General features: G+C 45.2%; 56 protein-coding genes (1 of these 56 cut by a window edge). 8 read left to right on the top strand and 48 right to left on the bottom strand.

What is annotated here, in order from left to right; all coding sequences use genetic code 11:
* Positions 1-421: 421 nt before the first annotated feature.
* The 5 genes from BMZ93_RS03960 to gmk are packed head-to-tail and all read right to left on the bottom strand — an operon-like array spanning position 422 to position 2,661.
* The gene (locus tag BMZ93_RS03960; RefSeq protein WP_091502436.1) at positions 422-793 is read right to left on the bottom strand and encodes a hypothetical protein; all 372 of its coding nucleotides are present in this window, start codon (positions 791-793) and stop codon (positions 422-424) included.
* Positions 790-1,203, bottom strand: a complete 414-nt coding sequence (locus BMZ93_RS03955; protein ID WP_091502434.1) for a CvfD/Ygs/GSP13 family RNA-binding post-transcriptional regulator — start codon at positions 1,201-1,203, stop codon at positions 790-792. Before BMZ93_RS03955 ends, BMZ93_RS03960 begins: the two co-directional genes overlap by 4 nt.
* Positions 1,204-1,253: 50 nt before the next feature.
* Positions 1,254-1,829, bottom strand: a complete 576-nt coding sequence (locus BMZ93_RS03950; protein ID WP_091502431.1) for a peptidylprolyl isomerase — start codon at positions 1,827-1,829, stop codon at positions 1,254-1,256.
* 1 nt (position 1,830) lies between these two features.
* Complete coding sequence (gene rpoZ / locus BMZ93_RS03945) at positions 1,831-2,046, bottom strand: DNA-directed RNA polymerase subunit omega (protein ID WP_091502429.1); 216 nt, start codon at positions 2,044-2,046, stop codon at positions 1,831-1,833.
* A gap of 12 nt (positions 2,047-2,058) precedes the next feature.
* Positions 2,059-2,661, bottom strand: a complete 603-nt coding sequence (gene gmk / locus BMZ93_RS03940) for a guanylate kinase (RefSeq protein WP_091502427.1) — start codon at positions 2,659-2,661, stop codon at positions 2,059-2,061.
* A 301-nt stretch (positions 2,662-2,962) separates the two neighbouring features.
* On the opposite strand from gmk, the gene BMZ93_RS03935 reads away from it, so the two are divergent.
* Positions 2,963-3,283, top strand: a complete 321-nt coding sequence (locus BMZ93_RS03935) for a hypothetical protein (protein ID WP_091502425.1) — start codon at positions 2,963-2,965, stop codon at positions 3,281-3,283.
* A 63-nt stretch (positions 3,284-3,346) separates the two neighbouring features.
* Here the strand turns inward: BMZ93_RS03935 and BMZ93_RS03930 are convergent, their stop codons facing one another.
* The 4 genes from BMZ93_RS03930 to BMZ93_RS03915 form a co-directional block, all read right to left on the bottom strand.
* Positions 3,347-4,441, bottom strand: a complete 1,095-nt coding sequence (locus BMZ93_RS03930) for a metaphase chromosome protein 1 (protein ID WP_091502423.1) — start codon at positions 4,439-4,441, stop codon at positions 3,347-3,349.
* A gap of 12 nt (positions 4,442-4,453) precedes the next feature.
* Positions 4,454-4,804: a hypothetical protein gene (locus tag BMZ93_RS03925; protein ID WP_091502421.1), complete on the bottom strand. Its 351-nt coding sequence runs from the start codon at positions 4,802-4,804 to the stop codon at positions 4,454-4,456.
* An 84-nt stretch (positions 4,805-4,888) separates the two neighbouring features.
* A complete protein-coding gene (locus BMZ93_RS03920) occupies positions 4,889-7,285 on the bottom strand; it encodes an endonuclease MutS2 (protein ID WP_091502419.1) in 2,397 nt (798 codons plus the stop codon).
* 16 nt (positions 7,286-7,301) lie between these two features.
* Positions 7,302-7,823, bottom strand: a complete 522-nt coding sequence (locus tag BMZ93_RS03915) for a CvpA family protein (RefSeq protein ID WP_091502417.1) — start codon at positions 7,821-7,823, stop codon at positions 7,302-7,304.
* Positions 7,824-7,909: 86 nt separating this feature from the next.
* Between BMZ93_RS03915 and rnhC the strand changes: the two genes are divergently transcribed.
* On the top strand, positions 7,910-8,875 hold the full coding sequence (rnhC, locus tag BMZ93_RS03910) for a ribonuclease HIII (RefSeq protein WP_091502416.1): 966 nt from the start codon (positions 7,910-7,912) through the stop codon (positions 8,873-8,875).
* Positions 8,876-8,937: 62 nt separating this feature from the next.
* Here the strand turns inward: rnhC and BMZ93_RS03905 are convergent, their stop codons facing one another.
* The 31 genes from BMZ93_RS03905 to tgt form a co-directional block, all read right to left on the bottom strand.
* Positions 8,938-9,237: a hypothetical protein gene (locus BMZ93_RS03905; protein WP_091502414.1), complete on the bottom strand. Its 300-nt coding sequence runs from the start codon at positions 9,235-9,237 to the stop codon at positions 8,938-8,940.
* Between the two features lie 11 nt (positions 9,238-9,248).
* Complete coding sequence (locus tag BMZ93_RS03900; protein WP_091502412.1) at positions 9,249-9,623, bottom strand: DUF948 domain-containing protein; 375 nt, start codon at positions 9,621-9,623, stop codon at positions 9,249-9,251.
* Between the two features lie 117 nt (positions 9,624-9,740).
* A complete protein-coding gene (gene rny, locus BMZ93_RS03895; protein ID WP_091502411.1) occupies positions 9,741-11,297 on the bottom strand; it encodes a ribonuclease Y in 1,557 nt (518 codons plus the stop codon).
* 224 nt (positions 11,298-11,521) lie between these two features.
* Positions 11,522-11,986, bottom strand: coding sequence for an SsrA-binding protein SmpB (gene smpB, locus BMZ93_RS03890; protein WP_091502409.1), 465 nt, complete (start codon positions 11,984-11,986; stop codon positions 11,522-11,524).
* A 23-nt stretch (positions 11,987-12,009) separates the two neighbouring features.
* The gene (rnr, locus tag BMZ93_RS03885; protein WP_091502407.1) at positions 12,010-14,454 is read right to left on the bottom strand and encodes a ribonuclease R; all 2,445 of its coding nucleotides are present in this window, start codon (positions 14,452-14,454) and stop codon (positions 12,010-12,012) included.
* 71 nt (positions 14,455-14,525) lie between these two features.
* Entirely contained in the window at positions 14,526-14,762 is a 237-nt protein-coding gene (gene secG / locus BMZ93_RS03880; protein WP_091502405.1) for a preprotein translocase subunit SecG, read from the bottom strand.
* Between the two features lie 50 nt (positions 14,763-14,812).
* On the bottom strand, positions 14,813-15,586 hold the full coding sequence (locus tag BMZ93_RS03875) for a TrmH family RNA methyltransferase (protein WP_091502403.1): 774 nt from the start codon (positions 15,584-15,586) through the stop codon (positions 14,813-14,815).
* A 27-nt stretch (positions 15,587-15,613) separates the two neighbouring features.
* Positions 15,614-16,564, bottom strand: a complete 951-nt coding sequence (yidC, locus tag BMZ93_RS03870) for a membrane protein insertase YidC (RefSeq protein ID WP_091502402.1) — start codon at positions 16,562-16,564, stop codon at positions 15,614-15,616.
* A gap of 69 nt (positions 16,565-16,633) precedes the next feature.
* The gene (locus BMZ93_RS03865; RefSeq protein ID WP_091502400.1) at positions 16,634-17,767 is read right to left on the bottom strand and encodes a sensor histidine kinase; all 1,134 of its coding nucleotides are present in this window, start codon (positions 17,765-17,767) and stop codon (positions 16,634-16,636) included.
* Position 17,768: 1 nt separating this feature from the next.
* Positions 17,769-18,458, bottom strand: coding sequence for a response regulator transcription factor (locus BMZ93_RS03860; RefSeq protein WP_091502398.1), 690 nt, complete (start codon positions 18,456-18,458; stop codon positions 17,769-17,771).
* Positions 18,459-18,563: 105 nt separating this feature from the next.
* The gene (locus BMZ93_RS03855; protein ID WP_091502396.1) at positions 18,564-19,136 is read right to left on the bottom strand and encodes a YceD family protein; all 573 of its coding nucleotides are present in this window, start codon (positions 19,134-19,136) and stop codon (positions 18,564-18,566) included.
* 3 nt (positions 19,137-19,139) lie between these two features.
* A complete protein-coding gene (locus tag BMZ93_RS03850; protein ID WP_091502394.1) occupies positions 19,140-20,327 on the bottom strand; it encodes a nucleotidyltransferase in 1,188 nt (395 codons plus the stop codon).
* A complete protein-coding gene (locus tag BMZ93_RS03845; protein ID WP_091502392.1) occupies positions 20,327-21,085 on the bottom strand; it encodes a class I SAM-dependent methyltransferase in 759 nt (252 codons plus the stop codon). Before BMZ93_RS03845 ends, BMZ93_RS03850 begins: the two co-directional genes overlap by 1 nt.
* Positions 21,086-21,148: 63 nt before the next feature.
* Positions 21,149-21,514, bottom strand: coding sequence for a ribosome silencing factor (rsfS, locus tag BMZ93_RS03840; RefSeq protein WP_091502391.1), 366 nt, complete (start codon positions 21,512-21,514; stop codon positions 21,149-21,151).
* 11 nt (positions 21,515-21,525) lie between these two features.
* Positions 21,526-22,116 carry a bis(5'-nucleosyl)-tetraphosphatase (symmetrical) YqeK gene (gene yqeK / locus BMZ93_RS03835; protein ID WP_091502389.1) on the bottom strand — a complete coding sequence of 197 codons (591 nt, stop codon included), beginning with the start codon at positions 22,114-22,116 and terminating at the stop codon, positions 21,526-21,528.
* A 12-nt stretch (positions 22,117-22,128) separates the two neighbouring features.
* Positions 22,129-22,443 carry a ribosome assembly RNA-binding protein YhbY gene (yhbY, locus tag BMZ93_RS03830; protein WP_091502387.1) on the bottom strand — a complete coding sequence of 105 codons (315 nt, stop codon included), beginning with the start codon at positions 22,441-22,443 and terminating at the stop codon, positions 22,129-22,131.
* The gene (yqeH, locus tag BMZ93_RS03825) at positions 22,443-23,609 is read right to left on the bottom strand and encodes a ribosome biogenesis GTPase YqeH (RefSeq protein ID WP_091502444.1); all 1,167 of its coding nucleotides are present in this window, start codon (positions 23,607-23,609) and stop codon (positions 22,443-22,445) included. Before yqeH ends, yhbY begins: the two co-directional genes overlap by 1 nt.
* 7 nt (positions 23,610-23,616) lie before the next feature.
* On the bottom strand, positions 23,617-24,168 hold the full coding sequence (locus BMZ93_RS03820) for a YqeG family HAD IIIA-type phosphatase (RefSeq protein WP_091502386.1): 552 nt from the start codon (positions 24,166-24,168) through the stop codon (positions 23,617-23,619).
* A gap of 108 nt (positions 24,169-24,276) precedes the next feature.
* The gene (locus BMZ93_RS03815) at positions 24,277-24,921 is read right to left on the bottom strand and encodes an aggregation-promoting factor C-terminal-like domain-containing protein (RefSeq protein ID WP_244269343.1); all 645 of its coding nucleotides are present in this window, start codon (positions 24,919-24,921) and stop codon (positions 24,277-24,279) included.
* Positions 24,922-25,059: 138 nt separating this feature from the next.
* Positions 25,060-26,379 carry an APC family permease gene (locus BMZ93_RS03810; RefSeq protein ID WP_091502384.1) on the bottom strand — a complete coding sequence of 440 codons (1,320 nt, stop codon included), beginning with the start codon at positions 26,377-26,379 and terminating at the stop codon, positions 25,060-25,062.
* A gap of 192 nt (positions 26,380-26,571) precedes the next feature.
* The gene (gene uvrA, locus BMZ93_RS03805) at positions 26,572-29,448 is read right to left on the bottom strand and encodes an excinuclease ABC subunit UvrA (protein ID WP_091502382.1); all 2,877 of its coding nucleotides are present in this window, start codon (positions 29,446-29,448) and stop codon (positions 26,572-26,574) included.
* A gap of 63 nt (positions 29,449-29,511) precedes the next feature.
* Entirely contained in the window at positions 29,512-31,524 is a 2,013-nt protein-coding gene (gene uvrB / locus BMZ93_RS03800) for an excinuclease ABC subunit UvrB (protein ID WP_091502380.1), read from the bottom strand.
* A 101-nt stretch (positions 31,525-31,625) separates the two neighbouring features.
* The gene (locus tag BMZ93_RS03795) at positions 31,626-33,734 is read right to left on the bottom strand and encodes an LTA synthase family protein (protein ID WP_244269342.1); all 2,109 of its coding nucleotides are present in this window, start codon (positions 33,732-33,734) and stop codon (positions 31,626-31,628) included.
* 25 nt (positions 33,735-33,759) lie between these two features.
* Entirely contained in the window at positions 33,760-34,014 is a 255-nt protein-coding gene (locus BMZ93_RS03790; RefSeq protein ID WP_091502378.1) for a DUF1797 family protein, read from the bottom strand.
* Positions 34,007-35,044 (bottom strand): lysylphosphatidylglycerol synthase transmembrane domain-containing protein, encoded by a 1,038-nt coding sequence (locus BMZ93_RS03785; protein ID WP_091502377.1) that lies wholly within the window; start codon positions 35,042-35,044, stop codon positions 34,007-34,009. The genes BMZ93_RS03790 and BMZ93_RS03785 overlap by 8 nt, the downstream gene beginning before the upstream one ends.
* A 15-nt stretch (positions 35,045-35,059) precedes the next feature.
* Positions 35,060-36,127, bottom strand: a complete 1,068-nt coding sequence (locus tag BMZ93_RS03780) for an LTA glycolipid anchor biosynthesis glycosyltransferase, IagA/BgsA family (protein ID WP_091502375.1) — start codon at positions 36,125-36,127, stop codon at positions 35,060-35,062.
* A 1-nt stretch (position 36,128) separates the two neighbouring features.
* Positions 36,129-37,364 carry a glycosyltransferase family 4 protein gene (locus BMZ93_RS03775; RefSeq protein WP_091502374.1) on the bottom strand — a complete coding sequence of 412 codons (1,236 nt, stop codon included), beginning with the start codon at positions 37,362-37,364 and terminating at the stop codon, positions 36,129-36,131.
* Between the two features lie 83 nt (positions 37,365-37,447).
* Positions 37,448-39,220 (bottom strand): ABC transporter ATP-binding protein, encoded by a 1,773-nt coding sequence (locus BMZ93_RS03770; RefSeq protein ID WP_091502372.1) that lies wholly within the window; start codon positions 39,218-39,220, stop codon positions 37,448-37,450.
* A complete protein-coding gene (locus BMZ93_RS03765) occupies positions 39,213-40,949 on the bottom strand; it encodes an ABC transporter ATP-binding protein (protein ID WP_091502370.1) in 1,737 nt (578 codons plus the stop codon). The genes BMZ93_RS03770 and BMZ93_RS03765 overlap by 8 nt, the downstream gene beginning before the upstream one ends.
* 245 nt (positions 40,950-41,194) lie before the next feature.
* Entirely contained in the window at positions 41,195-41,530 is a 336-nt protein-coding gene (yajC, locus tag BMZ93_RS03760; protein WP_382419417.1) for a preprotein translocase subunit YajC, read from the bottom strand.
* Between the two features lie 43 nt (positions 41,531-41,573).
* Positions 41,574-42,791, bottom strand: a complete 1,218-nt coding sequence (gene tgt / locus BMZ93_RS03755) for a tRNA guanosine(34) transglycosylase Tgt (protein ID WP_091502438.1) — start codon at positions 42,789-42,791, stop codon at positions 41,574-41,576.
* A 138-nt stretch (positions 42,792-42,929) separates the two neighbouring features.
* On the opposite strand from tgt, the gene BMZ93_RS03750 reads away from it, so the two are divergent.
* Both BMZ93_RS03750 and BMZ93_RS03745 read left to right on the top strand, forming a co-directional pair.
* On the top strand, positions 42,930-43,445 hold the full coding sequence (locus BMZ93_RS03750) for an NUDIX domain-containing protein (protein ID WP_091502367.1): 516 nt from the start codon (positions 42,930-42,932) through the stop codon (positions 43,443-43,445).
* Positions 43,446-43,949: 504 nt separating this feature from the next.
* On the top strand, positions 43,950-44,690 hold the full coding sequence (locus BMZ93_RS03745; RefSeq protein WP_091502365.1) for a sulfite exporter TauE/SafE family protein: 741 nt from the start codon (positions 43,950-43,952) through the stop codon (positions 44,688-44,690).
* 40 nt (positions 44,691-44,730) lie between these two features.
* Here the strand turns inward: BMZ93_RS03745 and BMZ93_RS03740 are convergent, their stop codons facing one another.
* The 8 genes from BMZ93_RS03740 to BMZ93_RS03705 form a co-directional block, all read right to left on the bottom strand.
* Positions 44,731-45,528 carry a 2-keto-4-pentenoate hydratase gene (locus BMZ93_RS03740; RefSeq protein WP_091502363.1) on the bottom strand — a complete coding sequence of 266 codons (798 nt, stop codon included), beginning with the start codon at positions 45,526-45,528 and terminating at the stop codon, positions 44,731-44,733.
* Positions 45,529-45,832: 304 nt separating this feature from the next.
* The gene (trpA, locus tag BMZ93_RS03735; protein WP_091502361.1) at positions 45,833-46,609 is read right to left on the bottom strand and encodes a tryptophan synthase subunit alpha; all 777 of its coding nucleotides are present in this window, start codon (positions 46,607-46,609) and stop codon (positions 45,833-45,835) included.
* Complete coding sequence (gene trpB / locus BMZ93_RS03730) at positions 46,602-47,792, bottom strand: tryptophan synthase subunit beta (RefSeq protein WP_091502359.1); 1,191 nt, start codon at positions 47,790-47,792, stop codon at positions 46,602-46,604. The genes trpA and trpB overlap by 8 nt, the downstream gene beginning before the upstream one ends.
* Before the next feature lies 1 nt (position 47,793).
* Complete coding sequence (locus BMZ93_RS03725) at positions 47,794-48,396, bottom strand: phosphoribosylanthranilate isomerase (protein WP_091502357.1); 603 nt, start codon at positions 48,394-48,396, stop codon at positions 47,794-47,796.
* Positions 48,383-49,180, bottom strand: coding sequence for an indole-3-glycerol phosphate synthase TrpC (gene trpC / locus BMZ93_RS03720; protein ID WP_091502356.1), 798 nt, complete (start codon positions 49,178-49,180; stop codon positions 48,383-48,385). Before trpC ends, BMZ93_RS03725 begins: the two co-directional genes overlap by 14 nt.
* Positions 49,181-49,184: 4 nt before the next feature.
* Positions 49,185-50,186 (bottom strand): anthranilate phosphoribosyltransferase, encoded by a 1,002-nt coding sequence (gene trpD, locus BMZ93_RS03715; RefSeq protein WP_091502354.1) that lies wholly within the window; start codon positions 50,184-50,186, stop codon positions 49,185-49,187.
* Positions 50,183-50,776, bottom strand: a complete 594-nt coding sequence (locus BMZ93_RS03710; RefSeq protein ID WP_091502352.1) for an anthranilate synthase component II — start codon at positions 50,774-50,776, stop codon at positions 50,183-50,185. Before BMZ93_RS03710 ends, trpD begins: the two co-directional genes overlap by 4 nt.
* Positions 50,760-52,229, bottom strand: coding sequence for an anthranilate synthase component I family protein (locus BMZ93_RS03705; protein WP_091502350.1), 1,470 nt, complete (start codon positions 52,227-52,229; stop codon positions 50,760-50,762). Before BMZ93_RS03705 ends, BMZ93_RS03710 begins: the two co-directional genes overlap by 17 nt.
* Before the next feature lie 845 nt (positions 52,230-53,074).
* Here BMZ93_RS03705 and aroE point away from each other — a divergent pair.
* The 4 genes in view from aroE to aroC are tightly spaced (at most 19 nt apart) and all read left to right on the top strand, a layout consistent with a single transcriptional unit that may run on beyond the window.
* Entirely contained in the window at positions 53,075-53,956 is an 882-nt protein-coding gene (gene aroE / locus BMZ93_RS03700; RefSeq protein WP_091502349.1) for a shikimate dehydrogenase, read from the top strand.
* Positions 53,953-54,717, top strand: a complete 765-nt coding sequence (gene aroD / locus BMZ93_RS03695; protein WP_091502347.1) for a type I 3-dehydroquinate dehydratase — start codon at positions 53,953-53,955, stop codon at positions 54,715-54,717. Before aroE ends, aroD begins: the two co-directional genes overlap by 4 nt.
* Complete coding sequence (locus tag BMZ93_RS03690) at positions 54,717-56,156, top strand: MFS transporter (RefSeq protein WP_091502345.1); 1,440 nt, start codon at positions 54,717-54,719, stop codon at positions 56,154-56,156. The genes aroD and BMZ93_RS03690 overlap by 1 nt, the downstream gene beginning before the upstream one ends.
* A gap of 19 nt (positions 56,157-56,175) precedes the next feature.
* Positions 56,176-56,727 carry the 5' end (the start) of a chorismate synthase gene (aroC, locus tag BMZ93_RS03685; RefSeq protein ID WP_091502343.1) on the top strand. 618 nt of this gene lie beyond the right edge of the window, so only the first 552 of its 1,170 coding nucleotides appear in the window; the start codon lies at positions 56,176-56,178; its stop codon lies off the right edge, out of view.

Genomic DNA, 56,727 nt, shown 5'->3' with positions numbered 1-56,727 from the left:
ACTGACTATTTGTTATCTATCCGATAACGCCTATCCGTTTATTGTTTGTTACGAATTGACTTCGCAAATTTGTTAGATTTAGCTGTCAAAGCTAAATCTCGTTACAGATTTGTTTGTTCAAAGTTTTGTTCAGTTTTCAATGTGCTAACCCGATTGGGCAACTCATTTATTGTAACAGATGTTAGCAACTTGTGCAACAACTATTTTGATGAGTTTTGCTGGTGATTATCAAGCAAAACTTGATAACCGCTTGTCCCTCGCAAGGAACAATAATTAGTATACCGACATTGCCCCGTTCGGTCAATGCTTTTTTTCAAGAAAATCGATGGATATTCTAAAGACGAATGAGAATAAAAAGTCCTTGAATAAACGTTTGTTTATTCAAGGACTTTTTCTATATTAAGGCTATTAATTAATACCCTTATTCGTCGAAGGACGTAAAGGTCGAGGGTTGAATTGTAGTCAACAAGTCACGAATATCATCACCAGACTTAAAAACTAACCCACCAGGAAGCTTTTTCTGAACGTCATCGAAATCAACAACATGAAATGAATACAGCGGTGCTTGTTCATTTCCGTCTAATTCGATTGTTGCTAACTCCCCCAAACGCCAGGAATCGAAATCCTTCACACCCAAATCAGCAAAAGACTTCAGAATCATACCTAAGGAAGTCTCTTCGTGGTGCTGATGAACTTTAACAACTAAGAAATCATCATGACCATCTTTTTCTTCTACTAAAAAGTATGGGAGATCATCTTGATAAGCAATTACTGTTGCCGCTACTGTTGTCATTTCGTCTTCTCTCCCTTTTGTTGATCATCCAGGTGCAAACGCTTCGAAGCTTCGGCCATCCAGCCAGGCATCGCTAAGGCAATTGGTTCGAACCCAAAATCCAAGTGGTAGTTTGTCCAAAAACGACGTTTTACATTATTGTTTTTTATAATTGGTGTATAAGCCAAGCTCATCAAAGGTACTTGACGAACAGAAAGCGAAATCTTTTGACTATATTGATCAATATCTAATACAATCGCCGAAACTTTTTGACCAACAGACAATTCATCCGATAGATTCTTAACGACACCAGATTTCAATTCGGAGATATGAATTAATCCCTGCGTATCCTCATCTAATTTAACAAAGGCGCCATAAGGTTGAATTCCAGTTACGGTACCCGTAACCTTTTGTCCAATTTTATAGTTCATCAGGTTAACCCTTCCCTGTTTTTTATAGTAAAAAAGTCCTCACCAAACGGTTAGAGGACTACTTTTTCAATCACAATGTCCTCTAAAGGACGATCAGCACGGTCTGCTTTTGCAGAAGCAATTTTGTCAACAACATCCATGCCATCAACAACTTGCCCAAATACCGTGTGCTTACCATCAAGCCAAGGTGTACCACCCTGCTCTTGGTAGACTGTCGCAATTTCTTCTGCATAGCGACCAAGATATGGTTTCATTTGCTTTGGAAAATGCTTGTTTTGAACGATAAAGAACTGTGAACCATTCGTTCCTGGTCCAGCGTTGGCCATTGATAAGGCACCCCGGATGTTAAAGAGTTCCTTTGAGAATTCATCCTTAAATGGCTTCCCCCAAATACTCTCACCACCACGACCAGTTCCTTCTGGGTCACCGGTTTGAATCATGAAGTCGTTGATTACACGGTGGAAGAGAACATTATCGTAATAGCCATCTTTAGCATGCGTTAGGAAGTTTTCAACAGCTTTAGGAGCCTGTTCAGGAAACAAAGCCAAAGCAATGTCCCCGTAATTAGTCTTCAAAGTTGCTTGCACATCATTGGGCCCTACGTTGAGCTGTGGAAAGTCTGTCATTTTAATCCTCTGAATCTTGGACAACAGGGTTAATAACCACGTCGCCTTCTTCGATTTCTTCAAGTGCTTGGCCAACTGACTTAACAGAGTTGAACTTTACTTGAGTAGCTGGCATACCAGCATCCAATTCACGGGCACGCTTTGATGCCAAGGCAATCAACTTGTAACGTGAGTCAACCTTTTCGAGCAACTTATCAACTGATGGATAAAGTAACATTGTGTTCTCCTTTTACTGTTCCGCAATTTGTTCCAAGACACGTGACACACGAAGGCGTTCGGCTGTAATAATTGCTTTAATTCGATCAACTGCATGAGCAACTACATCGTTTTCAACGGCATAGTTATAGTTAATCATCTTCTTCAATTCATCTCGAGCTGCAGCAACACGCTTTTCGATTACTTCAGCAGAATCAGTACCACGACCAATTAAACGCTGGCGCAAGTTCTTAATATCAGGTGGAGTCAAGAAAATGTAAACACCTTCTGGCATCTTAGCCTTCACTTGCAAAGCTCCTTGCACATCAATTTCAAGGAAAACATCTCGCCCTGAAGCAAGTGTTTCTTCAATGAAAGAACGAGGTGTTCCGTAGTAGTTTCCTACGTATTCGGCATATTCCAACATGTCTCCGGCTTGAATCTTATCTTCAAACTCTTCACGAGAAACGAAGAAATAATCCTTACCATTTTCTTCCCCAGGGCGGGGCTTACGAGTTGTTGCAGAAATGGAATAACGAAAATCTACTGCATCGTCTTCAAAAATTGCCTTTCGAACTGTTCCTTTACCAACACCAGAAGGCCCTGATAAGACAATTAACAAGCCACGTTCAGTCATTGTGCTTCCTCTTTATCGTATTTAGTATCTAATAGTAGTATTTTAACAGGAAAAAGCTTGAAATTCAATGAAAGAACTGTTGGTAACCCCCCTTAGCAAAACAGTACTTTCTACTATTCATTTTTGCTATACGAATAAAAAGGCGAACAAAAAGAAAATTTGTTCTCTTTTAAAAAACGTTGATTTATAGACTTTTTAAGTGATTTATTTCGCCTTACACAAAATTTAATCATTGCTTTTACTTGATTTTACGAACGGTTGTTCGTATACTTAAGTCACAGAGATAAAGAGGAGGCGCCTGATGCAAGCTAAGCTTTCAGCCCAACCACAATTCAATCGATTCAACCAGATTAAACAAGCCTGGAATAAAATGAAAGAACACTTCGCTCTTGTTCCCTTAAAAGAACAACAATCAACCACGGTTTTGATTAACCGCCTAGAAGATGCGATTAACGCGGGTACACCAACTGCTGTTCAAATGAACTATGGTTTTGATCAAGAAGATATTCAAGACTTTTACGGTGTCCTTTTTCAAGACCGAGCTGGGGCACTACTAATTGAAGATATCCACACCAATCAATGCCACCATCTTTCACCCGAACTTCTCCGTCATATTGGCTAATCGTTAATAACCCATTTAAAAAGACCAGTTACTAAATAGTAACTGGTCTTTTTATTTTATAAATTACTCAGGACGCTTTGAATCTGTTAAAAGAGCTTCCACTTCCTTCATTGGCATCGCTGCTAATAAGGTATTGACCGCCTTAATGTCAACGTAGTGATCCAGTCCGCAAGATTCAAGTGCAGCGATTCGAATCGTATCAACCGCCTTCTTCTTATCCAAGAACTTAATGTACTGGGCAATTTCGCCTCCGAGGCCATCGAGTGAATCCCATTCAGGCTGCCAGTAATCCATTAAGTCTTTCTTTGCAAAAGTCGTCAACAAATCGTTTGTCCATTCACGGTGTGTCACATTGTACTTTTCAGCCAAACCCTTGTGGAAGGCCAGCAACATCTGCACTTCCTGTTCGGAAACAACGTCCTTAATCGCCGTCTTCTGGAAAGTCTCAACCATTCGCTTACCAAATGCCACTTCTTCGTCAATGGCTTCAGTAGATAGTTTCTCTGGCTGAGGATCCGCATCCTTGCCGTCTAGCTTAGGTTCCGTGACCTTCAATCCCTTGTAGACTTCTGCAATCGTTTCAAGGTCGAAGTTATCATCCTTGTCATCCTGGCTTAAGAACTTAAATTGCAGATCATCGATGGCATTGCCCTCTGACATGACTTTGGCAACATCTTGTCCTTGAAAGCGGAAGTAGTTGACTGCCAAAACCGTACGAACAATCATCCGCCAGAAGTTTGGATCAAATGAGGTTGTTTGTACTGAGAAGCGGTCAGAAACAGATGCTTCCTTAGCTAGGAAGGCTTGAATATCATACAAAACTGGCATGAGCAAGATGAAGTAGCGCCAGTCACGGTCTGATGATTGTACCAAAGCCGCCTGCATCACCTCGTTCATCTTCACAATCACATGCTTATCCGATGTGAAGTCTGAAAAGTTCTGCTGAACCATCGTGGCAATTAAGTCATCTAAGAAGAACGAAGCCACTTCAAAGGTTGCCTTTTGGTAGCTGTGCTGCTTCGTCAAGAAGAAGCGGGCACGCAGAAATCCGGCAAATTCGTTGTAATCGAATGGGGATAACTTCGTCTTTTGCTGGAACTTTTGCAAGCTTTTTTGCTTCTTAAACTTTTTAATTTGTGCTGATTTTCCCTGCTTCATGGCAACTCCTCCTTAAATACTTAAGTCTAGCAAATACTTGCCGTGGCCAAATTCCTTGAGCTTAAACTGGAAAATTTGTTCCTCACGAGTTAAATCAGGGGTCTTAACCGTTGCTTGACGGTCCCCTTCTAACTCAGCGATTTCAATCGCCTGGTTAATGGCTGACAACACTGGTGCAAAGGCTTTAGGATCTGCTGATGAATAGAATAAATCAGCGTTACCATAGGTATTTGAACGACGTTGCAGTGAAACTGACACCTTAAAGCGGTTCACTTCAAAGACCAAGTGGTTGTAGTTAAAGTCACGGGCGTATCCGAACAATGCGGATAGGTACTGTCCGGCTGGATATTTCTTCTCTGCCATCCTTCTCCTTTTGGGGCGTAGACCCTCAATTAATCAGTCATCTACTCTCAAAGACAACTATAGTTCATTTGTTTTATAAAGTCATTAACGCAGCGTTACGATTGTCGCACCATCCCCACCAGCGTTGGCTGATGCAAAATGGAACTCCTTCACGCGCCGGTCCGAACGCAAGAACTGGGTAACGCCCTGACGCAGTGCACCAGAACCCTTCCCGTGGATAATTTCCACCGAAGAAAGGTTACCCAAAACAACAGAATCAAGGTAACGGTCTAACTCGTGCAAGGCTGCTTCATAGCGAACCCCTCGCAAATCAAGCTTCGCTTGTACGCGACCAGTGTGACCGGCCGCGGCCGTTGTGCTAACCTTCTGACGTTTCTTTTGCTTCTTTTCCTGCTGAGCCTTGGCCGTTGCTTCCGTCTTCTTTAAGTCATCTTCATCAACCAGCATCTTCAAGATACCCATTTGAACTTCCCACTGGTCGTTCTTATGCTTCTTGATCAGGGTTCCCTGTTGATTATAAGAAGAAACAACAACATCATCCCCAGGCTTCAGCTCCTTGACGCGCTTAGCCTTCTGAAGAACCTTGTTCTTCTCTAGCTTATCGGACTGTTGCAAGGCGGCAATTGCCTGCTTCTGCTTCTGTAAGTCCTGTTCTGATAGCTTGGCCTGCTGGCCCCCTGCCAAACGTTCGGAACGAATTTCTTTAATCAACTTTTCAGCTTCGTGCTTGGTCTTTGAAACAAGCTCGTTGGCCTGCTTCTTAGCATCCAGCATGACGCGGGCCTGGTCCTTTTCAAGCTTCAAAGTCTTCTCATCCAACTCATTCTTTGCCTGCTCAAAGTCCTTCCGTTCAGTCGCTAGCTGTGCACGCTCTTCCTTAGCTTTCTGTCGTTGGTCCACCAAGTCCTTAATCATATCGTTTAGCTGTTGGTCCTCGGGGTTGACCATCGTTTTGGCATCCGCCAAAATCTCCTGGTCAAAGCCGAGACGGGCAGCAATCGCCAGCGCGTTTGACTGTCCTGGAACCCCAATTAACAGCTGATAAGTTGGCTGCAAGGTCTGGACGTCGAATACCATCGAGGCGTTTTCCGTACCGGGCCGTTCGTTCCCGTAAAGCTTCAACTCTGGATAGTGGGTTGTTGCGATTGTTCGTGCACCCAGTGCCTTGGTTCGGTCCAGGATGGCCATGGCCAAAGCGGCACCTTCAGCAGGATCCGTTCCCGCACCCAATTCATCAAAAATGACCAAGGAATTTTCATCTGTTCGAGACAAAATTCCCTTAATATTTTCCATGTGTGAGGAGAATGTGGATAAGTTCTGCTCAATCGACTGTTCATCCCCAATGTCAGCGAAGATGTCGTCGAAGACAGCCACCGTTGAAGGACGATCAACCGTAATGAAGAGCCCGGACTGTGCTAGTAACTGTAGCAAGCCCAAAGTCTTAATGGTAATGGTCTTACCACCGGTGTTAGGTCCTGTGATAATCAGTGTTTCATAATCCTGTCCGAGTAAGATATCGTTCTTAACCGACTTCTTCTCGCCAATCAAAGGATGCCAGGCCTGGTTCAAGGCCACAACCTTTTCCCTTGAAAGCTCGGGGGCCATGGCGTTTTGTGCTTTGGCCAAGCGGGCCTTAGCATTGATAAAGTCAAGCTGACCCAAAACGTTGGCGTTTTGCGTCAAATCTTCCAAGTGCTCCGAAAGTAAGACGGAGAGTTCCGCTAACACACGGTCCTCTTCTGCCAAAGCCAACACGCGCACCTCTGACAGTTCGTTTGCCAACTCTACAACGGCCTGTGGTTCAATATAATAAGTTTGACCAGACTGACTTTGGTCATGAACGATACCGGGAATTTGATGGCGGTATTCGACTTTGACGGGAAGAACGTAGCGGTCGGCACGCTTTGTCACGATTGTTTCTGACAAATAGCGTGCGGACTTTCCACGGGTGTAATTAGCCAAACGCTGCTTAATTGCTTCTTCCTTACCAGTCATTTGACGGCGGAAGGAGGCTAAAGCAGAAGATGCGGAATCCAAAACACGGCCGTTATCGTCCACAGTTTCCTGAACCTTTTTCGTGAGTTCTGGTAGTAAGACCAGCTGTTCCACTTTGGCTTGCAAACGTGGTACCGAGTCCTGCATGTCATCGGCCTGAATTCGCTCAAAGAAGTGAGCAATTGCAGCGGTCGCCTTCAAGACCTTGGCCAAAGCAACAATTTCGCTACCATTCAAAGAAGCTTGAATCTGCAATCGGCGAACCTGTTCTTTGATGTCAGTCAAATCAGGAAGTGCCATACCACCGTGTAAGCGTTCTACCATGGCAGCTTCGGCAGTTTCCTGCAACCATTCAGCCACCTGGTCGTAGTCAGACGATGGCTGCAAGGCCTCAACCGTCTTCTTCCCCTGTGCCGTTTGAATAAATGGTAAAAGTTCATCCTTTACCTTGTTATATTCGAGTGTTTGTAATACTTTTTGATTCATGTTACCTCGTTTTCATTTATAGCCACCACTGATAAATTTGGTTAGAGATGATTGGGAACTGATCCAAGTAATCACTCAAGTAGTGGTTTTCCGTAAATTGTCCCTGTAACCAAGCGTTTGGAATCACCGACAAAATCTGTAAGCAGAAAAAAGTCAAAACCAATCCAAAGGCCAGCTCTAGTAAGGCGCCAAGTAGTCCATCGATTTTACCGAGAAAAGGTAGGCGACGCACAAAGTGAATGGAACGTAATAAGAAATGCCCGATGAAGGAGCCTACCATCATGATGACGACGAAGGCTAAGCCAGAGGCCAAGAAGCTTGACCCATCATTAGCCCAGGTTGTTGGAACGGAGGGCCGGGCGAATTGACCAGAAATCCAACCAGAAAAGACCGTTGACAATGGCTTTGACAAAACCGTTGCCACATAGAGAATCAATCCCCAAAGGACAACACGGGTTAAAGACATGACAAAACCTGTCCGATAACCCGAATGCGTCATCACAATTAAGAATAAAATAGCAATCCACATGAGTACCATGGGCTTGTCCTCCTCAAAAGTAGGCAGACTAAATAGCCTGCCTTGAATAAGGTCAATTATACCATTAAAACTGCTATAATTAAGGCATGCAAACTGTGATTTTACTGACAAAAGAAGGCCTAAAGCAAGCACAATCCACCTATGCGGATTTGCATGTTCCAAAAGCGCCACCATACAGTCTTTTTCAAGCAAAGAAGAACGGTGTGACCATTACCGCCTATAAGTCCGGGAAAGTCCTCTTTCAAGGGCAAGAATCCGAAAGGGAAGCTGTTAAATTCAAACAATACGAAAGTAAGAAAACCGCAAGTTCTTCAAAAAAGGAAGGCAAACCATTGTCCTCAACTAAAACCGCATCACATAGTAAGAAGCCTCGCACTAAATTACCCGCTGGCTTTGCGGACTGGGGAGTGATTGGTTCCGACGAAGTTGGTGCCGGTGCCTACTTTGGTTCTCTAACAACCGCCGCCGTTTACGTCCCACGCGATAAGGTGAACGAACTACGGAAGCTTGGTTTCGCCGATTCAAAAACGTTAACCGATGATAAAATCAAGGAGCTCGCTCCCTACATCATCGAAAACCTGCCCTACCACATCGTGAACCTCACGCCCGACTTTTATAACCAAAAGCAACAGAGTGGTCAAAACGTGGTGGCAATGAAGGCCCTCTCCCATAACTTCACCCATAATCAGGTGCTAGCCAAACTTAGTCCCAACGAGAAACCAGATGCCATTCTCGTTGACCAATTTGTCCAGGGTTCATCCTACTACCGCTATTTAGATAAGAACCGTCAGGTCAAGCCAACCGTTCCCACCTACTTCATTACCAAGGGGGAATCCGAGCACGTTGCCGTTGCTGCAGCATCCGTTTTGGCCCGCTACGTCGAGTTGCGCACTATGAAAGAGCTCAGTCAGGAAGCGGGTATGACCCTTCCAATTGGCGCAGGTAAGGAAGCCGACCGCAAAGCTGCTCAACTAATGAACCAAGGAAAAGATTTAAGCCACTTTGCTAAACTACACTTTGCCAATACAAAAAAGGCAGAAGCACTTCGTTAACCGAAAACTGACTAAATAAAAAAGCATTGAACAGTTAGATAACTGTTCAATGCTTTTTTATTTTACTTTTGCAAGTTAAGATCTTTTTCTTCAATCTCAATATCAGGTTGTGCTGCTTCATCTTGAGCTGAAACGGAATCAGTCAAAGCATCACGTGATTCTTGATAGGAAACCTTCGCCTTTTCAACGTATGGTGAAACAGCTTCTGTGGCCTTTTCGACCATGTCTTGAACCTGGCCTTGCACCTGGTTCAACTTATTCTTTAATTCTTCTTGCTTTTGTTCGGACTTAGCGACCTTGTAGGCTGCTGAAGCACCCATTGCAAACAAGAATCCAGCAAGAAACTTTGTTGTTGCTTTCATGTCTATACTCCTTACTTAGCCTTCTTAGAAGACTTCTTTCCAAATAGCTTTGATAGTACTAATGTCATTCCAGTCTTTGTTGCAGTTCCAAATCCTGAGACTGACGATGAAGTATTACGTACTGAGCGATTCAAATCAGAAATCGTTTCAGAAAGATCAGCAGCTGCTTGAACGGTAACGTTCAAAGTTGCCATCTTATCATTGATGTCATCAACCAACAGGTTGGTGTTGGCAACCAATTCGTTTGATGAACGGGCAATCGTATCCAAATCCGTTGTCAGGATGGAAACGGTACGAGTCAAACGAAGTAAGAAAATCGTAACTGCTACGACCAAAAGCAAAAAGGCCAAAGCAAAGATTAGTAGTGAAATTTGTCCAACTGTCATAATCTCTCCTATCTGTACTTAAATTACTAATTATTAATCATTTCTATTGTAACAAATTAAAATATCTTTAACAGTGATAATCAAAGTCAAAGAAAAAAGCCCCCGACGGGGACTTTTTTAACGAGCGTAATCAACAGCTCGTGTTTCACGAACAACGGTCACCTTCACGTGTCCCGGATATTCGAGTCGGTCTTCTACTTCAGCCTTAATATCGTGGGCCAGAACAGTTGCTTGAATGTCTGAAACCTGATCAGGTTCCACAATCACGCGAACTTCACGTCCAGCCTGGATGGCATAGGCAGATTTAACACCGTTATAATCACTGGCGATGTGTTCCAGATCAGTTAATCGTTGAACATAGTTTTCAAGCGATTCTGAACGGGCACCAGGACGAGCAGCGGAAATGGCATCCGCTGCCGTCACTAGTTCAGCCAATGGTGAGGTAGGTTCGATATCGCCGTGGTGGGCAGCGATAGCGTTAATAACATTTGGCTTTTCATGATACTTTTCAGCCAATCGAACACCGAGTTCAACGTGAGAACCTTCAACTTCGGCATCGACTGCTTTTCCAATATCGTGTAAGAGGCCGGCACGCTTTGCTTGTGCGACATCCATTTTAAATTCTGAAGCCATTAGGCCGGTTAGCTTAGCAACTTCAATTGAGTGTTGCAGTACGTTTTGACCATAAGACGTACGGTAATTCATTCGACCAATTAACTTAATAAGGTCTGGGTGTAGTCCACGAATTCCTAATTCAAAGACAGCGGATTCACCCTTTTGGCGAATGTTTTCGTCCATCTGACGACGGGCTTTTTCAACGGCTTCCTCAATCTTAGCTGGATTAATACGTCCATCAGAGATTAAGGCTTCCAGAGCGTTCTTGGCAATCTGTCGACGAAGTGGATCAAAACCAGAAAGAACGACAGATTCTGGGGTATCGTCGATAATCAAATCAATCCCAGTCAAGGATTCAATTGTCCGGATATTTCGACCTTCACGACCGATGATACGGCCCTTCATGTCTTCGCTAGGAAGGTTTACAACTGAAACAGTCACGTCAGAAACAGAATCAGCTGCTGAACGTTGGATTGCTTCCACAATCATGTTACGGGCGCGCTTTTCACCCTCATTCTTAGCATCTTGTTCATATTCTTGAATCAAGTTAGCACGCTCTTTTTCGAGTTGCGCCTTTGAATCGTTAAGAATAATTTCCTGAGCTTGGTCTTTATTCAACTGGCCAATTTCTTCCAGCTTTGCTTCCTGTTCAGCTAACTTTCTGTCAGCCTCTTGGTCCTTCTTAGTAGCAGCATCCAAACGGGCCTGAAGCTTCCCTTCCTTTTTAATCAAGGAAGCATCACGTTCGTTCAACGTTGCATCTTTTTTATCCAAAGTATCAATTCGATCCTGAACACGAGCTTCTTGGTCTTCCACTCGCTTTTGTCGGTTAGACAAAGAATCTTCTACCTGGCGGCGATACTCTTGGGCATAGCCCTTTGCATCAACTTCGGCAGATTTCTTAATACTTTTGGCTTCGTCATTTGCTTGTTTTAAAATGTTTGTTGCAATCTGCTTAGCGTTATTTAAACGAACTTGATCGACAATCTTCTTCGTTAAATAACCACCAGCTAAGCCGATTAAAAGAGCAAAGAGTGCTGAGATAATAATCGTCAGCATATTCTTTTTCCTTTCAGTGTGAATTGTTTTCAATTCACATGTCTAGTATAGACAAATTTTCACCTTGGGTCAATTAGACTAGAATTAAAAATGTTCGATTGGACACCACATAAAAGCTGCTATAACGGTCTTTTCAATCTAATCATCCCAATTAAAAACTTTTTAACAAAGTCAATCCAGTTCTCCCTACTTTAGAAAAAAAGAGCCCATTAACTGGGCTCTTTTTATCGCTTAAATTGTCGGTTTAAATCACGCTCAACATCACGTTTTTTGATTGACTGACGCTTATCGTATTGTTTCTTTCCACGACCCACACCAATCAAGACTTTAGCAAAGCCCTTCTTCATGTAGACCTTAAGTGGTACCACCGTTACACCAGATTCTTTTACCAATGCAGAAAGGTGCTGAATCTGCTTTTTATGCAAAAGCAGGATTCGAGAACGAAGTGGGTCAACGTTGAACTGATTCCCCTGCTCGTAGTTGGCAATATGCACGTTCGTTAAGTAGGCCTGACCATCATGGATGGTGACAAAGCCATCACCAATCGTAATTTGGCCAGCACGAACAGACTTAATCTCGGTTCCAGTTAAAACCATCCCCGCTTCAAAAGTCTCTTCAATCGCGTAGTTAAACCGCGCTTTCCGATTTGTCGCCAAGGCGTCGTTATGCTGCACTTTTTTCTTTGCCATTGGTCAACTCCTTTAAAACTAACTTACTTTTGCTTTACGGAAAAAGGATGCTTGTGATTCGCACCTGACTTATTCGGGTTAGACTTTTGCTGCGGACGTCCCTGGTTATTCAAACGGCCATTTGATTGACCATTTCCACGTTTTTGTCCATCACGGCTTTGCCCTGGCTTCCCATTACCATGGTTAGAACGGCCGCCATGGCCGTTTCCACCGCGTCGGTTACCATTGCCCTTGTTGTCACGGCCACGCTTATTATCGCGTCCAAACTTACCACGGTTTGGTTGTGGCACTTTAATATCGGTTGTTGGTGCCTCTTCAGGGTTAACCAACATGAAGTCCACCGTTGAATCCTTCTTAGAAGCACGGATGACCTTAATCTTTACCTTCTGACCGATCTGGAAGATGTGGTGCTTTGAGCGACCAATTAAGGCGGCGTGCTTTTCATCGTAATCGTAATGATCATCAGTCAAGTTTGAAATGTGAACCAAACCTTCAACTGTGTTATCCAAGGAAATGAAGAGACCAAACTTCAAGGCGGCGTTCACAACACCTTCGTATTCGTTGCCAACCTTGTCTTCCATGTATTCGGCCTTCTTCATGGCGTCAACAAGGCGCTCCGTATCAATGGCACGACGTTCACGGGTTGAAGTATCAACACCAATTTGGCCAAGGGAAGAAGCGTACTTTTCCTGTGCTTCGACACCATAGCCGTGTTCCGTATACCAACGAATCAAACGGTGAACCGTCAAATCAGGGTAACGACGAATTGGTGAAGTAAAGTGCGTATAATACTTAGCGCCCAAGCCAAAGTGTCCCAGTGGTTCTGGTGAATACTTGGCCTGCTTCATGGCACGAAGCATCATGGTTGAAATCATCTGCTCGGCTGGGTCATCCTTAACCTTCTTCATCAAAGTCTGCAACATGATTGGTGTTACATTGGCCGGATCACCCTTGACTGGGTAACCCAAAGCGCTCGCAAATTCAAAGAAGGACTTGGCACGTTCTTCATCCGGCGTTTCGTGAATACGGTAAAGGAAAGGTACCTTCTTCGTATCAAAGTGCTCAGCCACTGTTTCGTTGGCTGCCAACATAAAGGACTCAATCATTCGTTCAGCAGTGCCACGTTCACGGACCACAACGTCGATGGCCTTTCCATTTTCATCCACGACAATGGATGCTTCTGGCGTATCAAATTCAATGGCCCCGCGCTTTTCACGTTTCTTAGCCAAGATTTGATGCAATTCGCCCATCATGTCAAACATATCGGCTAGGCCAGAATATTCTTCACGGGCGGCTGGCTCACCTGCAAGGATTTCATTGACTTTATCATAAGTCATGCGGGCGTGTGACTCGATGACAGACTGTGCCAAACGGTGCTTAACCACTTCACCCTGTGGATTAATTTCCATCTCAACAGACATGGCCAAACGGGTCACGCCAGGGTTCAAAGAGGCAATCCCATTGGAAAGCTTCTGTGGGAGCATTGGAATAACTCGGTCCGTCAAATAGACAGAAGTTCCACGGTTGTATGCTTCCGTATCAATGGCTGAACCAGGCTTTACGTAGTGGGACACATCGGCGATGTGCACACCTAAATGATAGTTGCCATTATCTAACTTCCAAACAACAACGGCATCATCAATATCCTTAGTGTCAGCACCATCAATGGTAACCAAAGGCTGGTCAGTGATATCCTGACGCCCTTCCCATTCAGATGCCAAAACTTCGTTTGGAATGGCATCCGCTTCAGCCATCACATCGGCTGGGAAGTGGTTTGGCACCTTCTTGTTTTCAACGATTTGCATGATGTCCATGCCTGGTTCGTTTTCATAACCAAGCACTTGGGTTACCGTAGCAACCAATTGCTTTGGGTGAATCGCATCGGCATAGGACTGCACTTCAGCGACAACCACCTGGCCGTCATGTAAGTCTTCTTCAGCAGTTGATGAATCAACAACCACTTGAAAGGCCGCTGCCTTCTTATCAGACAAGCGAATCTGTCCAAGCATCCCCTGATAAGTTGAGCCTGATGTATACACACCAACCAAACGCGTATAAGCGTGCTCTAAGATTTCTTCAACCTTACCTTCCGGTCCGCGGTCAGCAGATTGTGCTGGCTTTACCATCGAAACGCGAACCGTATCGCCCTGCATGGCCTGCATGGTGTTATCTGGACCAACGAAGTAGTCAGGCAAGTTTTCATCGTAGCGGACAAATCCAAAGCCCTTGTCATTGGCCTTAAATTCACCGACAATGTCACCCTTTTGTCCCTGGAACTGGTAGCTATCTTTGTCGACTTTTTTAATAATTTGGTTATCGGCCAAATTTTCCAAGACGCCAAGCACTTGACGGTAACCAGAAGCGCCTTCTAAGCGCAGCCCATCAGCCAAATTTTGTACTGAGAAAGCTTGCTTTGGATTGGCCTTTAAAAATCCCTGTAGTTGTTCTTTTAATTGTTTTGTTTCCATAAATCTATGAATCTTTCTAAAAAATGCTAATAAAAAATCAGTCTACAAAAAAGTAAACTGACCTTTATAAATTAATGAGCGGCTAAGTACATCAAGATTAATGCAATGATGAACCAGATTGTGCCAAGTACCGCCGTAACACGACGCATGACAGCTTCGAAGCCGCGAGACTTTCGTTCTGTAAATAAGTCGGTTGCGCCACCAGACAAAGCTGATAGTGCATCCTGTTGTTTGCTAGGCTGCATCATTACTGACACAATCAGTAAGAAACCAACAACTAACAAGAGAATGGTTAAAAAATTAGTCACAAAGACGCCTCCACTCGCAATTCATATTACCTAGTATAGCAAATTTCGTCTTAGTTTCCAAGAGAAAGGCGGAACATCAAAACACCACCGGCAACGGCAACATTCAATGATTCGGCTGAACCAAGCAAAGGAATGTAAAGGTTAGCCGTTGTCTTCTTGGCTAATTCAGGATCAAGACCCTGTCCTTCGTTTCCAACAATCAAGGCCCCGGCTGACAAACCATGGATATCTTGGTATGGCTTAGCTTCTTCGTTCAACTCAGAACCATAAACTGGCAAATCGTTATCTTCAAAAGCGTCAATCCATTCATTCAAGTCACCTTGCAAGACTTCCAAGTGGAAGTTTGAACCCTGCATGGCACGAACGACTTTTGGTGCGTACAAATCCGCTGTACCCGTTCCAAGAACAACTCCCTTAAAACCAGCAGCATCGGCCGTACGGACCAAAGTCCCAACGTTACCTGGATCTTGAATAGCATCCAAGAACAACCAGAGACCGTCGTGGACATAGGTTGGGTCAAATGTCTTTTCTGGCAAAGTCACTTCGGCAAAGATACCCTGTGGAGTCTTTGAACCGGCGATGTGTGCGGCCACTTCCTTTGAAATTTCAAAGGCTGGGACACCGTGAGGAACATCGGCCAAGTGGGCTTCCATTTGTTCTTCAGTCGCCATGATGGCGTGGAACTTTGCCTTGGCATTAATGGCTTCTTGAACCAAGTGCCAGCCGTCAAGCAAATAAGTCTTTTGCTCAAGGCGGCCCTTCTTTGTGGCTAACTTAGCCCAGGCTTTCACCTTGTTATTTTGCTTTGATAAAATGCGTTCCATAATACTTCCTTTTTTAATTCGACCTAATTAGTCGTTTGAACGATGTTGCTTACCAGCATTACGACCGGTAGACTCGTTACTTTCTTCCGTTACATCACGTGGACGGAGGTCTTCTGGACGAACACGGTTCGTGTTTTGCGCCGTTTGCGCTGGTCCAGCAGTGGGCATCGTCTGCTTCAACAAATCATCGGCAGTCTTCTTGATGACAAAGTCCTTATCCACCTGCGCCTTAAGCTTATCATAGTAAAGGTGGTTAATCAGTGATTGAATCAAAACAAAGATTCCACCGACCATGAAGTAGAGTCCCAAGGCTCCTGAAGAAACAAAGGTGAAGCCGGCAATCATAATTGGCATCATCCACATTAACATCCCCATCTGCTTCTTTTGTGTTTCAGGGACATGGAGCTGTGACAAATATGCTTGGCCAACATAGATAATCAAAACAATGATTGAGAAGAGAATCTGTGGTGATGATAATTCAAATCCAAAGAAGGTCGCCGTCTTCAAACCGTTGGCGTGCATGATGGCCAAGTACAAACCTGAAAAGATTGGCATCTGCAAGGCCATCGTAAACCATGAAACACCACCCGTTAGGGAAACGTTGTTTTCACGGTACAAAGCCATTGATGCCATTGAGGCAGCCTGTTGTTCCTGCTGCGTCTTTGCCGACTTCGTTGCCGCCTGCACCTTTTCAAATTCAGGGCGCAACTTCTGCATTTTCAACTGTGAGATGGTCGTGTTCTTTGACTGGTTGACCATGATTGGTAACAAAATCAAACGGAAAATGACCGTCAAGATAATGATGGCCCATCCGATGGCATTTACACCACCGATAGCGTTTGAAAGGTCCAACAAGAGGTTAGCAATTGGCTTTGCCACCAACTTATAGATTCGCCCGTGGGTACCATAACCACCGGTAAAGAGGTAAATATCAAATAATACCACTAGAACCGTGGCATAGCGTTTCAACTGTTTCATTTTTGCTCCTAAAAGCTCTTTAATTCTTAGTAATTTTTTGCAATCTGTACTATTATAGCAAGATTTTTCTCATTCTTCTTCGTTTTTCTCTTCACCGGCAGGCTCAGAGTCAACAGACGTCAACTTTTTGACCATTGGGAAGCGCAAACGGAAAGAAGAGCCGGAACCAAGAGCAGATTCAACCTGAACTTGTCCCCCATAGGCCGCAACCATCTTCTTGACGATGGATAATCCTAATCCGTTTCCACCCGGTTGGTGAACACGGGCCTTATCGACACGGTAAAAACGGTCAAAGACACGGTCCAAATCTTCGGCAGCAATTCCCTGACCAAAGTCCTGTACCCCAATTTCAATCCAGGCACCAGCCTGTGCCAAAGCCAAATGAACTTCCTTACGTTCAGTCGAGTACTTCAAGGCATTGTCAATTAAGATAATTAACATTTGTTCCAAGTGATCTGGACGAATGGCTACTTCGGATTCCTTACTCAAACTGTTATCAAATGACCAGGTAAAGTCTGGGTGTAAGATTTGAAAGTCGTGGTAGACACGGTCCACCACGGGCCAAACCGCCGTATGGTCCTGTTCCGAATTAACCGTTAACTTTTCAGCACGGGTTAACTGAAGCATTTCATTGACCAAAACTTCCATTCGCTTAATTTCAGCAAGGGAAGAAGAAAGCGAGTCATCCAACACTTCGGGATCATCTTTCCCCCAACGTTCAAGCAGGTTCAAGTGTCCCTTCACGATGGCAACGGGTGTCCGTAACTCATGGGAGACATCCGAAACAAAGTCCTGTTGGGACTGAATCAAATTCTGCACCTGACCCATCGTATCGTTTAGGACGGTGCCCAAATCGTTTAGCTCTTGGTTATAACCAACCGGTTTCACCCGTTCCTTAGTTAGTGGGTCTTCTTCAAAAGTCCGCATGACTTTAGCAAGCTTTTTCATTGGCCAAACAAAGGCTTGGGCCAGTAAGAATGCCAGAAGCACAATACCACAGAGTGAAAAAATTAGAAATGACCACCACCAGTGGCCAACTGCAGCAAAGACCGTCTCGGTTAATTCAGGCCCCTGCACCACCATCAAGCCCAGAAAGATTCCACAGGCAATGAGCAAAAAACCCACCGTCAGTCCGAAGGTCAAGATGGCCTGAGTAGTCTTAAACGGTGAGTTTTTTTGATTGTTATCGTTCTTTTTTACCATCTCAGCTCCGCATAACATAGCCCGTACCACGGACTGTTTGAATGTAAGATGTCTTTGATTCAGGATCATCTAACTTGTTACGTAGGTAACGGATGTAGACATCAACAACGTTTGTCTCAATCTTTGTTTCCTGACCCCAAACCTTCTTCAATAGCTTTTCACGAGGTTGAACAACGTCAATGTTTTCAAGAAGAATCAACAAAAGGTCGTATTCACGCTTGGTTAGCGAGATGATTTCATCATCACGACGAACCGTGCGGTTCTCCTTTTCCAACTTCAAGTTCTTAAATGAGATCACATTCAAGGCTGAGGAAGCTGGTTCCTTCTCAATGTCAATACGACGCATCAATGAACGGACACGTGCCAAAAGTTCTTCAATGGCAAATGGCTTTACGACGTAGTCATCAGCCCCGTAATCCAAACCAGAAACACGGTCAATGACTGAATCACGTGCGGTCATCATAATGATTGGCGTCTTCTTCACTTCACGTAAGCGACGGGCCACTTCGAACCCGTTCAATTCAGGCAACATCAAGTCTAAAAGAATCAAATCAAAGTCTTCAGACAAAGCCTTATCAAGTCCTTCACGGCCGTTTAAAACCGTGTCAACTTGGTAACCTTCGTGTTCCAACTCTAATTTGACGAACTTTGCCAAATTTTCTTCATCTTCTACAATTAAAATACGACTCATAATCTTCTCCGTTGGCTTTTTATGCTAACTGCGGATATACAGTTAGTCACCATATATAAATGAAATTTATTTTAATCCTATTCTACCATAGGTTAAGCAATAATCTCATTTTTTAAAAAATTCATCTAATTTTGCAAGGCGAGGGTCTAATTTAGCATCCTTTTCAGCGGCTTCATCCCCCTCCGCTGCTTCTTCAGGGTGTTCCTGCATGAACTCGGCTTCAGAAATCACCTGCCAGTCTTTACCTTCAGGCAAAGGCGCACCAGCGGCTTCTTCTTCCGTTAGTACCTGTGAAGGAAGGGCTGCCACTATGTTATCTAAGACCGCAGCATCTAAATCAACGGCATTGTTAACCAATGGGAAAACTGGTTCATCTTCATCAAATTTTTCAACCCGCTTAGGGTCTTCAACGTAGGTTTCTTGAATGGCCATATCCGTTGACCAAGGAACTGGTTCCAATGAACGGGAAGATGGCAAAACCAAATCCGCGTGGAAGGAAGCAATTAACAAATAATCATCCTGATCATCCATCTGAACGGTTCCCGTTACCTTAATTGGCTTAGCCGAAATAATCAAATCAGAAAAACGTTCTTTGATTAATTCGTTTAAATCGAGCGTTTCTTCAAACTTCAACGCTTCGTTACGGTACTTTTGTAACTGTTGCTTAGGAAACTTCATGAATTACTCCTTTTCCTTGATGTAGTGAATGGGACGACGGGCGAGGTCTTGCCCTTCTTGACTAGCGGACTGATTAGCTAAGAGCTGCCAAATCATCCCCGCCTTATAATCCAAACGTAAGTTGGCCTTTGCCAAGCCCTGATCAACACGGGAAATAATTGGCAAACGGGCTTTACGTTTTACTTCAGATAAGTAAGCCTGGCCTTCATCCGTAAAGCCGAGTAAACGGATGTAGGAATCAGCCATCGCGGCCTGCATTTGGTCAACCTTAATGTTTAACAAAGTATACAACATTGTCCGCTGCATACGAGCAAAGGTATAGCGCTTGGACTTCACGGCCCGAATAAAGGACTGGTAGGACTGTGGGGCTTCCTTAGCAGCCGCGACCCCAGCCAAACGGTATTCCAAACCCTCGGCCATCTGGTAAACCTGTCCCAACTGTCCAACTGTATCGGTTAACAAGCGGTAACGGAGCAGTTCAAAGAAGGGTTTCTCGAACGCCAAAGAATTTGGCTTTTCTTGCAAGGCTTTCAGAGTATCGGCCGGCACAACCTTTTCCACCTTATCCCACTTGCCCTTATGAAGAGCCAAACGAATGGAGGAAGCCGAAGCAATGTCTTGGTCCTCATCAATCGTTTGATCGTGATAGGCGGCCTGCAAACGACCGATTGGATGAAGTGTCATCTCAACATCTAAGTTCAAAACAGCTTTTGCATATGAGAAAGCCAAGATATCGTTGGGATCTTCCAACTTAAATCCAGTCTTCTCTTCCAATTCGGCTGCATAGGCAGAGGCATATGTCTGCGTACGGTCGGTATACTTCCCTTCCGATTGAATCTCTTCGGCCTGCTTTGCCAAAGTCATGAAGTCCACGTCCGGATGCTCAGATCCAAAGACCAGGTCTTGCACACCCAAAGCTGCCAAAATGCGGACAGCACCTTGTGCAAAGAGATGCCCCGGTTGTACCGCGTCAAAGACCGGCAGTTCAACAACAACGTCAGCCCCATGGTGCAAAGCTAACTTTGTTCGCTCCCACTTGTCCAAAATAGCTGGTTCACCGCGCTGCACAAAGTTTCCAGACATGACGACAACGGCCACATCGGCACCCGTTACACGCTTGGCTTCCTGCAAATGGTAGGAATGCCCATTGTGAAAGGGATTATATTCAGCAATAATACCAACGGCTTTCATCACTTTTCTCCTTTTTGGCAGCTGAAGAACCAACGCGTATCTTCTTCCTCTGCTTGCTTACGGCCAAAGTCCGCTGAAACTTGAACGTTTTTGAATCCAACACGTTCCAATACAGCCAGGTACTCCGCCAGTGGATAGGTCTGTTCATGGTGCACTTCACGAACCATCTTAAAGGCATCCAAATCTTCATCGTATAAGAAGAACTTCAAATCATGATCGACCGAGTTCTCTTCTTCCCCAAAGAAAGAGGTCCACATGAAAATCTTTTCCGGGTCTTCATCGTTATTGTAACAAAAGTTATCATAATCAACATTGACCATCTTTGGCGTAATTACATCAAAGAGAAAAGTTCCGCCATCTTCCAAATGTTCAAAGGCTTGACGCAAACCGGCTTCAAAATCCGCTGGCCCCGGTAGATAGTTCAAGGTATCAGCAAAGGAAACAATGGCTGGATAGCGTTCTTCCCAGTCCGAGAAGTCCCGAATATCAGCCTGCAGCAATCGCAGGTCAACGTCTTCTTCCTGTGCATGTTCCTGAGCCAGTGAGAGCATCGCTCCTGAAAGGTCTAACAAATCCACCTGGTAGCCATCCTTGGCCAACAAAACGGCTAAACGGCCGGCTCCACCACCGAGGTCTAAGACTTTTCCAGCTGGAATGTTTGCTTTTACAAAGTCAGCCCAGTCGAGGTAGAGTTCACCATCAAAAAGCTCATCGTAGAGTGAAGCAAATGTTTGATAAGGTTGTTCTTCTTCGGCCATGCTGACCTTCCTTTCCATAGAAAGGGCCACCTGGAAATTACATTCCAAATGGCCCCATTGCATTTATTCGTTTAAGAACGATTCAACATCCAATGACTTGGCATCAAACCAGAGCTTATCGAGGTGGTAAAAGTCACGGGACTCTTCATCGAAGATGTGAACAATCACATCACCAAGGTCCAAAACAACCCAGTGTGCCTGATCCAAACCTTCGATATGACCGATTTCAAAACCAGCCTTCACAACATCTTCCTTTACTTCGTTGGCAATGGCTTGAACCTGTCGAGTTGAGCCTGCTGATGCCAAAACAAAGTAATCAGCCAAAAGGGATACGCCCTGCATATCCAAGGCAGAGACGTTTTCTCCACGCTTGTTATCAATGGCATTCAACACCGTCTTCAACAGTGCTGTGTTTGTTTGTTCAACCATAAATTCTCCTCTTAATCCTTCAAGTACATCGCCCAGTCGTTATAGGCCTCAAATGTCTTGGGATAAATCACTTTTTCTTTTCCTGCTAAAAATGATAGTGTGTGTGCCAACTGGTAGAAGACGCCCTGGTCCAAGGACTTGTCCGTAATTTGACGGGCCTCTTCCACACCAGGAAAGTCACGGCCTTCTTCAAGGTAATCGGCCATAAAGACCACCTTATCCAAGCCCGTCATTTCCTTGTGTGTACCACCTGTTGTGTGCAAACGCACAGCCTGCAAAATGGCTGGGTCATCAATGCCCAAATCGTCTTTAATAAATTCAGCACCAACAACACCGTGCCAAACGGCGTTGCCCCAGTTTTTCAAATCAGGATTCAAACCGGACTTATCAATCTTCTTTAAGAAGTCCTTCTTTGACACTTCCTTGGCATAGTCGTGAACCAATCCGGCAACTGCCGCCTGGTTAACATCGACCCCATTTTGCTTGGCTAACTTGACTGCATAGTCTGAAACTCGTAAGCAGTGCTCAAAACGATGCTTGGACAAATTCTTGCCCACCCGCTTTGATAATGCTGCTAGTTCTTTTTCATTCACCGCTGCCATGTTCATCACTCCTTAAGCTAATTTGCTTACTTCAAGTGAGTACTTCATGTACTTCGCTTCCTTTGCTTCTTGGTACAAAAGAACTGTCTTTCCAATTACCTGTGCAACGGTAATTGATGAGTTATCTTCAATGAAGGCAGCCAGTTCTTTGGCTGATACTTCAGCACCCTGTTGGAGGTTGACCTTCATCAACTCACGCTTGGCCAAAGCCTTTTCAACTTCTAAAAGCCAGTCCTCTGAAAGACCCGCCTTCCCAATTGAAAAGACCGGTGTCATCTTGTTTGCTTGTGAACGCAAGTAGCGCTTTTGCTTTCCAGTTAATTGCATTAAATCATTGCCTTTCTTAAGAACACTGAAACTGCCGCTGGAGCATAAGCCTTAACGGTCACACCCGCTGGGATGGTAATGAAGCCAAGACCAGCAAAGACCAAATCGGCCGTTGTCTTCGTTCTGAATTCATGACCAACTAGGCCAGCTTCTGTATTCTTTGGTACGGGTGCCAAAAGGCCACCCTGATGTTTTTCATAAAAGTCGTCTGCGCCTACCATCTTAGTTCGGTGCAAATTCAAATTATTTTCAAAGTAAAATGTTGCGGATGTCTTAGAATCCTTCAAGCCGGATACCAAGTCAAAACGAGCAAGCCCACCGATAAAAATCGTCTGCTCATCGTTCAACTGGTAAGTACGGGCCTTAATCTCATTCTTTGGCAAAACGTACTTCAAGTCCTTATCAGAAACTTGGTGTGCGTATTGGTCCGCTTTAATAATTCCCGGCGTATCAATCAAGGAATGGCCATCATCCAAGGGAATGGCAATCTGGTCCAAAGTCGTTCCAGGGAAACGAGAAGTGGTAATCAACTCCTGAACCCCTGTCTTAGACTTAATGATTTGGTTGATCAACGTGGACTTTCCAACGTTTGTTGTACCAACAACGTAAACGTCCCGGCCTGCCCGCAAGTCATCGATTTTCTCCAAAATCATGTCCAAGTTAGCAGGATGAGCCGCTGAGGTTAAATCGACATCGACTGGCTTAATCCCCTGCTCTTTCAGTTGACCACGAACCCAGTCTTTAATCTTATGATCTTTCAAAGACTTTGGTAGGAGGTCGACCTTGTTACCAACCACGTAGATTGGGTTATCGGTACCAACGAAACGTGGCAGTCCTGGAATCGTTGACCCTGAGAAATCAAACAGGTCCAAAACGTAAACAATCAATGCTTTTGCTTCTGAAACTTGGTGCAAGAGCTTGATGAAATCATCATCAGTTAGTGAAACCGGTTGAATTTCATTATAGTGACGCAATCGGAAACAACGCTGGCAGAGCAATTGTTCTGATTCCAACTGCTTCTGTAAAGCAGACATTGGAAGGTAACCGGCTTCTTCTTTATCTTTTACCTGCATTAAAGCACCACAACCAATACAGTAGAGCCCCTCTTGCAAGGCTTCTTCTACTTCTTCTTTTGTTGCGATAACTTGCTTCTTTTCTTCTTCCATGAAGACCTTAATCTTTCTTTGCTTCAACAGCCTTCGTTAATGAATCATAAAAAACGAGGCCCTTTTTTCTATAGATAATTTTTTTGGCCTGATTTTCAATAAAACGGTTGACCCATGTTTGCCACATATCAGACTCAATTAAACGTTCCACCAACACCGATTTTACACCGGCTAAGTGAGAAGCCCAAACGTCGGTCAACATTTGATCACCAACCATCAGAACTTCATCCTTCTTTAGGCCACGTTCATGCATCACCTTCAAGATACCGCGGGGCATTGGCTTTAATGACCAAGCCGTGTAATCAACGTCTAAATCGCCCACTGCCTTCTTGACACGGTCCCAGGTGTTGTTTGACACCACAATCACGTCAATACCCGCGGCCTTTGTTTCCTTCAGCCACTCGTGCAATTCTGGTGTACCCTTTGGATTATTCCAGGCTAAAAGTGTGTTATCCAAATCGGTCAACACAGCTTTGATATGGTGTTTTTTTAATTCATCAACTGATAAATCGTAAACAGATTGTACACAGTATGTGGGTTTTAAGAAGTTCAAGACCATTTTTCTACTCACTTTATGATTTAAGCCCTATTATACACGAAAACAGGCTTCTTCTGGAACAAAAAAAGACCCCCGAAAGGGGTCTTTTAAATCATTCAAACCTTTGGATTAGTACCAACCGTTTGATTGGAAATGTGCAATGGCATTTGCAACTGAACCATAGCGGCCTGCAATATAACCTTGCATTGCCTGCAATTGAACAGCGTAGTTACCATGGTAGTCTTGACCAGGAGCATAAGTTGCATATGCTGATGGAGACAACTGTCCGATTCCGTAGAAGGAACCGTTTGAAGCATTAACATTTCCGCCAGATTCACGTTGGATCAACCAGTTAATATCACCGGAAGCATCAGAAGAAGTTGACGTTGCAGTCGTAGTAGCGGCGGCAGGTGCTGCCGTTGAAGTCGTTGTAGTGCTTGATTGGGTGCTTACCGCAGTCGTAGTAGCTTGGCTTGATGACGCAGAAGACGTATCAGCTGCTGCTTGGCTGGAAGTATCTGTCGTCTGATCTGATGTATCTTGGGAAGATGTATCAGTATCAGCAGCTACTTCTTGACCGGCTGCCGTAGTTTCTAAGCTCTTAATGTTATCCAATGATGAAACAGCAGTTTTAACTGTCTTACCATTGACAGAGCCAGATACCTTAACGGCTTGGTCGGTCGTGGATTTAGAACTATTAAATTGTTGGTTGACAGCTGTCAATGCAAGACCGGCAACCGCAATACTTGTAAGTAAAATTTTATTAAACATCATGTCTTACAGTATCCCTGATAAATATTATCTGAAGATTAAACTCGGAATCTCACCCGTTTAACCAAGGAATAAAGTAATCAAACCTCCGTTGTATATCCGTTCAACAACCGCGAGTAGCGGGTGCTTGTGTGGTGTTCTTTATCTATTTTTCTTATTCAACCAGTAATATGCTGGCCAACCCAATAATACAATTATAACGGAAACCAACACTCCATGCAAATCGTTGGTTAATTCTGATACTTCAACATAGATTGAACCAAGGATAGCAATGATTGGAATCACTGGGTAGAAAGGCATTGAGAAGTCACGGTGTTTTCCTTCTGGGTCTTCCTTACGAAGCTTGAAGGCGCCGATAAATGCCAAAATATAAAACAAGAAAGTAATGAAAACAGCGTAGTCAGTCAATTGGTTTGGATCAGTCAACCACATCATGGCATAACCAATCAAAATCAAGAACCAGATAGCGTTGTTTGGTGTCTTTGACTTTGCATTCAACTTTGCAAAAGTCTTCGCGAATGGGAAGTCACCCTTACGAGCCATGGCAAAGAGCACACGGGGGAAGGATACGACTTTACCGTTCAAAGTACCAAGCAATGAAATCAAGATAGCAACCGAAAGAATACGGCCACCCCAGAGCCCAAAGGCTTGTTCAGCAACGTGAACAGTAGCTGATGAACCAAGTGACACAATCTTGTCGGCTGGCAAAGCACGGTAAGTACCGTATGACACACCAACAAAGGCCACAATAACAATCAAAATCCCATAAACAATCGCCTTTGGCATCGTCTTTTGTGGGTTACGGATTTCACCAGAGATGTTCGCCAACGTTACCCAGCCATCGTAGGCAAAGAGTGTTGACAAAACCGCAACGCCGAAGCCACCACCACTTGTTTGCATGGCAGTTGATACAGTTTGCGTCAAAGCGTCTTCCTTACCGAAGAACAAACCGTAGATAATCAAAGCGACGATTGGCACCAACTTAATGGTCGTCGTCAAAACCTGGAAGGATGCTGAGTTCTTGTTTGGCAATGAGTTAATCAAGCCAATGAAGCCTAATCCAACCATTCCCATTGGTACTGACCACATCTTATCAATTCCAAACAATGAGGCACAAAGCAAACCAAGGTAAGCTGAGATAGCCCCCATCATGGCAGGTCCATAGAAGATAACCTGCATCCAGCCGGCCAAGTAACCAACCGTCTTTCCATAAAGCTTTGTCAGGTAGATGTAGATACCACCTGTTTCGGCCATTTGTGACCCAACTTCAGCAACAGTCATTCCCGCTGTCAAAGTCAAAATTCCACCGGCCAACCAAGCAAGTAAGGCCGAGGATGTTGAACCAGCCGTTTGTAACACTGATCCTTGCTTAAAGAAAATTCCGGAGCCAATAATGGTCCCAATTACTAACGCGAGTGAGGACCAGAGACCGAACCCCCGGTTTAATTCTTCTTTTTCCATTCTGCGACCTCCTTTTTCTGCACAGATTTCAATAGAAACTATTTTAACATGATTTTAATGTTAATGTGCAGAAAGCTTTTGTATAAGAATTTGTGAGCAAGGAAATAGTCAAAAAAATAGGCGATAAAATCGCCTATTTTATATTGATTCAATTAACTAAAGACCGTGCAAAAATTCTTTTTTCACATTGTTTTACTTCTGTTCCGCCTTCGCCCGTGCAATATCACGGTCCATAATTTGCTTCAGGTATTTAGCGGTGTAAGAGTCCTTGCTTTTGGCGACTTTTTCAGGAGTACCCGTGGCAATGATTTGACCACCACCGGCACCACCTTCAGGACCAAGGTCAATAATCCAATCCGCAGACTTAATCACGTCCAAGTTGTGTTCGATCACGACAACGGTGTTACCAGAATCCACCAGACGGTTTAGGACGACCAGGAGTCGCTCAATATCGTCCGTGTGCAAACCAGTCGTTGGCTCATCCAAGATGTAGATGGTTTTACCGTTGGTCCGACGATGTAGTTCAGAAGCAAGTTTCATACGCTGTGCTTCCCCACCAGACAAAGTAGTAGCAGACTGACCCAACTTCACATAGCCCAAGCCGACATCGACAATCGTCTGCAAGCGGCGAGCAATCTTTGGGATGGGTGCGAAGAAGTCCAAGGCTTCTTCAGCCGTCATGTTCAAAACATCTGAGATGGTCTTACCCTTATAGGTCACTTCCAATGTCTCAGAGTTGTAGCGAGTCCCATGACAAACCTCACAGGCCACGTAAACATCGGGCAGGAAGTTCATCTCAATCTTGATAACCCCATCACCACGACAGTTTTCACAACGGCCACCCTTCGTGTTAAAAGAGAAGCGGCCCTTGGCGTAACCGCGGAGCTTAGCTTCGTTGGTTTCGGCAAAGAGGGCGCGAATGTCATCAAAGACGCCGGTATAGGTGGCCGGGTTTGAACGAGGCGTACGACCGATTGGTGACTGGTCGATGTCGACCACCTGCTCAACATTTTCGACACCCTCAATCTTGCGGTAGGCACCAGGCTTATTCGAGTTCTTATTCAACTTCTGCTTCAAAGCCCGCTTCAAGATCATATTGACTAGCGTCGACTTTCCAGAACCAGAAACCCCGGTCACGGCGACGAATTCCGCCAATGGGAACTTGGCCGTTACGTTCTTCAAGTTGTTTTCCTTAGCACCACGGATGACGATTTCCTCGCCATTGCCCTTGCGCCGTGAATCAGGAACTGGAATAAACTTCTTTCCTGACAGGTACTGTCCAGTCAGGGACTTGGGGTTCTTCTTGACCTCTTCTGGCGTTCCGGCGGCCATAATTTGGCCTCCAAGGCTTCCAGCACCCGGACCGACATCGATTAGATAATCGGCGGCGTTCATCGTATCTTCATCGTGTTCCACGACAACCAATGTGTTGCCCAAATCACGCATAGCCTGCATGGAAGCGAGCAGCTTATCGTTATCACGCTGGTGCAGCCCAATGGAAGGCTCATCCAAAACGTAGAGAACACCCGAAAGGTTGGCCCCAATTTGGGTAGCCAGACGAATACGCTGGGATTCACCACCAGAAAGCGTGGCAGCTGATCGCGACAAAGTCAGGTAGTCCAGACCAACGGATTGCAGGAATCCCAATCGATCACGAATCTCCTTCAAAATGGGCTTCGCAATCTCTTCGTCCTGCTGCCCCAGGATAATACCGTTGAAGTAGTCAATTTCATCGTTAACGGGTAGGTTGGCCACGTCCCCAATGTTTTTACCAGCCACCTTAATTGAAAGGGCTGCCTTGTTCAAACGGTAACCGTGACAGGCGGGACAAGTCAACTTCGTCATGTACTGAGCCATGACGTCACGAGTGAAGTCCGAGTTTGTTTCCTTATAACGACGGGCAATGTTGTTCATCACTCCTTCGAATGGCTGATCAACATCACGAACACCACCAAAGTCAGAATTAAAGTGGAAATGGAAGTTCTTCTCACCGGAACCGTAAAGCACCAACTCCTGGTCCTTTTTAGACAAGTCTTTAAAGGGTACCGTCATATCAATGCCGAACTGGTCACAGAACTGCTCCAGCAAGGCTGGGTAATAATTGGATGAAATAGGATTCCAAGGTGCAATGGCTCCGTCCTTCAAGGACAGGCTATCATCTGGAATGACCAAATCAATGTCGACTTCCTGGTTCGCACCCAATCCTTGACAAACCGGGCAGGCACCATCCGGTGCGTTAAATGAAAAGAGTCTTGGTTCCAAACGGCCAGGACGGAAGTCCTTTAGTTCACCTAAGTAGTGGTCAGACATCCGGATTGGTTCTTGGACTTCTTCATCACCACGGGCGACCGGTTCCAAAACAACCAAGCCGTTTGCTAGGCCAGTGGCCGCTTCGATTGAATCAAAGAGACGGGAACGGGAACCATCGCGCATCACGACACGGTCAACTAGAACGGAGATATCGTGGAACTTGTTCCGGTCCAGGGCTAGGTCGTCCTGCTGGTCTAATTCGATGATTTCGCCATCGACTTTGGCACGGAGGTAACCCTGCTTTTGCATCTTCTCAAAAGTCTTCTGGTGGGTTCCCTTCTTATGCTCGATAATTGGCGCAAAGACCTGCAAACGAGTCCCTTCATCCAAAGTCTTCTGCACATAATCGACCATCTGGTCGATGGTCTGCATAATCTTAGTGCCGTCCTTTGGGTCGTCCGGCTTACCAACACGGGCAAAGAGCAAACGGAAGTAATCCGCAATTTCTGTGACCGTTCCCACCGTTGAACGGGGATTATTGGAGGTCGTCTTCTGATCAATCGAAATGGCTGGCGATAAACCATCGATTGAATCAACGTCGGGCTTGTCCATCTGTCCCAAGAACTGACGGGCGTATGCTGACAGTGATTCAACGTAACGGCGCTGTCCTTCGGCGTATAGAGTATCGAAAGCCAATGAAGACTTTCCAGAACCGGACAGTCCGGTCACGACCGTTAAGGCATCCTTTGGGATATCAACATCAATGTTCTTTAAATTATGGGCGCGAGCACCACGAATTTCAATTTTATTCTTTGCCATCTTTTCCTCTACTTGTTAAAAAGCCCATCACTGGGCTTTTTCTTTCGATTCAGGGCGAACGAATTAACGTCCAGCCTGCTTTTTTAACTTCATAATGTTATCACGAACCTTTGCCGCCGTTTCAAAGTCGAGCTCCTTGGCGGCAGCCTTCATCTGGTTAGCCAGGTTCTCTAGAATATCAGTCTGATCCGACTTTGGTAGGTCGGCAAAGTCGACTTCGGTCATGTCAACCGACTCGGCCACTTCGGCCGGCTTATCCGCACGAATCAAATCACGGATATCCTTCTTAATCGTCTGTGGCGTAATACCATGTTCCTTATTGTAGGCCATCTGGATTTCACGACGACGGGCCGTCTCATCCATGGCTTCCTTCATGGAACGGGTTACCTTGTCCGCGTACATAATAACATGTCCGTGGGCGTTACGAGCAGCACGCCCAATCGTCTGAATCAAGGAACGGGGGTTACGCAAGAATCCTTCTTTATCGGCATCCAAAATGGCCACCAATGATGTTTCAGGAACATCAATTCCCTCACGAAGCAGGTTAATTCCAACTAAAACGTCGTACTTACCCAAACGTAACTCACGAATAATCTTCGTTCGTTCCAAAGTCTTAATATCCGAATGCAGGTAAGCGACTTTAATACCAACATCCTTTAAGTAGTCCGTTAAATCTTCAGACATGCGTTTGGTCAAAGTGGTAATGAAGACACGCTCATCGAGTTCGACACGCTTGTTGATTTCACCAACCAAGTCGTCAATCTGTCCCATGACTGGGCGAACTTCCACTTCAGGATCGAGCAAACCAGTTGGTCGAATAATCTGCTCCACAACATCCTTTTTAGGTACTCGTTCCAATTCGTAGTCACCAGGTGTCGCAGACATATAAATAATCTGGTTCACGTGCTTTTCAAACTCTGGTAACTTCAAAGGACGGTTGTCCAAAGCCGATGGCAAACGGAAACCGTAATCGACCAAGGTCTGCTTACGGGCCTTATCACCGTTGTACATCCCGCGGACCTGTGGCATGGTTACGTGACTCTCATCCACAACAATCAAGAAATCGTCGGGGAAGAAGTCTAACAGCGTGTATGGCGCTTCACCCTTTTCACGGCCATCCATCCAACGCGAATAGTTTTCAATACCAGGAGTGAAGCCCATTTCCTGAAGCATGGCTAAGTCATACTCCGTCCGCTGACGGAGACGCTGTGCTTCCAAGAGCTTCCCCTCTTTTTCGAATTCCTTCAGCCGTTCGTCCATTTCCTCACGGATTCCAACCAAGGCCTGTTTCATCCGCTCGTCATCGGTCATAAAGTGCTTAGCTGGGTAAACAGCAACATAGTCCTTTTCCGAAACAATCTGCCCGGTCAAGGCGTTGATTTGACGAATCCGGTCGATTTCGTCACCAAAGAATTCAATTCGTAAGGCCAACTCGTCTTGTGATGATGGAAAGATTTCAATCACATCGCCACGGACACGGAAGGTTCCACGTTGAAAGTCGATGTCGTTACGGGTGAATTGCACATCAATCAAATCGTGCATCAACTGGTTGCGTCCGTACTCGTTACCAACACGCAAGGAAATCACGTGGTTCTTATACTGGTGGGGATCACCCAAACCAAAGATGGAAGAAACCGAAGCAACGACAATGGTATCGTTACGCTCAAATAGCGAAGCGGTCGCCGAGTTACGTAACTGATCAATTTCATCGTTGATAGCTGAATCCTTTTCAATGAAAGTATCAGACGATGGTACGTAGGCTTCGGGCTGGTAGTAGTCATAGTAGGAAACGAAGTATTCGACCGCATTATGGGGGAAGAATTCCTTCAACTCGGAGTATAACTGACCGGCCAATGTCTTATTGTGCGAAAGAACCAAGGTTGGCTTATTGTTTTGAGCAATGACGTTGGAAATGGTAAAAGTCTTACCGGTCCCCGTGGCACCGAGCAAGATTTGCTCCTTTTCACCATTTTTTAAACCTTGTACTAATTTGTTGATGGCCTTTGGCTGATCACCAGTCGGCTGATACTTTGATACAACATCAAAGTGCTCATCTGTTCTCTTTGGTTCTACCATGAAGCCCTCCAAAAAGTTTAAATCTTAATTTTTAGTATAACAAAAAACGAACAAATGTTCTATATCAGACATTTGCTCGTTTTTTTATATTATACAGTCAATCACTTCAACTCTGGCGCGTCCGTTTCGTAATCCGACGTTGTCGACTTACCTCCGTTCTTGGCCAATACTGAAGTTGGGTTTGACTTTTGATTCTGCTTTAACAACTTCAAAGCTGCTGCCTTTTGATAATCATAGGAAGACTTGTTAACCGTGTAAGCATTCATACGAGTCTTATCGAAACGTAGAAGATCCCCAGTAATCACTTCGTCAGAATATGACAAGGACTTATCGGCATAGTTCTGGACCCGCTTAGCAGTTGCCTTCAAGGCTGGATTACCAGTCATGGATAGCTCCTGACCAGTCTGGGTGTTGTAGTACTCATTCCGGTACTTCGTGTAGGTTGGTGTTACCCAATCGCCGTTTCGGAAGACGACAATCTGCTGGTTCTGTGGCGACAACAGGTCGTGTCCAAAGATGGTCATGCCGTCGGTTGAAACACCCAAGAGGTGCAACAAGGTTGGCATCATATCAATTTCACCACCGTAGGTATGGTTAATGCCACCCTGCAAGCCAGTGCCATGAATCATGAATGGCACCTTCTGGAAGTTAGCCAAATCATAATTATCGACGGACTTCTTACCTAAGAGCTGTGCAATGGCTGGCTTATGGTTTTCGGAAATACCATAGTGATCACCATAGAGAACAAAGGTTGAGTTATCGTACAAGCCAGCCTTCTTCAGGTAGTTCATCAGCTCACCAAATGATTGATCGAGGTAATGGGCAGTCTGCACATACCCGTCCACCGTGGAATCACCCGTTTGAGTTGCTGGGAAGGTAATGTTTTCCTTATCCAATGAGTATGGATAGTGGTTCGTAACCGTAATTAGCTTTGCATAGAATGGCTGAGGTAACTGCTCGATGTACTGAGCTGAATCCTTCAAGAAAATCTTATCCTTCAAACCGTATCCAACTGAATAGTTGGCCTTTTCTGAATTTGGATAGTAGTTCTTTGAGAAGAAGTAGTTATAACCAAAGGACTTGTAGGTGTTGTTACGATTCCAGAAGGATGGCACATCACCGTGGAAAGCAGCCGACGTGTAACCCTGCTGGCCCAAAATGGCTGGCATGGCTTCAAAGGTGTTCGCCGTTCCATACTTGGTCATGGCTGAACCAGTTGATAATCCGTAAAGGGAGTTTTCCTGCATCATTTCAGCATCGGAAGTCTTTCCCTGACCAACCTGGTTATAGAAGTTATCAAATGATAATGTATTTTGATCGTGGTAGAAGGCGTTCAAATTTGGTGTTACTTCCTGACCATCCACCTTGTAATCAATTAGGAACTGCTGGAAGGATTCCAAGTGAATAACGAAAACGTTCTTCCCCTTCTGCGTTCCATAGTAGGAAGCGTTAGCAGGGATGTTGTTCTGGTTAATGAAAGCTTGGACCTTCTTCAAATCGCTGGCAGAAGCTTCCTTACGGGAGTCTGACTGTTTCTTTGTTTGAAAGGCGTTGAATGCGGCGTACTCATTTAAACCAAGGTACTTCACAATGTAGTTGTTATCAAAGGAACGGGTCAATAGACCGGAACGGTCAACTGAAGCAATTCCAAAGTCAACAAACATCAAGGCGATTCCCAAGCAGGTTGTCAAGAAGGCATAACGCTTGGCAATCCCCTTCTTATCAACTGGCCAAAACTTGAAAAGCAAGCAAACAGCCAGGATAACCACATCAAGGTAAACCAAGAAATCAGTTGGCCTAATAATGGCTGCAATCGACTTGCTTAAGTTATTTCCAGTTGATGAACCGGAACCGATAATTCCAAAGGACAAGAAGTCCGAGAATTCTCGGTAGTAAAGCATGTTGGCAAAAAGCCAAATACTCTGAATCAAGTTAAAAAGCCAAACTAAGAAGTAGGCAACCTTTCCTCTAAAGTAAAGAGCAATTCCAAGCAAAATGATTGCCGTTGGGATTGGATTTAGCGCCAACAGGAAGAGTTGAACAGGACCTGATGCTCCCAAAGAAAAGTTAAAGAAGTAATTAACGTAAGTTTTTAGCCATACTAAGAATAAATTTAATAGGAAGAATCCGGTAATACCAGACCACCAAGCAGCAGGCTTAACCTGCTTTTGACTTGCATCTTTTTTCTTTAGCATCGATTTATTAAACATCTTTCATTCCTCATAAAAAGAGACCTTAAAAGGTCAACTGTACATCTCGCAGTAGATCGTAGATTTCAATCGCTACCAAATCAATATCATCAAAGTGGTAATGTTTTTTCAATCGATGGTCTAAAACATCCCATTCTTGATTCTCTTGGTCATAGGTTACTTGAAGTAACTCCAAACCGTACAAATCAAAACGGCGTTTTTGATAACGGCCATCTTTAGACTTTTTCATTGCAAATAATCGCTTTAAAATGTCCTGTAACTGACTTGTTTCTTCAGGCATGATTTCCTTCTTTTTGTTCCTTTGTCGGAATGACATAAGCCAGAATACCAGCAAATAAACCAAAGTAGTAAGTGATTAGTCGCCAAATTAAGATCACCAAGACCAAAGTGGCCGGGTTCTTAACGAAGGGCGTAAAAAGTAACTGGAAGGAAATTTCGGCTCCGCCAACCCCACCAGGAATTGGGAAGAGTGAAATCACCATGACAATCATGATGTTCATGGCGATAATCATCCAAGGATTAGCGGAAGAATAACCAAAGGCTCGAATAACAAAGTAAGGCACGACGTAGAGGGCAATCAACTGCAAGCCCGTATAAATCGTGGCAACGGTCAACGAACGAGTAGACTTAATCACACGCTTTGATTCTTCGTGGAAAGAACGAATCTTTTCCTTGGAATTTTCCTTAATGTTGTGAAGGGACTTACCCTTGTATAACACTGAAACTAATTTAGCACTCAGGTCCACGACTTTCAAGGACAGAGCTGGCCAAAACATCACCAACAAAATCCCCACAATCACAATCGCGTGGATGGCAATGGCAAAGGGAATGAAGGTGGCAAAGGCTGGGTTGACGTTCTCATAGATAAATTGTTCAGCAGCAAAGTAACCGACAATAAAAAAGAGAACAACCACAATTTGGTATACCAAAAACTTCATCAAAATCACTGAGAGTGCTCGAGAAGCGGGCATGTTGCCACGGGTCAATCCGTAAAGTTGTGCCGGTTGACCCCCAGTTGCAAAGGGCGTCAAGCCAACACCCAACTGGTTCATCAAGGGAACACGAATTAACGTTCCCCATGAAGTCTCTTCTCGATCCTGCTTTGAAAGTAAAGCATGCGTCGCAAAAGCTTCTAAAAGAAGGGATAAGACCATCATAAAGAAGGCCGCTAATAGAAAGCGCCAGTCCAAGACTTTTAACGCAGCTTCCAACTGTTTTCCACGGCCAGAAAGTTCGTTAACCAAGTAATAAATGACAAGCCCCGTCATCAAAATGACGACGAGAGCAGATAGTTTATTTCGACGTGACATAGTGTAAGGAACTCCTTAAACGTTTTGATCAGCCAAATGAACGGCAACTGTCCCGTTTTCGTTGAGTGGGAGCTTCTTATTCTCAAGGGTGGCACGGTAGACATCGTCCAAGATGTGACCAACTTGGTGTAGGTCACGTTCTTGAACAACTTTGTACCCTGCTTCGGTCAAATCCGGACGATTTCCAGCTAGAATGGCTTCCATCTGCTGATCAAAGTCGTCCAAATTCTTAGCCTTATAACAGTTCTCCTGGTCGACTAACCAGCCATCATAAACCGGAATATCCCGTACCAAAAGGTTTTGTTTTGAGGCCAAGGCCTCCAAAACGACAATCCCCTCTGTTTCTTCAAAGGATGGGTATAAGAAGAGGTCAGCACCCGCGTAAGCACCACGGATAATATCCCCCGTGATGTAACCAGGGAAAATCAAATTATCGGGATGGTGTTCAATGACATAGCGGACTTTACCAGGAACGATGAAGAGGTTGGTATTACCAAACCAGATAAAGGTAATTTCAGGATGGCGCTTAGCCAGTTCTACGAAGTCAAAGAGACCCTTTCGTTCAAAGAACAATCCAACGGACATCACAACCTTTTGTCCCGGCTTGATATCAAAATATTCCTTGTAAGCCTGAATCTTACTTTCATCAGGCTGGTACTTCTTCAAATCGATTCCATTGGAAACAGGGTAAATGGGCTGCGTTAAGCCATAGTTTTCGAGCAATGACTTGGAATATGGTGTTGGCGTTACTAAGGTGTCCGCCTGACGATAAAGCGCCACCAGATACTTCTTATAGGCCGGCGCTAATAGGTTTGACCCGAAGAAAGAATTACGGAAATCCTCATAGGTTGAGTGGGCATGGTAAACCACCTTCTTCCCCATTTTATGCGCTTTTTTCACCATGTGCATGGACTTTATGCCATAGGTATTAATGTGCAAAACGTCGTAGTCGTCACACTTAGGATCCGTCGTGACCGTGACATCCGCGATTGGGCCCAGAGCTGCCTGTTGTAGGCGCAGTGCGCGACCAATCCCAGATTGGGCAATCATTTTTTGATTTTCAAAGTATAACAGAACTTTCAACTCAGTTTCTCCTAAAGGGGTTGCGTAAGAGTCGCTTAATATAGCCGATTTCATCATCGTTCAACTGATCGGAATCATCGTGATCATCGTGCTGCTGATAGTCATGAATGACTTGTTCATAAAATGCATGAACACGAGTAGCAAATGTCGAAGCATCAACATTTTTAACCGCTGCCTTACGAATTTCTTCGTCTTCTTCGGTCATTGGACGCTTTAGATAGGAAACGACCGCTTCCATGAACTCGTCATAGTCGTTCACTAATTGCCCGATGGCAGGGTTTGTTACCAACTGGTCCAAGTATGGTGAGTGGATAGCAACGAATGGCCGGTTGGATGCCAATGCTTCAATAAAAGTCAGTCCCTGTGTTTCAGAGTCTGATGAGGAAACAAAAACAGTGGCCAGGCGGTAATAATCCGCTACCTGGTCATGGTCAACCATCCCCACAAAGGTGATGGAATCTTGCAAACCAAGGTCCTCCACTTGTTCTTGTAGAGACTTACGGGCAGGACCATCCCCTGCAATAATCAAACGCGCTTCTGGAATTTGTTCGAGAATTTCTGAAAAAGCAGAAATTGTCATGGTGATGTTCTTTTCGAAAGCCAAGCGGCCAAGGGACAAAACAACCGGTGTTCCCGGCTTAATCCCATACTTAGCGTGCAAGTCTTCCTTCCCATCACCAAGTTCCTTAACCGCTACCCCGGTTGGGATAACAGGAATCGGAATATCATCAACTCCGTAAGAAAGAAGACTTTCCTTAACGCGTTCAGATGGTGCAATGCAACCATCCATCGACTTCAAGTAGGCCTTTACCAAATGAGAAACGGCAGAGGGTTTTAGAAGCATCCCCTTCGCCACGTAGTGCGTGTAGTCCTCGTACATGGTGTGATAGGTATGGATAGCTGGAATCTTTAAACGACGAGCAACATACTTACCAATTAAACCTAATGAGAACTCAGTTTGTGTATGCACAATATCAAGTTCTAATTCACGGGCAATATCAACCGCTTGAATTAATCCGCGGAAAGTCAAACGCCGGTCTTTAAATCCAAAGTAAGGCATTGAAGAAAAACGGTAGATGTGTTCTTCCTTTGCGTGCTTATCAACCTTAGGATCAGTCGTTGTAAAAATATAGACCTGGTGTCCCTGCTCCTCAAGAGCATCCTTTAATGTTTGAATTGATGTTGCCACTCCAGACACCTGTGGAAAATAGGTATCCGTAAATAAGCCAATCTTCATGATTTGCTCCCATTATGTTCAAGCGCTAAGCGTAATGCCAATATTATACCATTTTTAAGGAATGCAGCCAAAGCGCACCCTTTTTACTCAAATACCATTTGATTGTAGTAAAGCTCTGAGTAAAAGCCTTTTTCAGCCAATAATTCTGCGTGTGAACCCTTTTCAATAACACGACCGTCTTTCAAAACAACAATGACATCGGCTGACAAAATTGTCTTTAGTCGGTGGGCAATCACAAAGGATGTTCGGTTGGCCATTACGTTCTCCATGGCCTTTTGAATCTTAGCTTCGGTAACCGTATCCACGTTCGCCGTTGCTTCATCCAAAATCAGCAAGGATGGATTCGTCAGAATCGTACGGGCAATGGATAACAACTGTTTTTGACCAGTTGAAAAGAGGTTGTCCGCACCCGTGACTTTGGTATCGTAACCATCCGGCAAGCTCATGATGAAGTCATGGATATTGGCCTGTTTTGCAGCGGACTCAACTTCTTCCTGACTAGCATCCGGCTTACCATAGGCGATGTTGTCTCGAATGGACTTTGAGAAGACCACGGATTCTTGCAAGACAATCCCGACACGACTACGTAGTGACTTTAGATCGTAGTCCTTTAGTGGCACACCATCATAGGTGATCTCGCCCCCGTTCAAATCGTAAAAACGATTCAACAGGTTCATCACCGTTGTTTTCCCAGAACCCGTTGGGCCAACAAGGGCAACCATTTGTCCCTTCTTCACATCAATCGAAACGTCCTTTAAAATTGGACGCCCGGGTTGATAAGAAAAGTCCACGTGCTTTAGCGAAACGCCTTCGGTTAATGGACCAGCCAATTTCTTACCAGTGTTCACTTCATTTGGTGTTGCCTCGACGTCCGTAATTCGGTTGGCCCCTGTAATGGCCAACTGCAGTGGGTTATATATAGCTGTTAATTGTGAAATGGGTTGGAAGTATTGCTGTGAATAGGTCACGAAGACAACAATCAAGGCTAATCCAGAGGCCTTATCCATACCGTTGTGAAGTACCAACCAGGAGCCAAAGAAAATCACAATCGCCAAGTTCAAGAGCGAGAACCCTTGCATTAATGGTGATAGCAATCCTGAATAGAACTGCCCCTTTTGTGTGGCGTAACGAACTCGTTCGTTAATGGGTTCAAAGTCCTTAATGGAAGTTTGCTGACGTCCTTCGGCTAGTAAAACTGCCTGTCCAGATAGCTGTTCGTTAATGTAACCGTTCAAATCACCAGTCGCAGCCTGTTGTTTCTCGATTTGCTTACGTGCCTTATTCACAATTACCAGTGCCACAATAATGGCAAAGGGAGACAGTGCCATCGTTACCAAGGCCATCGTTAACGATTTGGATAGCATCATCCAGATGATTCCTAGAAAGAGGATACCCTGTGAAAAAATCTGAAAAACAGCCTGGTTCATCGCGTTAAAAACATTGTCTAAATCTGAAGTGAAGAGCGACAAAATCTTTCCATCCTGATGGGAATCAAAATAACGAATCGCCTTTTTCTGCAAATTTGAAAAAAGGCCCATGCGCATTTGTCCAACAGAATCCGATGAAACACGGGAAGTAATCAATCCGGATATCACAAAGCCAACTTCCGAAAGCAAGTAGAAAAGCACCATTGCAATGATTGCCTGGTAAAAGTCTGCCAACGAGGCATGACCTCCAGGTGTAAAGGAGGCGGTCAAATACTTTGTTAACCCAGAAATCGCGTTTCCCAAGTAAAGGGGAGCCTTAATCTGAGCATAGGTTCCAATCAACACGAACACGACTGCAGCACTCAGGCCCTTCCAATAAGGTTTCAAATAGTTCGTGAAATATCCCAGCGCTACTCGTAACTTATTCATGGTCGCCCTCCTTTCCCTTCTGGCTTTGGTAAATTTCTTGGTAAAAGTCACTGTTTTCTAACAGCTCCTCGTGCGAGCCAACGCCGACGACTTTTCCTTCGTCCAAAACAATAATTTGATCTGCACGAATAATCGATGCAATCTTTTCGGCAATGATGACCTTGGTCGTCTTTGCAAATTCATTGGCCAGCACTTCCTGAACCTGTTTTTCAGAACGAGCATCTAGGGCCGAAGTCGCATCATCTAAGATGAGCAAGCGGGGCTTCTTTACCAAGGCGCGAGCAAGTGACAAACGCTGTTTTTGACCACCCGACAAGTTAGCAGAGCGTTCTGAAATTTCGTGTTCCAATCCATCTGGATAGGCGTTCACAAATTCAGCCGCTTGAGCAGCTTCAATCGCTTCCTGCATTTCAGCTTCACTAGCATCAGCCTTTCCCATCTTCAAGTTCGAGGCGATGCTTCCAGAGAAAAGAACTGGCTTTTGCATGACGATTGAAACGGCTTGGCGCCAGCTTTCTTCGTCAATGTTTTGGATATTTTGTCCGTCAACTTGGACTTTTCCAGCATCCCCTTGATAAAGGCGGGCGAGTAGTAATGCCAAAGTCGACTTCCCAGAACCTGTCGATCCGACGATTCCCAATGTTTGACCAGCATGTAAACCAAAGCTGATAGCAGACAAAGCAGCTGATTCTGCATTCGGATAAGTAAAGGATAGGTTCTCGACCTTCAAATCTTGCTTCAAGAAATCGTCTTTTGCTACCTTTGTTTCCTCATTGATTGAAAGACCTCCTGTTTCTTCCGCCATCACCGCAGAAATTCGTTTCAAAGAAACAAATCCACGGGAAGCAAAAGTCGAAATCATCCCCATCATCAATAGTGCCATCAAGATTTGATTCAAATAAGTAATAAATGGTGTAATCTTTGCTAACTGATCTGGATGAGAAGTAATGGATGTGGAAATGAAGAGCAAGGCTGCCACAATGGCCGCGTAGGAAAGCAACATGAAGATTGGAAACATCATGTTAAAGAGGTAGCCAATCCGACGGTTCACTTCCGTTAACTCTTCCGTGTTATCGGAGAAGGAGGCTTCTTCTTGTCCCTGTTGATTAAAGGACTTCACAACTCTTACCCCAGCCAAGTTTTCCTGAGCAAGCGTATTATTCTTATCAATCAATTTCTGAATCTTAGCAAAACTACCGCCCATCATGGCAAAAATTCGCTGTGAAGATAGAACAATCAGCACAATCATTAGGACAACCACCCACCAAAGGGATGGAATTGTATAGATGGATAGGATAATGGCACCAATCAAAAGAATGGGCACACGCAAAACCATCTGTAACAACTGCATGACCAGTTGTTGTACCTGATTAACATCGTTAGTTAAACGAACGACCAGATTAGCCGAACTGTAAGATTGCACCTGCTGCAAAGAAAAGTTTTGAATCTTATCGTATTCAGCACGTCGGATATCCGCTGCTACCCCTTGAGAAACCTGTGAGGCAAAGTAAGTACCAGTTATTCCGGCCACAATTCCGACCAAAGCGAGCCCCAACAAATAAGCCCCGTTTTTCAAAACCAAGTCACTCTGGTCCTTAATAATGGCAGACATCATTTTTTCTAAAAACTGTGGCTGCGTCAAAGTCGCCAAGGCCATCAGCGTCACCGATACCACCGCGGCAGCAATCTTTTTCCCGTAGGGTTTTGCATAGGTTAATAGTAATCCCATTAGTTATTCCTGTACTTTCTATTTTTCAAAAAAGGACCCTTCCGCTAGAAGAGTCCCTGAACGGGTGCATCTCCCATTCCTTTTTCGGGCTTTAACACCCATTGCCGTATATCTTTGCTATTAGCTTACCATTATTTTGAATAAAGATAAACGAATTTACCAAGGTAAGCAGGAAAGCAAATTCATTCTAATTAGCATTCAGGCAACTAAAAAATCCCACCCGTGGGTGGGATAGAAGACTAAACTTAGTCTTCCTTCTTTTCATCAGCTGCTTCAGATTTTGCTTCTTCAGCTTCTGGCTTCACTTCTTCGGCTGGCTTGGCTTCTTCAGCGTTCTTTACGGAACGGATGGCTGTCAATTCAAAAGTCAAGATAACGCCTTCACAGTCCAAATCAACTGTCTTTTCGGCTTCGTTCACACGGTCAACCTTGGCGTGCAATCCACCAATGGTTACAACGTCTGAACCCTTCTTCATTTCGTTCTTCATTTGAGCTTGCTTAGCTGCTTGCTTCTTTTGGGTGCGTTGCATCCAAAAGACCATCACAACAACAAGGATAAGTGGCAAGATAAGGTTTTGCATAATTTCATTCCTTTATGATTGATTTGTTACATTGTACCAGATTTTAAAATAATCTGGCGTTCTTTTTGTTATATCCGTATTCTTCTAAGACCTGCTCACGGAATTCAAGCAAACGGTCTTCTTCGATTGCCTTACGCATTTCTTCCATTAAATGAAGAAGGTAACGCAGGTTATGTTCTGAAGCAATTTGCTCACCCAAACGTTCATGGGCGTTAAAGAGGTGGTGCAAGTATGAACGGGATAGGTTTTGGTAAGGTGAATAGTTTGGCAAATCGTACTGTGCCAAATTGCCGAACTGATTCTTTCGAATTGGGTTGTCTGAATAATAGGTCAAATCCGGATCGATGGGTGAGAAGTCATCCTTGTAGCGGGAATTCTTAATCACGACACGGCCCTTCGAAGTCATCAACGTTCCCTTACGCCCGATTCGCGTTGGCAAAACGCAGTCAAACATGTCAACACCGCGAATCACACCATCAATCAATGAATCGGGTGCGGCAACCCCCATCAAATAACGAGGCTTATCTTCAGGAAGCAGGGGCATCGTGAAGTCCAAGACACGGTTCATTTCCTTCTTGGATTCTCCAACGGAGAGGCCACCCACAGCATAACCAGGCAAATCCATCTTAACCAATTCATTAGCCGATTCCGTACGCAAATCACGGAATCCAGCACCCTGCACAATTCCGAAAAGTGCTTGAGTATCCGTCTTCTTATGATACTGTTGTGCACGGTCGGCCCAACGCAAGGAACGCTGCATCGATTCCTTGACGTAGTCGTAGGTTTCAAAGTATGGAATGGCTTCGTCCAACTGCATCATAACGTCAGAACCCAAATTGTTCTGAATCCGCATGGCCACTTCAGGTGACAAAGACATCTTGTCCCCGTTCACGTGGTTTTGGAAAGTCACGCCCTCTTCCTTCAGCTTTCGTGCATCAGAAAGAGAAAAGACCTGGAAGCCACCAGAATCAGTCAAAATAGCCTGATCCCAGCCCATGTACTTATGAAGGCCACCGGCCTGCGCAATGAGTTCATCGCCTGGACGAACCCAAAGGTGATAGGTATTAGCCAAAATAAATTGCGAACCAATTTCCTTTAGCGTGCGTGTGTTGACACCCTTGACGGCACCCTGTGTCCCAACGGGCATAAACATTGGCGTTTCATAGACCCCGTGGGGCGTGTGCAAACGGCCACGACGGGCACCCGTATGCTTTTCTGTATGAAGATGTTCGTACCAAACGGCCGGTTTCTTATCAGTCATCATTCACCTACTTGTTAGATTTACTTCTTCCATTGTAACACGGACCCTGAAAGGACTTTGCTCTCTCAGTTGTTTCTTATAAAAATCCGCGTTATGATACTGGAAGATTAAAAATTGTACCATTGAAAGGATAAAACCATGGAACAAAACTACATCGCTCGTATGCGTGCCAAAGTCGGACACGAAGGCATGATTTTCAACTCTGCCTTCGGCGTACTCTGGAATGAAGCACACGACGCCATTCTTTTAGAGAAGCGTGGCGACTCAGCAGTGGGATACGGATTCCCAGGTGGATTCCTCGAATATGGTGACTCCCCAATGCAAGCCGTTGTTCGTGAATTCAAGGAAGAAACAAACTTGGACGTTGAAGTCGTCCGCATGCTTGGGATGGCAACCCACGTCAACCCAAAGAACTCCTGGGGTGATGCACAGGAAACCATCTCAATGGGCTTTGAAGTCAAGCTTGTTGAAGGCGCAACTGCTGACCACTTGAAAGCTGACGGTACCGAAACCTTGTCCGTTGAATTTGTACCTGTTAACCCCCGTCCAAAGATGTTTGTGCCCGCTGCACAGGATACCCTGGAGCGTGTGCTAACCATTAACGAAGAAAATGAACAGCCTTGGTTGCGCGAAGCAGCGAAAAACGATGATTAAATAATTGAGTCAGCTCCGGCTGACTTTTTTATTTGATTACAAGAATTCGATACAATTTTGTATATTTTGTATAATATTTAAAATAATTAATAATATTTCAAATACTATGCTAAAATAAACTTGCTAGAACCGTGATAGTACTCCAAGCGTTACTGTCTTATATTCCTATTCTATTTTCATTCAATTACAATTAGTGAGCTAACTCGTTTAGTCCCATTCGAGATTTTAAGATTGTCCATCATCGTGCTTAAAATTTCTTCCTTAAAATTTCACATTTTTTACCAAATTAAGTCATGTTTCAAATGCTTTGATTTCCCAACTATCACACTAGCTAAGAAGAGGCCTTTCCCTGGTCTCTTCTTTTTAATTCCACACTGATCTTAATAAAATTTATAGGAATTTTTTCACGACAAATAATATAATGAAAACATTGCGTTAAATATTCGATATTCACCCTTTCTTTTTAAATATTTAACAAATCATGATTTATTAAAGGAAATAACCATGCTCATCATTCTCTACGGCTTTATCATTGGCTGCTTTGTCACCCTAATCGGTGGCGGTGGCGCGACCTTTTACCTTGGTGTCTTAACCTCATCCATGGCCATGTCGACGGAAATGGCCGTTCCAACCTCACTTTTTATCGCGGTTTTCGCCCTCCTTTCCGGCTTCTTAACCCAACTGAAATTAAAGAACGTTGAGGTTCGAATCGGTAACCGCCTAATTCTAGCGGCCATCCCCGGTATTCTGATTGGAACCTACCTCTCCCGCTTCATCCCCGCCCACGTTTATCAACGGGCCGTGGGTATTCTACTAACCGTAATGGGCTGCATCGTTTTGTACAAAAACGTCTTCGCAAAGAAGAAAAAGAAGGAACCTTCCAAGAACTCAAAGGTCGCCCTCATCTTCGGTTTCATCTCCGGACTAATGGTCGGGTTCGGAGGACTGTCAGGAGGATCTGCCACTGTTGCTGGCCTTTCCATTATTGGTCTACCTGCCGTGAAGGCAACTGGAACGACAACCTACATTCTATGGGTGTTAGCTGTTGTCGGATTAATCAGCCACTTGGTTGCTGGTTCCCCAATTTCCTGGACCGCCGGACTCTTCTTGATGATTGGTGGTATCATTGGATCAATTTTGACGCCACTCGTTCTACGACTCTTTGATCAAAAGAAGCTCAACAAGTTCCTATCCCCACTACTAGGAATTGTCATCATCTACTTTGGATTAAACTTAATCTTCTAAGAAAAAAAGCGCTCAAGCTAATTGTTTGAGCGCTTTTCTTTTACTTTGTCACACGAACTTCAACGTCTGAGAAGCCATGGTTGAAACTGGCCTTCCAAGTACCTTCTGTCAACTTTGGAGGAAGTAAGAAAGTTCCAGCAGAAACGCGTTGTCCGGCTTTCAAAGTCTTGCCCTGACTAGCCAACTTCTTGACCAACCACTGCAAGGAGTTCAATGGGTTTCCAAGTACCTCGCTTGAAGCACCAGTCGCCACTTCCTCCCCGTCGTGCTCAAGAGTTGTCGTCACCTGGGCAAGGTCATCCAACTTAAAGCTGGCCGTTTCCTTTTCTTCACCGTAGACCACATAACCACCAACGGCGGCATCGGCCATAACCAAGTACTTTGGCAAAGTTGGGAACCAGTCCAAGAAGCGGCAGTCAGGCACTTCGACACCTGGTGCTACCGTTGTCTTCTTGGCCATGTCTTCCAAAGAATCTTCTGTACTAAGGTCTTCCTTGGCCTTGAAAACCAATTCCACTTCGGCCAATGGATCCATCAAATCCTTTGACAAGCTCAAAGTCGCTGGTGACTTCACGAAATGTGAACCGGTCTGAGCCCCGTACAAGGGTTCGTTGGAATCAAACATGTTTTGCGTTTCTTCACTGGTCAAAGAAACCTTATAGCCAGCAACGTCTTCGCCCTTCAAGCGCAACAATTCGTCTTGCACCAAGTAAGAACGGTCATCTTCTTTGACCACGTCCTGCCACTTGGCAACGTCCAAAGCCTTCCCTGTCTTGAAGGCCTCGTAAAGTGCATCGGCCAATTGTTTCTCTGCTGCTGTCAATTCTGTCTTTGTCATAATAATTCTCCTTTTGTTTATCCTGTTTGTTATTCAAATAAAAAAGACGCCATCACTGGCGTCTAATCGAAAAAGATTGAAGAAATCCGCCAGTAATATCTTAACTACTGGCATTGTAAAAGTAGCCAGCATTATCAAACGATAATAATGGCTGCAATAATGTTCAATTGACGGTTCGTCTGCTTCACATTTGATTTCAACATAATCTTTCTCCTTTGTTTTTTTATAAGTATAAGACCGTTAAATGCGATAGTCAATAGAAAATTATCATTTGTTTTTAATAATGTTCTGTTTATCCTTATTTTTAACCACGAATAGCTGTTACCATCTGCTTAGCATAGGCTTCCAAATGGGTGGCTGCCTCCTTGCCATACTGCTCGCAAATGGCAACACAGGCTGACCCAACAATGACACCATCCGCGATGGCAGCCATCTCCTGAGCCTGTTCAGGGCTGTGGATACCAAAGCCAATGAAAACCGGTAATTCAGTATTTCGCTTGACATCCTCAACAACTTCCTTCAAGTTATTTGCAAAAGTCGTCCGTTCCCCCGTCACACCCAGTGATGAAACCAGGTAAACAAAGCCCTGGGCCTTTTCGACAATCATCGGAATTCGCTCACCAGAGTTTGTCGTCACTAAGGAAATCAAATCAATGTTTTCTTCATCAGTATATGGTCGCAATTCACCCTGCTCCTCGGTGGGCAAGTCCGGAATAATTAATCCGTCAATCCCGTACTTGGCACAGTCAGCTGCGAAGTGTTCGTAACCATACTGAACGATGATGTTGAAGTAAACCAGGAAGGCCAAAGGTACATCGGTTTGTTCACGGACTTTTCCAACCGCTTCAAAGATATTTTCGATTGGCAAATCCGGATTCTTCAAAGCACGTACATCGGCGGCCTGAATGACTGGTCCATCAGCAACCGGGTCCGAAAAGGGAATCCCAATTTCAACCAGGTCTGCGCCACCCTTTGCCAAGGCGACAACGTTTTCAACCGTGGCATCCAAATCGGGATCATTGGCCGTTACAAAGGCTACAAAGTTTTTCTTACCCATGAGGGCGTCTTGAATTTTACTCATTGATTTCAACTCCTTGATACTTCGCAACGGCGGCAACATCCTTATCACCACGACCGGAAACAGTACAGATAATTACCTGGTCCTGACGCATGGTTGGCGCCAACTTTTGCACGTAGGCAATCGCGTGGCAGCTTTCCATGGCAGCAACAATCCCCTCTTGCTTGGCAATGTACTCGAAGGTCGCAACCGCTTCATCGTCGGTGATGCCAACGTATTCTGCTCGCTTAGCTTCGTTCAAAGCCGCGTGTTCTGGTCCAACACCTGGGTAGTCCAAACCAGCAGAGATTGAATAAACTGGGTTAATCTGTCCGGATTTATTTTGTAGGAAGACCGACTTCATACCGTGGAAGACGCCGACTTCACCCAATTCCAAAGTCGCTGCCGTATCCTTGCTGTGCAAGCCCTTTCCGGCTGCTTCCACACCAATCAACTGCACGTTTTCTTCATCAATGAAGTGGGCAAAGGAACCAATGGCGTTTGAACCACCACCAACACAGGCAACGATGGTATCGGGCAACTTACCCGTTTCCTTCAAAATTTGGGCCTTTGATTCTTCTGAGATAATGGATTGGAAATCACGCACCATCATTGGGTAAGGATGGGGACCAGTCGCCGATCCCATGACGTAGAAGGTCTCTTCAGGATGTGCTGCAAAATCCTGCAAAGCCGCGTTCACCGCGTCCTTCAAAGTCATTGTTCCGGATGTCACGGGATGGACTTTGGCACCCAACAATTCCATTCGGTAAACATTCAACTGCTGGCGGTCGGTATCTTCCTTACCCATGAAGACTTCACATTCAAGTCCGAAAAGAGCGGCGATGGTGGCTGTCGCCACCCCGTGTTGACCAGCTCCAGTTTCGGCAATTAAACGTTTCTTTCCCATGCGCTTAGCCAAGAGCACCTGACCGATCACGTTATTAATCTTATGAGCACCCGTATGGTTCAGATCTTCACGCTTCAAGTAAACTTGAGCGCCGCCTAAGTCTTCCGTCATGTTCTTTGCGTAGTAAAGAATCGATGGACGATTGGCGTAGTTGGCCAACAAGTCAGCGTATTCCTTCTGGAACGCTGGGTCCTGCTTCGCCTCTTCGTAGGCAGCCGCCATCTTATTCAATTCTGGCATCAAAGTTTCGGGAACGTACTGTCCACCGAAGCGGCCGAACCGGCCCTTTTCATTTGTCATGTCATTCTCCTTTTTGGTGGGCAATGGCCACCAATTTTTCAATCTTTTCTAAGTCTTTTTGTCCGCTGCTTTCACTGCCCGAACTGATATCAACAGCAAAGGGCTGAACCTCGGCAATGGCCTCTTTTAAATTGAAAACGGTCAAGCCTCCGGCTAAAAAGAGTTTTTCTGTCATTTTATTTTTTGGTAAAGTCTGCCAATCGAGTGTTCGACCGGAGCCCTTCCCAGAATCAACCATTAAGTAGTCAACCCCGGCATAGGCCCCTAACTGTTCATCAAGTTTTTGACCTAAGGCAACGCCAATCAGCGGAACAGCGGCCCTTTTCAACTGCTGAATTTCTTCTGGCTGACGTGGCCCGTGTAACTGGGCTATTTGGATAATGTCTTTCTGATAGAGCGCAATGATTTCTTCCACCGGGCTATCGGTGAAGACCCCAACCAGTGGAATATTATCCGACAGTTCCTGTCGAATCAACCTTGCCGTCACTTCATCCACCCGGTGCCGACCCTCTGCAAAGACCGCTCCGGCGTAATCAACACCAGCCTGGTTAACCAGGTTAGCATCGGCGACTGTCATTAACCCACAAATCTTAATCTTGGTCATTGGCCTTTCCGCCCTTCGTCTTTTCGATGAATGCCTTCTTATCAGTAGACTTCATCAGCGCTTCACCGATTAAGACACCGTTCACGCCAAGTTTAGCCAATTCTTGTACTTCTTCTGGCTTCGACACACCACTTTCAGCAATGAATGCCACGTTTTCAGGAACTAGGTGGCGTAATTTTTGTGCGTTATCAAAGGAAACCGTGAAATTCTTCAAGTTTCGGTTATTAACACCAATCATGCGAGCGCCGGCAGCCAAGGCCCGTTCAATCTCGTCTTCATCGTGGGCTTCGACTAGTACAGCCAGTCCCAAGGAATGGGCTAAGGCTAAGTAACTTTCCAACTTCTCCTGATCCAAGATAGCGACAATTAATAGCACCATTCCTGCACCAGCGACTTTGGCCTGGTAAATCATGTAAGGGTCAATGACGAAGTCCTTACGTAAGATGGGACGTGAGTTGTTGGCCGCAATTTCTTCCAAATAGGACAACTGTCCTAAGAAGTAATCCGGCTCAGTTAGAACAGAAATAGCAGTCGCTTCGGCCTCTTCATAACGCTTTGCAATGGCCTGGTAATCAAAGTCCTTAGCAATCAAGCCCTTGGATGGCGAGGCCTTCTTCACTTCGGCAATCACATGGGCCCCTGGTTGCAGAAACTGTTGATAAATTGCTTCAGGTGCATCTTTATCCACAGCAACAATGGCAGCCTTTATCTCCTCTTCGGACTTTTCCAGTTTTTCTTTTTCAATCCGCTTCTTCGTGGCGGCCACTAAATCGTCTAAAATCATGGGTTTAATTTCCTTCTGCAATCCGCTTCAGTAATTCCAAAGTCTCCCCGGAATCGATGGCTTCTTCCGCCTGACGGATTCCTTCTTCAATTGAATACTCAGGGTTGGACGCGTTTAGAGCAATTCCGGCGTTTAAGACAACGATGTCACGACGGGCTCCCCGCTCACCATTCAAAATCGAAAGGGTAATATCTGCGTTTTCTGCAGGCGTCCCACCGATAATCTCTTCCTTATCGGCCAGTTCTAATCCAAAGTCTTCCGGTTGAATAACCCTTTCTTCAATCTGACCGTCTCGAACCGTCAGCAACTTCGTTGGCGCTGAGATGGAGGCTTCATCCAGTCCGTCGGTTCCAAAAATCACGTTAGCCCGCTTCATCCCTAATTCCTTTAACACTTCGGCTAAGGGACGGAGCAACTTTTCATCGGCAACCCCCAGTACCATGCTGTCTGGTCGGGCTGGGTTAGCAAGTGGGCCAAGTAAGTTAAAGATTGTGCGCCGTTCCAAAGATGAACGAACCGGTGCCACCACCTTCATGGCAGGGTGATAATCCTGTGCAAAAAGGAAGGTAAAGTGGTGCTTTTTCAACATTTCTTCGCTGGCTGCCTGGTCCTGGTGGATATTAATCCCCAGGGCTTCCAAAACATCCGCAGCGCCAGACTTTGAAGTTGCCGCCCGGTTCCCGTGCTTTACCACGTTGTAACCCAAGCTAGCCAATACGAGAGAAGTTGTCGATGAGATGTTGAAGGAATTCGAGTGGTCGCCACCCGTCCCAACGATATCTACGGCGCCCTCCACCTTAGTAAAGGGCTTGGCCATCTTTCGCATAGCATTCGCTGCCCCGGCAATTTCAACTGGCTGTTCACCCTTTTCTGCCAAAGCAGTTAGAAAAGTCGCCATGTCGGCATCACTTTCTTGTCCGGACATGATGGCCTGAATCGCCTGTTCACTTTCATCGAAGGACAAGTCCTGCCCTTTTTGTATTTTTTCATTAAGTGCTGTAATCATTTTTTACTCTCCGTCATTCGAATAAAGTTTTCAAAAATTTGTTTGGCCACAACCTGGTCGGTCATGATGGATTCAGGGTGAAATTCTAGACCGTAAACTTGATTGGCTTCATCGGCAACAGCTTGAACGGTGCCATCCGTGGCCAGTGCAGTAACTGATAAGTTTTCTGGCAAAGTCTCAGGGGCAATCATCAAGGAGTGGTAACGACCCACGACAAACTCTTCTGGGCAGCCCTTGAAAATGGATTGGTTTTGACCGGCCTCGACTTTAATCATCGATGTACGCCCGTGCATCAGAGGTGCCAGGGTAATCTCGCCGCCGTATACCTGACCGATGGCCTGATGGCCCAAGCAAATACCTAAGATTGGCATCTTGCCAATCGCCTTTTCTAACATTTCGTTCATTCGGCCAGCATCTTCAGGTCGTCCTGGTCCTGGTGATAAAATCAAACCCTGCACGGCTGAATCATTTAAATCCGCCTCGGTCACTTGATCATTTTTCACCACCCGAATGTCTTGTTCGGTCAACTTACCAATCTCTTGGTAGAGGTTATAGGTGAATGAATCGTAGTTATCAATCAATAGCAACATCGCCCTCTCCCTTCAACAAGTTCATCAACAAGGCCCCCTTATTGGTAAACTCTTGATATTCTTCTTTCGCATCCGAGTCGGCCACAATCCCGGCTCCCGATTGCAAAACGAGTTGGTCTTTTTTCTGGTAAGCGGAACGAATGCCAATACAGAGGTCAAAGTCACCGTCGAAACCGACCAGGCCAATGCCACCACCGTACAAGCCTCGTTTACGGCCTTCCAATTCATTAATGATGGTCATGGCTGAAATCTTAGGTGCCCCAGATAGGGTTCCGGCTGGCAAAGTCGCTAGAATCGCATCAATTGGATTCAAGTTGGGCAGTGCCTGACTTTCCACTACGGAACCCAGGTGCATGACGTTCGGGAACTTGAGCAAGTTCTGGTAGGCCGTCACCTCAACCGTACCAAACTGAGAAATCCGTCCGAGGTCGTTTCGACCCAGGTCAATCAACATGTTGTGCTCGGCCTGTTCCTTCACACTCGTTCGCAGTTCCTTTTCAAAACGAGCTTCTTCTTCGGCATCTTTCCCCCGGCGGCGTGTACCGGCCAGTGGGTATGAATACAACAGTTCGCCTGATTTCTTAATTAAAGTTTCTGGCGATCCGGATAGGAAGCTGAAGTCACCATCTTGGAAGTAGGCGTGGTAAGGACTCTTAGCGGTCTTTCGCAAGTTCTCTGCCTGATGCAGGAGCAACTTCCGGTTATCATTCTTAGCTGTCAGCGGATTCGATAAAATCAATTGGAAGATATCTCCTTGAATGATGTGTTCCTTGGCTTTTTGAACTCGCTGATCAAATTCGGCGACCGTAAACTGATGTTTTAAATTCAACGTTGCCTGCTTCTGCTTTGCAGTGACCGATAGTCCTTCTTTTGAAAGGGCTTGTAGCTCTTGGCCGTAAGCAAGCAGTGCTTCCTTTTGAGCTTCTTGTTCAGCCTTGTTCTCAGACAGGGCTGGTTGACTGATATAAAGAACTCGTTGCTTGCGGTCGTAGTTCACGACAATGTCTGTTAAGAGTAGGTCGAAGTCTTCCAATCCTAAGTTGTCATCCACTTCCTTTAACCGAACTTCATCCGCATAGCGGGCAAAGTCGTAAGAGAAGTAGCCGATTAAACCGGATTGAAAACTTGGCTGGCCATTCACCTTATTGAAGACTTGCTGGTTTTCTTGGTAAACTTTTTTCAAATACCGAATGGGTTCCCCCACTTCTTCAAGCACTTCCCCAGCCGCATTCTTTCTTGTTAACCGCCCCTTTCGAGCAGTCAACACTTCTTTAGGATTTAAAACGAGTGTTGAAACATTCTCCCTTTCAAATACCATGGCCGGTTGCCCGTTCGGGGCTAACTTTTCAATAATGGCATCAGGCTGGTAAAGCGCCTCTTTCATAGCAACAAGAAGGATGGGATTGGGATTCTCTTGGCTTTCTTGCTTTAGATTCAATTGTTTATTGTTCACTAAGTTCACCTCGCGTAATTTTTTAGAAATTAAAAAATCCGTCCAAAACAAAACAGTTCATGCTTTGTTAAGGACGGATTTTCTCCGCGGTGCCACCTTAATTGATTCGAAAAAGAGCCTAGCTAAAAAAGCTTGGTTGAATTCGAAATCCTCCTTAGCGAGATACCAACATATCCCCGGCAACTGACGTATGCCCGACGTTTCGCGTACTTGATTACTCTTTCAGCAGAACCCTCCGTGGTCCATTTAACTGCCTGCGTTCGGCTACCTTCTCAGCATCGGTAGCTCTCTTTGCGTGCACAACAATCTTGATCTCCACATCCTTGGTTTGTTTGGACGAATATTTAATTGCTCTAAGCTTACCCAGGATTCAATGGTCTGTCAAGATTAAAATGAAAAAAATTTAATTTATAGTGCTTTCAACAATACATTAAAGCCTAAAAAGTCCTCTTTCTACATATAATATCCAAAAAAAGTTGAAATAATAAAACAACATCCGCCATCAGAATGAGATATTTTCTAATTTTTCCTTGCAATCTTTTCATTTCCATGTTTTAATAGAGTCAACTTAAGGAAAGGGATTCCGGACATGAAATCAATCAACGTTAACATGATTAACCGTTACTACGGCTTTTATTACTTTAGATAGCACGTCCGGATGAGATGCGGACGTGCCGACACGTTCGCATCTAGGTAGTAAAGGTCATTTTGAACTTGGCTGACTAGGTGCATCACCTAGTCAGCGATTGATAAATGTTATTTCGGAATTCTTTCCAACTCGTTTATTAGCCGGCTAGGTTTTACCTAGTCGGCTTTTTTGTTTGAGAAATTACGAGGGAGACACAATGACAAGAATCGATGGACACACAATTTTAATCGGCTTGATGGCATACCCCATTCGCCACTCCATGTCACCAACCATGCACAACACGGCTTTTGAGGCGTTGAACTTGAACTACGCTTACCTAGCCTTCGATATTGACGGCGACCAGTTAGCGGATGGCGTCAAAGCCATTCGGACATTGGACATGCGCGGATCAAACGTTTCCATGCCAAACAAGCAGGCCATCATCCCCCACCTCGACAAGTTAGATATCTCCGCTAAGATGACCGGTGCCGTGAACACGGTGGTCAACGACGACGGTATCCTCACTGGTTACACAACCGACGGTGTCGGTTTCGTCAACGATCTGAAGAAAAAAGGCCATGATGTTGCTGGTAAAAAGATGCTCGTCGTTGGTGCCGGAGGCGCCGGCATCCCCATTGCAGCTCAATCAGCCATTGAAGGGGCCAGTGAAATTCGCATTGCCAACCGTCAGGACGGCCACTTTGAAAACGCTGAGACAATCGCCAAAAGCATTAACGAAAACTCAAAAGCAAGCGCTTCGACTTTATCATTGGAAGATGAGCAAGCCTTCAAGGAAGCACTTGCATGGGCTGACATCTACGTTGACGCAACCGGCGTTGGCATGAAGCCTTTGGAAGGTATGTCACTGGTGAACGATCCTAGCTGGTTGAAGAAGGACCTGGTCATTTACGACACGGTTTACGCACCACGCACGACTAAGCTAATGGAAGTTGCCAAAGAGGCGGGTGTTGAAAGCGTCTACAACGGACTCGGCATGATGATTGAACAAGGAGCGGCCGCTTTCAAACTCTGGACAGGGCAAGACATGCCCATCGATTTAGTTGAACAGGCCATGGCAGAAAAGGATAAGGAAAAATGACAGAAGCAGTTTATACACGAAACATTGCAGTTGGACGCGGAGCAGCAAAGGTTGCCCTCCCAATCACGGTGGTGACACCCGATGAATTAATCAAGTTACTCCCTACTATTCAAAAGGCAAATCCAGACATCATTGAATGGCGCTTGGACTTCTTGGAAAAGTGGCAAGACGACGCAACCCTCGTCGAAATCTCCTCCAGCATTCGCCAAGCCTTCCCCGAAACACCAATCATCGGAACCTTCCGAACAAAGGAAGAGGGTGGCAAGCAAACTATTCGCCCAGCCGACTACGAACGAGTACTCAAGCGCTTGGCCGAGCTACCAGTCGACATGGTGGATGTCGAAATTAACCGCGATGAAAGCATTGTCGAAGAAGCAGTTAAGGCCATTCATCAGCTCGATAAAATCGTTATCGCGTCCTTCCACGACTTTAACGACACACCTGAAAACGGACGATTAGAAGGCATCTTCAATAAGATGCAAGCAGCTAATGCAGATATTTTAAAAGTCGCCGTCATGCCTCACACAACGGAAGACGTTCTTCAGGTCATAGCCTTTAGTCAGCAGGCTGCACGCAATCATTCAGAACCAATCGTTACCATGGCCATGGGCCAGCTTGGCTCTGTAACTCGCGTTGCCACTCACCTTACCCATTCCGCCATTACCTTTGCTTGTCTGACAGCAGAACAAGCATCAGCCCCAGGTCAGATTGAAATCAATAACCTGCGCGGCATTCAACACACCCTTGAAGGAGACAGTTAATGAACGCACTAGCCACTAACCGGCTTCGAGCCGGGTTATACGCCAACTACCTGGTTCACGGTTTTGGCATGATCATTCTGACCCAGAACTTACTTCAACTGGCTCAGAACTGGTCCAGTACCCTAACAGCCGCTTCCTTCGTCCTATCCGGAATTGGAATTGGCCGTTTGGTTGCCTACCTACTAATGGGTTTCATCTCCGACCACTTCGGCCGTAAAACCTCCCTTTTAATTGGAATTACTACCTACTTCCTGTTCTTGGTACTAACGCCAATTAACACTTCAGTGACTTTGGCATACGGATTAACGATTTTAGCCGGCGTTGCCAACTCCGCCATGGATTCAGCGACCTACCCACTCTTGGAAGAAATTTCAAAGAAGAGTACTTCCAACACGGTTTTGCTCAAGGCCTTCATCTCAACGGGTGAATTCATCCTTCCAATGATTGTCCTTTACCTATCCGACAACAACCTTTGGTTCGGTCTTTCCTTCATGGTGCCGGCCGCCATTCTGGCCCTAAACTTCGTCAACATCCTAACTTTGCCAATTAAGAAGATTCAACAGGCCAAAGTCGAAACAAAGGCCAGCCAGTCAGTCGCCCTCCACGGGATTCGCAAAGCCGTCCTAATGACCGCCTTGCTTCTCTACGGCTTCTCATCAATGGCCGTCATGATCTGGTTCACCCAGTGGATTACCATCTATGCGGCCGGCATTGGTTTCTCAAAGTCAGTGGCCCACTTCTTACTTTCGCTTTACAGTATTGGTTCCATCACCGGTGTACTAACGGTTGTCACACTCCTTCGCCGCTTCAACATCAAAAAGGAACTCTTCCTATTGTTGAACAGCTTATCCCTTCTATCCATCGTGACGCTTTCACTTAGTGCAAACGAAACGGTGGCCAATATTTCCGCTCTCGTCTTCGGTTTCTCAGCAGCTGGTGGTTTGATGCAAATCGCTTTGAACAGCCTACTTTCATTGACCGCCAAAAACAAGGGCTTGATGACCGGAACTTTCTTCATCTTCGGTTCCCTGGCCTCCTTCACGGTGCCAATCATTACCGGACTCTTAATTAAGAATCCAAGCGTCAACATTATCCTAGCCGATGCTTCCATGGCCCTCATGTCCTTGGCCATCGCCCTTGTTGTTTACGCTCTCCTACCAAAGGAAGCACAGTCACTCAAGGACGCCCGCAAGGAAATCGACCGCATTGACAAAGCGCTACTGCGGTTGTCCGAACAACGCTTCAACGCAGTGGAAGATGTGATTCGCTTCAAGAAGCAGGACGACATCGCCGTCGAAGATCTCTCGCGTGAGCAAAAGGTCCTTGATAAGGTTGCTAAAAACAGCCAAGACAAAGCACTTATTCCTTACAATCAAGCCATTTGGCAGGCCATGATGAACGAATCAAAGGCTTACCAAGCTTCTAAACAAAACAACTAATCAAAAAAAGGAAAACATTATGATCAATTACTACACAGCAGGTGAATCACACGGTCCTGAACTTTCAGGAATCTTGACAGGCATCCCCGCCGGTCTCCATCTCGATATCGATGAGATCAACGCCGCCTTGGCCGCCCGTCAGGGAGGTTACGGTCGTGGTAACCGTCAAAAGATTGAAAAGGACCAGGTTATCATCACCGGTGGTGTTCGCCACGGCGTCACTTTGGGATCACCAATCGCTTTGACCATTAAGAACCGTGACCACGCCCAGTGGTCAAAAATCATGAACCCAGTCACACCCGCCAACGCTGAAAATACCTTGCGTTCGGTTTCACGTCCCCGTCCTGGCCACGCTGACCTTGTTGGTGGTATGAAGTACGGTCACCGCGATATGCGTAACGTTTTGGAACGTTCATCAGCCCGTGAAACGGCCATGCGTGTGGCCATCGGAAACATCTGTAAGCAAGTCTTGGAAGCCTTGGACGTCAAGATTGTCGGTCACGTTGAATCAATCGGCGGTATCCAAGCCGCAGCTGACCTTTCAACCGATGTTGACACAATTGAAGCGGGT

The organism is Fructobacillus durionis, from assembly GCF_900112405.1.
GTDB classification, from domain to species: domain Bacteria; phylum Bacillota; class Bacilli; order Lactobacillales; family Lactobacillaceae; genus Fructobacillus; species Fructobacillus durionis.
This window is presented reverse-complemented; position numbering and strand designations above follow the sequence as displayed.

Excerpts from the sequence above, each read along its gene's own strand:
- BMZ93_RS03770 (WP_091502372.1), bottom strand. The coding sequence starts at position 39,220 with ATGAATAAGTTACGAGTAGCGCTGGGATATTTCACGAACTATTTGAAA.
- BMZ93_RS03790 (WP_091502378.1), bottom strand. The coding sequence starts at position 34,014 with ATGCCTGAAGAAACAAGTCAGTTACAGGACATTTTAAAGCGATTATTT.
- yqeK (WP_091502389.1), bottom strand. The coding sequence starts at position 22,116 with ATGGCAGCGGTGAATGAAAAAGAACTAGCAGCATTATCAAAGCGGGTG.
- tgt (WP_091502438.1), bottom strand. The coding sequence starts at position 42,791 with ATGACTGATAAGAAACCGGCCGTTTGGTACGAACATCTTCATACAGAA.
- BMZ93_RS03855 (WP_091502396.1), bottom strand. The coding sequence starts at position 19,136 with ATGAAGTTTCCTAAGCAACAGTTACAAAAGTACCGTAACGAAGCGTTG.
- yajC (WP_382419417.1), bottom strand. The coding sequence starts at position 41,530 with ATGCAAAACCTTATCTTGCCACTTATCCTTGTTGTTGTGATGGTCTTT.
- BMZ93_RS03845 (WP_091502392.1), bottom strand. The coding sequence starts at position 21,085 with ATGGCCGAAGAAGAACAACCTTATCAAACATTTGCTTCACTCTACGAT.
- BMZ93_RS03875 (WP_091502403.1), bottom strand. The coding sequence starts at position 15,586 with ATGGAACGCATTTTATCAAAGCAAAATAACAAGGTGAAAGCCTGGGCT.
- BMZ93_RS03935 (WP_091502425.1), top strand. The coding sequence starts at position 2,963 with ATGCAAGCTAAGCTTTCAGCCCAACCACAATTCAATCGATTCAACCAG.
- uvrA (WP_091502382.1), bottom strand. The coding sequence starts at position 29,448 with ATGGCAAAGAATAAAATTGAAATTCGTGGTGCTCGCGCCCATAATTTA.
- yqeH (WP_091502444.1), bottom strand. The coding sequence starts at position 23,609 with ATGGAAGAAGAAAAGAAGCAAGTTATCGCAACAAAAGAAGAAGTAGAA.
- trpD (WP_091502354.1), bottom strand. The coding sequence starts at position 50,186 with ATGATTACAGCACTTAATGAAAAAATACAAAAAGGGCAGGACTTGTCC.
- uvrB (WP_091502380.1), bottom strand. The coding sequence starts at position 31,524 with ATGGTAGAACCAAAGAGAACAGATGAGCACTTTGATGTTGTATCAAAG.
- BMZ93_RS03740 (WP_091502363.1), bottom strand. The coding sequence starts at position 45,528 with ATGACAAAGACAGAATTGACAGCAGCAGAGAAACAATTGGCCGATGCA.
- BMZ93_RS03905 (WP_091502414.1), bottom strand. The coding sequence starts at position 9,237 with ATGAAAGCAACAACAAAGTTTCTTGCTGGATTCTTGTTTGCAATGGGT.
- BMZ93_RS03810 (WP_091502384.1), bottom strand. The coding sequence starts at position 26,379 with ATGGAAAAAGAAGAATTAAACCGGGGGTTCGGTCTCTGGTCCTCACTC.
- BMZ93_RS03950 (WP_091502431.1), bottom strand. The coding sequence starts at position 1,829 with ATGACAGACTTTCCACAGCTCAACGTAGGGCCCAATGATGTGCAAGCA.
- BMZ93_RS03690 (WP_091502345.1), top strand. The coding sequence starts at position 54,717 with ATGAACGCACTAGCCACTAACCGGCTTCGAGCCGGGTTATACGCCAAC.
- BMZ93_RS03795 (WP_244269342.1), bottom strand. The coding sequence starts at position 33,734 with ATGTTTAATAAATCGATGCTAAAGAAAAAAGATGCAAGTCAAAAGCAG.
- gmk (WP_091502427.1), bottom strand. The coding sequence starts at position 2,661 with ATGACTGAACGTGGCTTGTTAATTGTCTTATCAGGGCCTTCTGGTGTT.
- yidC (WP_091502402.1), bottom strand. The coding sequence starts at position 16,564 with ATGAAACAGTTGAAACGCTATGCCACGGTTCTAGTGGTATTATTTGAT.
- trpA (WP_091502361.1), bottom strand. The coding sequence starts at position 46,609 with ATGAGTAAAATTCAAGACGCCCTCATGGGTAAGAAAAACTTTGTAGCC.
- rnhC (WP_091502416.1), top strand. The coding sequence starts at position 7,910 with ATGCAAACTGTGATTTTACTGACAAAAGAAGGCCTAAAGCAAGCACAA.
- rny (WP_091502411.1), bottom strand. The coding sequence starts at position 11,297 with ATGCTGACGATTATTATCTCAGCACTCTTTGCTCTTTTAATCGGCTTA.
- BMZ93_RS03785 (WP_091502377.1), bottom strand. The coding sequence starts at position 35,044 with ATGTCACGTCGAAATAAACTATCTGCTCTCGTCGTCATTTTGATGACG.
- BMZ93_RS03900 (WP_091502412.1), bottom strand. The coding sequence starts at position 9,623 with ATGACAGTTGGACAAATTTCACTACTAATCTTTGCTTTGGCCTTTTTG.
- smpB (WP_091502409.1), bottom strand. The coding sequence starts at position 11,986 with ATGGCAAAGAAAAAAGTGCAGCATAACGACGCCTTGGCGACAAATCGG.
- BMZ93_RS03955 (WP_091502434.1), bottom strand. The coding sequence starts at position 1,203 with ATGAACTATAAAATTGGACAAAAGGTTACGGGTACCGTAACTGGAATT.
- aroE (WP_091502349.1), top strand. The coding sequence starts at position 53,075 with ATGACAAGAATCGATGGACACACAATTTTAATCGGCTTGATGGCATAC.
- BMZ93_RS03750 (WP_091502367.1), top strand. The coding sequence starts at position 42,930 with ATGGAACAAAACTACATCGCTCGTATGCGTGCCAAAGTCGGACACGAA.
- aroD (WP_091502347.1), top strand. The coding sequence starts at position 53,953 with ATGACAGAAGCAGTTTATACACGAAACATTGCAGTTGGACGCGGAGCA.
- yhbY (WP_091502387.1), bottom strand. The coding sequence starts at position 22,443 with ATGCAATTAACTGGAAAGCAAAAGCGCTACTTGCGTTCACAAGCAAAC.
- BMZ93_RS03725 (WP_091502357.1), bottom strand. The coding sequence starts at position 48,396 with ATGACCAAGATTAAGATTTGTGGGTTAATGACAGTCGCCGATGCTAAC.
- trpB (WP_091502359.1), bottom strand. The coding sequence starts at position 47,792 with ATGACAAATGAAAAGGGCCGGTTCGGCCGCTTCGGTGGACAGTACGTT.
- BMZ93_RS03745 (WP_091502365.1), top strand. The coding sequence starts at position 43,950 with ATGCTCATCATTCTCTACGGCTTTATCATTGGCTGCTTTGTCACCCTA.
- BMZ93_RS03930 (WP_091502423.1), bottom strand. The coding sequence starts at position 4,441 with ATGAAGCAGGGAAAATCAGCACAAATTAAAAAGTTTAAGAAGCAAAAA.
- BMZ93_RS03775 (WP_091502374.1), bottom strand. The coding sequence starts at position 37,364 with ATGAAGATTGGCTTATTTACGGATACCTATTTTCCACAGGTGTCTGGA.
- BMZ93_RS03850 (WP_091502394.1), bottom strand. The coding sequence starts at position 20,327 with ATGAAAGCCGTTGGTATTATTGCTGAATATAATCCCTTTCACAATGGG.
- BMZ93_RS03860 (WP_091502398.1), bottom strand. The coding sequence starts at position 18,458 with ATGAGTCGTATTTTAATTGTAGAAGATGAAGAAAATTTGGCAAAGTTC.
- BMZ93_RS03710 (WP_091502352.1), bottom strand. The coding sequence starts at position 50,776 with ATGTTGCTATTGATTGATAACTACGATTCATTCACCTATAACCTCTAC.
- BMZ93_RS03815 (WP_244269343.1), bottom strand. The coding sequence starts at position 24,921 with ATGATGTTTAATAAAATTTTACTTACAAGTATTGCGGTTGCCGGTCTT.
- trpC (WP_091502356.1), bottom strand. The coding sequence starts at position 49,180 with ATGATTTTAGACGATTTAGTGGCCGCCACGAAGAAGCGGATTGAAAAA.
- BMZ93_RS03865 (WP_091502400.1), bottom strand. The coding sequence starts at position 17,767 with ATGGTAAAAAAGAACGATAACAATCAAAAAAACTCACCGTTTAAGACT.
- rnr (WP_091502407.1), bottom strand. The coding sequence starts at position 14,454 with ATGGAAACAAAACAATTAAAAGAACAACTACAGGGATTTTTAAAGGCC.
- BMZ93_RS03920 (WP_091502419.1), bottom strand. The coding sequence starts at position 7,285 with ATGAATCAAAAAGTATTACAAACACTCGAATATAACAAGGTAAAGGAT.
- rsfS (WP_091502391.1), bottom strand. The coding sequence starts at position 21,514 with ATGGTTGAACAAACAAACACAGCACTGTTGAAGACGGTGTTGAATGCC.
- BMZ93_RS03765 (WP_091502370.1), bottom strand. The coding sequence starts at position 40,949 with ATGGGATTACTATTAACCTATGCAAAACCCTACGGGAAAAAGATTGCT.
- BMZ93_RS03925 (WP_091502421.1), bottom strand. The coding sequence starts at position 4,804 with ATGGCAGAGAAGAAATATCCAGCCGGACAGTACCTATCCGCATTGTTC.
- BMZ93_RS03960 (WP_091502436.1), bottom strand. The coding sequence starts at position 793 with ATGACAACAGTAGCGGCAACAGTAATTGCTTATCAAGATGATCTCCCA.
- rpoZ (WP_091502429.1), bottom strand. The coding sequence starts at position 2,046 with ATGTTACTTTATCCATCAGTTGATAAGTTGCTCGAAAAGGTTGACTCA.
- BMZ93_RS03915 (WP_091502417.1), bottom strand. The coding sequence starts at position 7,823 with ATGGTACTCATGTGGATTGCTATTTTATTCTTAATTGTGATGACGCAT.
- BMZ93_RS03820 (WP_091502386.1), bottom strand. The coding sequence starts at position 24,168 with ATGGTCTTGAACTTCTTAAAACCCACATACTGTGTACAATCTGTTTAC.